General features: G+C 46.5%; 46 protein-coding genes, 1 tRNA gene, 2 rRNA genes, 1 other RNA gene and 1 riboswitch. Of the genes, 12 read left to right on the top strand and 38 right to left on the bottom strand.

The window, feature by feature from the left end:
- Positions 1 to 375: 375 nt before the first annotated feature.
- The 14 genes from IFU39_RS31715 to rpoE all read right to left on the bottom strand — a co-directional run bounded on the left by IFU39_RS31715 (position 376) and on the right by rpoE (position 13688).
- The gene (locus IFU39_RS31715; protein ID WP_036607241.1) at positions 376 to 645 is read right to left on the bottom strand and encodes a pro-sigmaK processing inhibitor BofA family protein; all 270 of its coding nucleotides are present in this window, start codon (positions 643 to 645) and stop codon (positions 376 to 378) included.
- 34 nt (positions 646 to 679) lie between these two features.
- Entirely contained in the window at positions 680 to 907 is a 228-nt protein-coding gene (locus tag IFU39_RS31710; protein WP_192136423.1) for a DUF2508 family protein, read from the bottom strand.
- A gap of 234 nt (positions 908 to 1141) precedes the next feature.
- Entirely contained in the window at positions 1142 to 1741 is a 600-nt protein-coding gene (gene recR / locus IFU39_RS31705) for a recombination mediator RecR (RefSeq protein ID WP_036607246.1), read from the bottom strand.
- A gap of 36 nt (positions 1742 to 1777) precedes the next feature.
- Complete coding sequence (locus IFU39_RS31700) at positions 1778 to 2089, bottom strand: YbaB/EbfC family nucleoid-associated protein (RefSeq protein ID WP_036607248.1); 312 nt, start codon at positions 2087 to 2089, stop codon at positions 1778 to 1780.
- 42 nt (positions 2090 to 2131) lie between these two features.
- The gene (gene dnaX, locus IFU39_RS31695) at positions 2132 to 3877 is read right to left on the bottom strand and encodes a DNA polymerase III subunit gamma/tau (protein WP_192136422.1); all 1746 of its coding nucleotides are present in this window, start codon (positions 3875 to 3877) and stop codon (positions 2132 to 2134) included.
- 174 nt (positions 3878 to 4051) lie between these two features.
- Positions 4052 to 4319: signal recognition particle sRNA large type (gene ffs / locus IFU39_RS31690), an RNA gene on the bottom strand.
- 146 nt (positions 4320 to 4465) lie between these two features.
- A complete protein-coding gene (gene rpmE, locus IFU39_RS31685) occupies positions 4466 to 4663 on the bottom strand; it encodes a 50S ribosomal protein L31 (RefSeq protein WP_036607255.1) in 198 nt (65 codons plus the stop codon).
- Between the two features lie 102 nt (positions 4664 to 4765).
- Positions 4766 to 6040, bottom strand: coding sequence for a radical SAM protein (locus IFU39_RS31680; RefSeq protein WP_091020183.1), 1275 nt, complete (start codon positions 6038 to 6040; stop codon positions 4766 to 4768).
- Between the two features lie 97 nt (positions 6041 to 6137).
- Positions 6138 to 7463: a transcription termination factor Rho gene (gene rho, locus IFU39_RS31675; protein WP_036607258.1), complete on the bottom strand. Its 1326-nt coding sequence runs from the start codon at positions 7461 to 7463 to the stop codon at positions 6138 to 6140.
- Positions 7464 to 7928: 465 nt separating this feature from the next.
- Positions 7929 to 9182 carry a UDP-N-acetylglucosamine 1-carboxyvinyltransferase gene (locus tag IFU39_RS31670; protein WP_036607261.1) on the bottom strand — a complete coding sequence of 418 codons (1254 nt, stop codon included), beginning with the start codon at positions 9180 to 9182 and terminating at the stop codon, positions 7929 to 7931.
- A gap of 147 nt (positions 9183 to 9329) precedes the next feature.
- Positions 9330 to 10184 (bottom strand): class II fructose-1,6-bisphosphate aldolase, encoded by an 855-nt coding sequence (fba, locus tag IFU39_RS31665; RefSeq protein ID WP_192136421.1) that lies wholly within the window; start codon positions 10182 to 10184, stop codon positions 9330 to 9332.
- Between the two features lie 260 nt (positions 10185 to 10444).
- Positions 10445 to 10831, bottom strand: coding sequence for a response regulator (locus IFU39_RS31660; RefSeq protein WP_091020184.1), 387 nt, complete (start codon positions 10829 to 10831; stop codon positions 10445 to 10447).
- A 229-nt stretch (positions 10832 to 11060) separates the two neighbouring features.
- Positions 11061 to 12665, bottom strand: coding sequence for a CTP synthase (locus IFU39_RS31655; protein ID WP_076217010.1), 1605 nt, complete (start codon positions 12663 to 12665; stop codon positions 11061 to 11063).
- A 453-nt stretch (positions 12666 to 13118) separates the two neighbouring features.
- Positions 13119 to 13688, bottom strand: coding sequence for a DNA-directed RNA polymerase subunit delta (rpoE, locus tag IFU39_RS31650; RefSeq protein ID WP_091020187.1), 570 nt, complete (start codon positions 13686 to 13688; stop codon positions 13119 to 13121).
- 461 nt (positions 13689 to 14149) lie between these two features.
- Between rpoE and IFU39_RS31645 the strand changes: the two genes are divergently transcribed.
- Complete coding sequence (locus IFU39_RS31645; RefSeq protein ID WP_091020189.1) at positions 14150 to 15304, top strand: S8 family peptidase; 1155 nt, start codon at positions 14150 to 14152, stop codon at positions 15302 to 15304.
- 288 nt (positions 15305 to 15592) lie between these two features.
- On the opposite strand, the gene argS is transcribed toward IFU39_RS31645, so the two are convergent.
- From argS to IFU39_RS31620, 5 genes are all read right to left on the bottom strand, one after another.
- Entirely contained in the window at positions 15593 to 17272 is a 1680-nt protein-coding gene (argS, locus tag IFU39_RS31640; protein ID WP_105602499.1) for an arginine--tRNA ligase, read from the bottom strand.
- The gene (locus IFU39_RS31635; protein WP_017691299.1) at positions 17269 to 17694 is read right to left on the bottom strand and encodes a DUF1934 domain-containing protein; all 426 of its coding nucleotides are present in this window, start codon (positions 17692 to 17694) and stop codon (positions 17269 to 17271) included. The genes argS and IFU39_RS31635 overlap by 4 nt, the downstream gene beginning before the upstream one ends.
- A 266-nt stretch (positions 17695 to 17960) precedes the next feature.
- Positions 17961 to 18227 carry a DUF6171 family protein gene (locus IFU39_RS31630; RefSeq protein ID WP_192136420.1) on the bottom strand — a complete coding sequence of 89 codons (267 nt, stop codon included), beginning with the start codon at positions 18225 to 18227 and terminating at the stop codon, positions 17961 to 17963.
- 3 nt (positions 18228 to 18230) lie between these two features.
- A complete protein-coding gene (locus tag IFU39_RS31625) occupies positions 18231 to 19712 on the bottom strand; it encodes an alpha-N-arabinofuranosidase (protein WP_192136419.1) in 1482 nt (493 codons plus the stop codon).
- Between the two features lie 218 nt (positions 19713 to 19930).
- Positions 19931 to 21118: a WD40/YVTN/BNR-like repeat-containing protein gene (locus tag IFU39_RS31620; protein ID WP_192136418.1), complete on the bottom strand. Its 1188-nt coding sequence runs from the start codon at positions 21116 to 21118 to the stop codon at positions 19931 to 19933.
- A gap of 392 nt (positions 21119 to 21510) precedes the next feature.
- Here IFU39_RS31620 and IFU39_RS33340 point away from each other — a divergent pair, with 392 nt between their 5' ends.
- Positions 21511 to 21642 (top strand): hypothetical protein, encoded by a 132-nt coding sequence (locus IFU39_RS33340; protein WP_017691304.1) that lies wholly within the window; start codon positions 21511 to 21513, stop codon positions 21640 to 21642.
- A 425-nt stretch (positions 21643 to 22067) separates the two neighbouring features.
- Here IFU39_RS33340 and speB read toward each other — a convergent pair whose 3' ends face one another.
- Together speB and speE are read right to left on the bottom strand one after the other, a co-directional pair.
- Entirely contained in the window at positions 22068 to 22937 is an 870-nt protein-coding gene (gene speB / locus IFU39_RS31615; protein ID WP_192136417.1) for an agmatinase, read from the bottom strand.
- Positions 22938 to 22952: 15 nt separating this feature from the next.
- Entirely contained in the window at positions 22953 to 23780 is an 828-nt protein-coding gene (gene speE / locus IFU39_RS31610; protein ID WP_017691306.1) for a polyamine aminopropyltransferase, read from the bottom strand.
- A 411-nt stretch (positions 23781 to 24191) separates the two neighbouring features.
- Between speE and IFU39_RS31605 the strand changes: the two genes are divergently transcribed.
- Positions 24192 to 26270, top strand: coding sequence for a transglycosylase domain-containing protein (locus tag IFU39_RS31605; protein WP_100528572.1), 2079 nt, complete (start codon positions 24192 to 24194; stop codon positions 26268 to 26270).
- 198 nt (positions 26271 to 26468) lie between these two features.
- Here IFU39_RS31605 and IFU39_RS31600 read toward each other — a convergent pair whose 3' ends face one another.
- The gene (locus IFU39_RS31600; RefSeq protein ID WP_017691308.1) at positions 26469 to 26972 is read right to left on the bottom strand and encodes a YwhD family protein; all 504 of its coding nucleotides are present in this window, start codon (positions 26970 to 26972) and stop codon (positions 26469 to 26471) included.
- A gap of 101 nt (positions 26973 to 27073) precedes the next feature.
- Here IFU39_RS31600 and IFU39_RS31595 point away from each other — a divergent pair, with 101 nt between their 5' ends.
- The 5 genes from IFU39_RS31595 to IFU39_RS31575 all read left to right on the top strand — a co-directional run bounded on the left by IFU39_RS31595 (position 27074) and on the right by IFU39_RS31575 (position 32141).
- Entirely contained in the window at positions 27074 to 29065 is a 1992-nt protein-coding gene (locus IFU39_RS31595) for a M1 family metallopeptidase (RefSeq protein ID WP_192136416.1), read from the top strand.
- A gap of 10 nt (positions 29066 to 29075) precedes the next feature.
- On the top strand, positions 29076 to 29927 hold the full coding sequence (locus IFU39_RS31590) for a hypothetical protein (protein ID WP_192136415.1): 852 nt from the start codon (positions 29076 to 29078) through the stop codon (positions 29925 to 29927).
- A gap of 245 nt (positions 29928 to 30172) precedes the next feature.
- A riboswitch (cyclic di-AMP (ydaO/yuaA leader) is annotated at positions 30173 to 30310 on the top strand.
- Between the two features lie 3 nt (positions 30311 to 30313).
- Complete coding sequence (locus IFU39_RS31585; protein ID WP_036607285.1) at positions 30314 to 30784, top strand: C40 family peptidase; 471 nt, start codon at positions 30314 to 30316, stop codon at positions 30782 to 30784.
- Positions 30785 to 31139: 355 nt separating this feature from the next.
- Complete coding sequence (locus IFU39_RS31580) at positions 31140 to 31634, top strand: GNAT family N-acetyltransferase (protein WP_091020204.1); 495 nt, start codon at positions 31140 to 31142, stop codon at positions 31632 to 31634.
- A gap of 150 nt (positions 31635 to 31784) precedes the next feature.
- Complete coding sequence (locus tag IFU39_RS31575) at positions 31785 to 32141, top strand: c-type cytochrome (protein WP_036607288.1); 357 nt, start codon at positions 31785 to 31787, stop codon at positions 32139 to 32141.
- 74 nt (positions 32142 to 32215) lie between these two features.
- Here the strand turns inward: IFU39_RS31575 and rbsK are convergent, their stop codons facing one another.
- From rbsK to IFU39_RS31560, 3 genes are all read right to left on the bottom strand, one after another.
- Entirely contained in the window at positions 32216 to 33199 is a 984-nt protein-coding gene (rbsK, locus tag IFU39_RS31570; protein WP_192136414.1) for a ribokinase, read from the bottom strand.
- Between the two features lie 44 nt (positions 33200 to 33243).
- Positions 33244 to 33540, bottom strand: coding sequence for a 4a-hydroxytetrahydrobiopterin dehydratase (locus tag IFU39_RS31565; protein WP_017691315.1), 297 nt, complete (start codon positions 33538 to 33540; stop codon positions 33244 to 33246).
- 250 nt (positions 33541 to 33790) lie between these two features.
- The gene (locus IFU39_RS31560) at positions 33791 to 34084 is read right to left on the bottom strand and encodes a hypothetical protein (protein WP_091020207.1); all 294 of its coding nucleotides are present in this window, start codon (positions 34082 to 34084) and stop codon (positions 33791 to 33793) included.
- Positions 34085 to 34316: 232 nt separating this feature from the next.
- Between IFU39_RS31560 and motA the strand changes: the two genes are divergently transcribed.
- Together motA and motB are read left to right on the top strand one after the other, a co-directional pair.
- Entirely contained in the window at positions 34317 to 35117 is an 801-nt protein-coding gene (gene motA / locus IFU39_RS31555) for a flagellar motor stator protein MotA (RefSeq protein WP_017691317.1), read from the top strand.
- Positions 35104 to 35922 (top strand): flagellar motor protein MotB, encoded by an 819-nt coding sequence (gene motB / locus IFU39_RS31550; RefSeq protein ID WP_091020209.1) that lies wholly within the window; start codon positions 35104 to 35106, stop codon positions 35920 to 35922. The genes motA and motB overlap by 14 nt, the downstream gene beginning before the upstream one ends.
- 196 nt (positions 35923 to 36118) lie before the next feature.
- Here the strand turns inward: motB and IFU39_RS31545 are convergent, their stop codons facing one another.
- Together IFU39_RS31545 and IFU39_RS31540 are read right to left on the bottom strand one after the other, a co-directional pair.
- Positions 36119 to 36820, bottom strand: a complete 702-nt coding sequence (locus tag IFU39_RS31545) for a pseudouridine synthase (protein WP_091020211.1) — start codon at positions 36818 to 36820, stop codon at positions 36119 to 36121.
- 18 nt (positions 36821 to 36838) lie between these two features.
- Positions 36839 to 39178 (bottom strand): ATP-binding protein, encoded by a 2340-nt coding sequence (locus IFU39_RS31540; RefSeq protein ID WP_192136413.1) that lies wholly within the window; start codon positions 39176 to 39178, stop codon positions 36839 to 36841.
- Between the two features lie 332 nt (positions 39179 to 39510).
- On the opposite strand from IFU39_RS31540, the gene tadA reads away from it, so the two are divergent.
- Positions 39511 to 40017, top strand: coding sequence for a tRNA adenosine(34) deaminase TadA (tadA, locus tag IFU39_RS31535; RefSeq protein WP_091020213.1), 507 nt, complete (start codon positions 39511 to 39513; stop codon positions 40015 to 40017).
- 43 nt (positions 40018 to 40060) lie between these two features.
- A complete protein-coding gene (locus tag IFU39_RS31530) occupies positions 40061 to 40630 on the top strand; it encodes a GNAT family N-acetyltransferase (protein WP_192136412.1) in 570 nt (189 codons plus the stop codon).
- 260 nt (positions 40631 to 40890) lie between these two features.
- Here the strand turns inward: IFU39_RS31530 and IFU39_RS31525 are convergent, their stop codons facing one another.
- From IFU39_RS31525 to IFU39_RS31475, 11 genes are all read right to left on the bottom strand, one after another.
- On the bottom strand, positions 40891 to 41985 hold the full coding sequence (locus IFU39_RS31525) for a hypothetical protein (protein WP_047841148.1): 1095 nt from the start codon (positions 41983 to 41985) through the stop codon (positions 40891 to 40893).
- 233 nt (positions 41986 to 42218) lie between these two features.
- Positions 42219 to 42371, bottom strand: coding sequence for a small acid-soluble spore protein P (locus IFU39_RS31520; RefSeq protein ID WP_091020216.1), 153 nt, complete (start codon positions 42369 to 42371; stop codon positions 42219 to 42221).
- Positions 42372 to 42392: 21 nt separating this feature from the next.
- The gene (locus tag IFU39_RS31515) at positions 42393 to 42569 is read right to left on the bottom strand and encodes a hypothetical protein (protein ID WP_017691325.1); all 177 of its coding nucleotides are present in this window, start codon (positions 42567 to 42569) and stop codon (positions 42393 to 42395) included.
- A gap of 29 nt (positions 42570 to 42598) precedes the next feature.
- Positions 42599 to 42937, bottom strand: a complete 339-nt coding sequence (locus IFU39_RS31510; RefSeq protein ID WP_036607297.1) for a hypothetical protein — start codon at positions 42935 to 42937, stop codon at positions 42599 to 42601.
- Between the two features lie 191 nt (positions 42938 to 43128).
- Positions 43129 to 43217 (bottom strand) — tRNA-Ser (locus IFU39_RS31505).
- A 198-nt stretch (positions 43218 to 43415) separates the two neighbouring features.
- The gene (serS, locus tag IFU39_RS31500; protein WP_091020218.1) at positions 43416 to 44699 is read right to left on the bottom strand and encodes a serine--tRNA ligase; all 1284 of its coding nucleotides are present in this window, start codon (positions 44697 to 44699) and stop codon (positions 43416 to 43418) included.
- A 274-nt stretch (positions 44700 to 44973) separates the two neighbouring features.
- A complete protein-coding gene (pdxT, locus tag IFU39_RS31495) occupies positions 44974 to 45564 on the bottom strand; it encodes a pyridoxal 5'-phosphate synthase glutaminase subunit PdxT (protein ID WP_036671585.1) in 591 nt (196 codons plus the stop codon).
- A 217-nt stretch (positions 45565 to 45781) separates the two neighbouring features.
- Entirely contained in the window at positions 45782 to 47170 is a 1389-nt protein-coding gene (locus tag IFU39_RS31490; RefSeq protein WP_105602479.1) for a D-alanyl-D-alanine carboxypeptidase family protein, read from the bottom strand.
- A gap of 418 nt (positions 47171 to 47588) precedes the next feature.
- A complete protein-coding gene (gene guaB, locus IFU39_RS31485) occupies positions 47589 to 49046 on the bottom strand; it encodes an IMP dehydrogenase (RefSeq protein WP_036607306.1) in 1458 nt (485 codons plus the stop codon).
- 367 nt (positions 49047 to 49413) lie between these two features.
- Positions 49414 to 49530, bottom strand: a 5S ribosomal RNA gene (rrf, locus tag IFU39_RS31480).
- Between the two features lie 80 nt (positions 49531 to 49610).
- A 23S ribosomal RNA gene (locus IFU39_RS31475) occupies positions 49611 to 49690 on the bottom strand; the annotation flags it as partial.

Raw genomic sequence — 49690 nt, 5'->3', positions numbered from 1 at the left:
CTGAGCCAGGATCAAACTCTCCAATAAAGTATTGAAAAGAGCGATAAGCTCATTTTGAATCTGACGAGATTAAAAATCTCATTTGTGCTCCAGTTGATCCAAGCCAAGGCTTGTTTCCAACTTTCGCGTTCATTCTGCAAGCAGAATGTTTACTCACTCGTTGTTCAGTTTTCAAAGATCAAACTCGTTTTTTCGTCACCATTTTCTCTCAGCGGCGACTTTTATAATATATCACACTTCATTTGTTTTGGTCAAGTGTTTTTTTGAAATTCTTTTTCGAAGTTCGTAATGAACTCCTTCATTTCATCTAAAGCATCTAACCAAGCAAGCAAAGCAACGAGATATAATGTACCATATAAATATCCTATGAGTCAACTATCCGAACAAAGAAATTTTCAACCCTAATAATAGCCCCACACCTGGCAATCCCAAAACAGTTACAGTCCCTATCGTTGCTGGGTTCAGCGGGATGTAGGTTCCTGTAATCCAGCCGGAATAATTCACGATATATATCCCTACTGCAGCCAGCACCAGATGAATTCCAAATGACGTGAAAAACGATAACCCTATCCGCTTTCTGAATAAAATAACGATAAGCCCCAGTAACGATATAACCAATACACTTCCCAGTATGATACTCTTCATATATTACACCTCCGTGTTTAATGTAAACGTGACTCTACATACTACCCCCTCGCTGTGATGCAACATCATCATTCGCTCTGGCTCGCTTTGCTCTTCTCAAGTGGATCTGGTACTTCCGCTCAGCTGCCTCCAATACATAAATAGCATAATCAATCTCATCCTGCCCCTGTGCATCTTCAAACTGTCTCATAGCCCGTTCCCATTCCTGCTTAGCCATCTGAATATCTGCATAGATCTGATCCGCCTCAAGTTCCTTCAACATTCTGTTGTGTTTCTCTACCGAGTTCCGTGTATTTCGCCACAAAAACATAAACTCTCCTCCTCCTGATCAGCACAGCATATTCTCATACTTATCAGGGAAAGGACAAACTTAGAACTCAGGCATTCATTTTCTTCACAAAAAAAAAGAGAGCCCTAAGGCTCTCTTTGCACATCGAAACTTATTTAGCATCAGAAGTTTCCAAGGAAGTCCGCTGTGTAATACAAATTGATCACACTAACGCATCTCCCTGCGCCCTTCCAACGCTTTGGAAAGGGTCACTTCATCCGCATACTCAAGATCGCCACCTACAGGCAATCCATGCGCAATTCGAGTCACACTGATTTCAAACGGACGCACCAACCGGGAGATGTACATTGCTGTAGCTTCACCCTCAATATTGGGGTTCGTTGCCAATATGATCTCTTTTATACGTTCATCACTTAATCGAACCAGGAGTTCCTTCAAACGAATATCGTCTGGGCCAATTCCCTCCATAGGTGAAATCGCGCCCTGTAACACATGATAGTATCCATCGAATTCCTTGGTGCGCTCCATGGCCACCAGATCTTTCGAATCCTGAACTACACAGATTACAGAGACATCTCTGGACTTATCCTGACAGATGCGACACGGGTCCGTATCAGTGATATTACAACATACAGAACAGTAATGAAGATTACGCTTCACACTTACGAGCGCTTTGGCAAAATCGATAACGTCATCTTCCTTCATGTTAAGCACATGAAAAGCTAAACGCGCTGCCGTCTTGGGACCCACACCCGGCAACCGGGTGAAGGCATCAATCAGCTTGGCTATTGGTTCGGGATAATACAATCGATTGCGTCTCCTTTGACAGGATCAATTTTTTAATTAAAATAATCCCGGAATATTCATGCCGCCTGTGAACTTGCCCATATCCTTGTTGGCAATCTCATCGGCTTTGGCCATTGCATCATTAACAGCTGTCATAACGAGATCTTGCAACATTTCAACATCTTCCGGATCTACCGCTTCAGGTTTGATCGTGATAGCAAGCAATTTCTTGTGTCCGTTAACTTCAGCCGTCACTACACCGCCACCAGAAGTACCTTGGACTGTTTTGTCCGCCAGTTCCTCTTGTGCTTTCAGCATTTGCTCCTGCATTTTCTTCACTTGTTTCATCATTTGGTTCATGTTGTTCATAATTGTTCATCTCCTTTTGTTATGGTTATCGCGCTATGCGCATTATTCTTTGATCACTACAAGGTCCTCACCAAAGAGCTGGATGGCTTCATCAATCCAAGGCTGTTTGTTGCCTGAACCGCCGTCTTCATGCTCAGGTTCAAGCTTAAAGTCCTCCTTTGGCGCTTCAGGAGCTCCCTCCATTGCTCCGGTCCAATCTTTGAGCATCATCGTCACCAATCGTGCAGGTCGCCCAAGCTGTTCGGACAACACCCGCTCAATGACTTCACGGTTAGCCTGCTTTTCCGTTGTTTCACGGTGAATGTTGTTTTTAAAAGCAACCAACACATTGTCTTCAAGCAATGATACCGGCTCACCATCCACAAACCAGGCGTGAACGGTAACCCTCTCTTCCTTCACTCGTTGCAGGATCTGACTCCATTTTTTGCTGATATCTGCGAACTCAGGGGCTCCCTTGCGCGCAACATACTGATCCAACTGTGCAGGAAGCTTCGCAGGCGAATTGCCTCTCGATACAGGGGCCCTTGTTGCCGGACGAGATGGAGCACTCGATGCACCTTCTCCACCAGACAAACCACTTTTAAGCGCACGATCCAACTTCTTCTCCAACTCAGCAAGTTGCTGCTTCAAGCGGTTGATCTCTCCCCCATCAGCAGGTGCTGCATGAGCTGAAGCTCCCACCTGAACAGAAGCCTCACCTTGAGCTGGAATACTACACAGTTTAAGCAATGCAACTTCAAATAATGTCTGTGGTTGTACTGCATATTTCATTTCACTCTGGTACCGATTAAGGGTGTCAATCATGTGGAACAGTTGTTCCTTGGTGAATGACTCCGCCATATCACGGAAAGCTTCCGGATTAAGTACCCTGTCCGTCAGTTTGTCTGCACCAGGCACCATCTTAATCATAAGCAAATCACGGAAATAATACAGTAAATTCTCCATGCATTTGTCTGCACTCTTTCCTTCATGCATGAAACCTTCAATCATCTGCAAAATATGACCAACATCACCCTTGAGCAGCGAAGCAGCCAATTTGGCAAATTGCTCTGAAGCAATTCCACCCGTCATGTCCATGACCTGCTGGTACGTTACTCGTCCATCCGTAAATGAAGAGATCTGATCCAGCACACTAAGTGCATCCCTCATTCCACCGTCCGATAAACGGGCAATGTATTGGAGCGCATCTTGGTCCGCTTCCATGCCTTCCTGTTCACAGATCAGTGTAAGTCTTGCTGTCTGCTCTTCCAGGGATACCCGGCGAAAATCAAATCGCTGACAGCGCGATATAATGGTAGCCGGAAGGCGGTGTGGTTCTGTTGTTGCCAAAATAAACATCACATGTGGTGGTGGCTCTTCCAATGTTTTGAGCAAAGCATTGAATGCCTCCGTTGTCAGCATGTGTACTTCATCAATAATATAGACTTTCTGCCGGACTTCGGTTGGCGCATATTTAACCTTTTCCCGAAGATCACGGATTTCTTCAACGCCCCGATTGGATGCAGCATCAATCTCTTGCACATCCATCACAGCGCCAGTCGTAATTCTGCGGCAAGCTTCACACTCGTTACAAGGTTCAGGCGCAGGCCCACGTTCGCAGTTCACAGCTTTGGCCAAAATCTTGGCGGCACTTGTCTTTCCCGTTCCTCTGGGCCCGCTAAATAAGTAGGCATGGGAAGTCCGCTGTTCACGAATCGCGTTCTGCAAGGTCTGAATAATATGCTGTTGCCCCACCATATCTTGAAACGACTGGGGACGCCAAGCCCGGTATAACGCGATATGCTCCATGATGCGTTACCTTCCTTCCACTTCGCATTCGAGTCCTTTGTCGTTCCCCTATTATACTATATTCTAGGGTGAATCCAAACTTTATCTGACTCATTCATGCGTGGTTTATTAAGACATATCAAAAAGACCTCTGCATACATACAACTGCAAAGGTCTCTACATTTAAAAGGTAAGCCGTGCACCTGCTATCGATATTTGCGATCCAAGTGGCACCCCTGAACAATAGCTCGGGCTAGGCAACCCTCCGGCACAAGAGTGATCTCACTTATGGCTGCTTCCTTCCGGACCTGACCAGGTTCATGAGTACTCATTGCGGAGGACCCAACCGTCAACACCACGTTTAGGGACCAAACCTCACATCGGCAAAACCTCTAGCAGGAATTCAACCTCGCTATAGCGGATTGCGAGTTACAGGGCACCGCTACCTCCCCATCTAGCACGGTAAGAAATAGTATAACGTAAGGTTATCCAAATTGCAACCAGAGGAACGTGAATGCGATTATGCTTACATATAACATATAAAAACCCCTGCCAGATCAGCAGGGGTGTGTTGGATGCGATTAGCAGACAACTCCAAGAATTGTCCTATTAGATTCCGTATTTCTTTTTGAAACGATCAACACGGCCGCCAGCATCGATAAACTTCTGTTTACCTGTGAAGAACGGGTGGCACGCGGAGCAAATCTCTACACGAAGTCCGTCTTTAACCGAACCTGTCTCAAAAGTATTCCCGCAAGCGCAAGATACTTGACCAATCGTGTAATTAGGATGAATTGCTTCTTTCATTACCTTTCACCTCTTTCCGCCCTGAGCCTCAAGCGGACCCAGAGTAAATGGCACAACTCTGAGATTATAACACGGCCTTGTGCCTGTTGCAATCCATTATTGTTATAAGGTAATCAACCGTTTTGGACGTGCCATTCCAGCTGGCGGAACATGGGTATACGATCCGATCACAACATCAGGCAACTCGTCTTCAAAAATCTCAATCATCTGCTTCATACCCAAGATATCACCTTGAGCAGGAGGAATTAATTCCAGATAGCTCTCTGGATCAATATTGAGATTACGCATCTGAATCAAGCGTAGATCGGTTCTTCTTGCAAACTCAATCATCGCCTCAATCTCTTCTTCACGATCTGTTACACCTGGAAAGATCAGATAGTTTATGGACGTGTATACGCCCTGCTGCGCTGCGTATTTCATCGACTTCTCAACATTGGCTAAGGTATAACCACGCGGTTTATAGTAGGCGTTATAATGGTCATCCAGTGCACTAATTGTACTTACGCGCATCAGATCCAATCCAGCATCTACAATACCTCTAATGTGATCATTCAGACCGGCATTGGTATTAATGTTGATATACCCCATGTCCGTTACGGAACGCACTTCGCGAATCGCTTCAATAATCAGCTTGGCCTGCGTGGAAGGCTCCCCTTCACAACCTTGTCCAAAACTAATGATGGACTCCGGCGTCTTCAGGTGTTCCATCATAACCTCCACAATCTCATCCACACGCGGTCGGAAGTTCATACGTGTCTGCGGGGAAACAAAGCCGCTATCATCCGGTTGCTCGGAGATACACCCGAAACAGCCCGCATTGCAAGAATAGGATACCGGCACTCCACCTTCCCAACGATTCAGGAACGTGTTGGATGAAGTTAGACATTCATATCCAAGCGCACAGTTGGATAGATGGGTGTAGAGACGGTTCTCGGGGTATTGCTCCGTCAATCGTTTAACCCCGGAACGCACATCGTCACGATCACAGTTAAGCGGATTCCATTGGTCAGGACTATCTGACTTCGAAGCCGTAACATAGAAACCGCCATCTTTCCAAACCACTGCGGAATAACCGAACAAAGGCAACTTATACTCCTTATCCGTCTTCACATACCCTGGGAGACACAAACGAGTGAATCCCTGTGGAAGCAATGCACCTACAGCCTGTGTGTCTGTTGGCATTGGCAGCATCTCACCGGTGTCTGGGTCCATACCAATGGGCCGGGTACTCGGGAGTCCAACCAACGTTGCACCTTCTGGCAGAGGAATCAACTCATCCTCCATAATCTCAACGATCATATCTCCACTGCGGGCAAGCCCGTACAGGGAAGGATGATCAAATACATTACCTTTTTCATCTGCGTATACTAAATACATGATGTTCTCCTCACATCTAATGGGTTAAACCTAACGACGAGTGTATTGTAACATTCACAGCATTGCTGCAAAAAGAAAGTGATTAGTCGAACGAGACTTACGTCGATGTACCTGACGTTGCTGTCTGTCTAGGTGAGCGACGGGTTGTTGTTGTACCCGAATTACTTGTCGGGCTGTTACCAGCCGAATCAAATGCCGCCAAAAACTCTGCATTTGTCTTGCTGTTACGAAGTTTTTTCAGGAATCCTTCAACAAAGTCATGGGAATCATTCATGTTTTTACGAATCGCCCAGATTGTATCCAACTCTTCCTTGCTGAGCAACACTTCTTCACGACGTGTACCGGAACGACGAATGTCGATTGCCGGGAATATGCGGCGCTCTGCCAGACGACGGTCCAGATGGAGCTCCATGTTACCTGTACCCTTAAACTCTTCATAAATGACGTCATCCATACGTGAACCGGTATCAATTAATGCCGTTGCCAGGATGGTCAAGCTTCCGCCTTCTTCCACATTCCGGGCAGAACCGAAGAAACGTTTCGGACGATGGAATGCAGCTGGGTCAATACCACCACTAAGCGTACGACCGGATGGTGGAATAACCAGGTTATATGCACGGGCAAGACGTGTAATGCTATCCAGCAGGATAACGACATCCTTTTTAGCCTCAACCAGACGAAGCGCACGTTCAAGCACCAGTTCCGCCACCTTGATATGATTCTCAGGCAGTTCATCAAATGTTGAAGCCACAACTTCCCCTTTTACCGAACGCGACATATCCGTTACTTCCTCTGGACGTTCATCAATCAACAGGACAAACAGTTCAATTTCAGGATTGTTAGTTGAGATGCTGTTGGCAATTTCTTTGAGGAGAAGCGTTTTACCCGCTTTGGGAGGTGCTACGATCAATCCGCGCTGTCCCAATCCTACCGGGGCGAGCACATCCATAATGCGTGTGGACAAATGGTTGGGGGATGTTTCGAGAACCAGTTTTTTCTGCGGATACAGTGGGGTTAGTGCCGGGAAGTGAAGTCGCTCTGCAGCCGCCGATGGATTCTCACCATTTACAGCGTTGACTTGCAACAAACCGAAGTATCTCTCGTTTTCCTTAGGCGTTCTACACTTACCTGATACGAGGTCACCTGTTCTTAGGTCAAACTTGCGAATCTGAGAAGCTGAGATGTAGATGTCTTCCGTACTTGGCAAGTAGTTAATCGGCCGAAGAAATCCATAACCTTCAGGTAAAATCTCGAGTACGCCTTGCATGAACATCAGGCCGCTTTGTTCTGCTTGTGCACGTAGTATAGCAAAAATTAATTCTTTCTTTTTTAACGTACCATAGTAAGGTATCTGATATTTTTTGGCCAGTTTGTAGAGGTCCGTTAGTTTCATTTCTTCCAAATCGGAAATTTGTAGATCCATATAATAACCACCTATTCAATTAATAAGTCCGTGTGAAATGGATAGTTTCGCTAGATGTTCCGGCTATAGAGAGCGGCGTCTGCCACAATCCCTTCTGTCCATTGTACGGAATGTAACCGTTATAATGCAAATACTTGTCTTTGAGTGTAAGTTTCCGGGTGGGATGGCCAACATTCGGCAAGATCCGCTATTGAGTGAACGATGCATTGAGGCGATCAATCCGGATAGACCGGCTATGGAGCGCAGTTCAAACAAAACCGGGGGTTGGGGATGAGAAATGATGTTCTTACAGCCATATGAAGTTTATTTCAAAAAAAGACCCTCCGGTAAAGGAAACAGAAACATTTCGTCTTATGCCGGAGAGGCTGAGAACTCTATTAAAACAGGTTTACCTAATCATCAAAAAGATATGCAGTTCAGTTAAAATAAACATGTGTAGGACTGAATCATGCATAACGTTTCCTATTAATCAGTTTCCCGCCATACATCTGCACCGAGCAGGCGCAGATTAGTCACCAGATGATCATAACCGCGGTCAATATATTCGACCCCCGTCACTTCAGTCACACCTTCACTGACGGTGAGACCTGCAATCACCAGTGCTGCTCCAGCGCGAAGATCGGATGCTTTTACTTTGGCCGCGTTTAATGCACTGCCTTCAATAATCGCTGACCGTCCTTCTACTCGAATCTTTGCACCCATCCGCACTAACTCAGGCACATGCTTGAATCGATTACTGTATACAAAGTCGCTCAGGACACTCACACCAGTTGCCTGTGTTAAAACACTTGTCATTGGTGACTGTAGATCCGTTGGAAAACCAGGATATACAAGTGCCTTCACGTCCACATGGTTATAGCTTGGTTTACCAATGACACGTATACTTTCATCCAATTCCTCAATGCCAACACCCATCTCCAGAAGCTTTGCCGTTAAAGCTTCCAGATGTTTGGGAATCACATTGTCAATCAGAACATCTCCGCGCGTCGCCGCTGCAGCGATCATATACGTACCTGCTTGGATACGGTCCGGAATGATGGAATGACGGCAGCCTTTAAGCTCCGAGACCCCTTCAATACGGATCGTTTCGGTACCTGCACCCTTGATGCTGGCACCCATGGAATTCAGAAGTGTTGCTACATCTATAATCTCAGGCTCTTTAGCCGCGTTTTCGATAATTGTAGAGCCTTTGGCACGAGTAGCCGCCAGCATGATATTAATGGTTGCGCCGACACTGCTTACATCAAGATAGATTTTTGCTCCGCGCAGCTCTTTGGCATGCAAATGAATGGAGCCATGTTCGTTTGTTACGGTTGCGCCAAGCGCTTCAAACCCTTTGATATGTTGATCAATTGGACGAGGCTCAAAATTACAGCCCCCTGGTAAACCTATGGTCGCTTCTTTGAAACGCCCTAGCAATGCACCCATCATATAATACGAAGCACGAAGCTTCTTCACGGGACCATTCGGCATAGGAATGGATTTGATGTCAGAAGGGTCTATCTTCATCTGACTGCCTTCCCAAGTCACATGTGCTCCGAGTTCCTCCAAAATTTCTGCATAAACCGCCACGTCACTCAAAAGCGGCAGGTTGTCCAACACGACTTCTGACTCGGCAAGCAATGCTGCAGGAATAAGCGCAATGGCGCTGTTCTTGGCGCCGCTTATAGTTACAGTTCCCTGTAACGGACGTCCGCCACTAATCATCAATTTTTCCATAAAGCTTAATGTCCCCCTACGTGTTTTGCAGCCGATGAACGGCAATACGTGCTGTTGGCTTCCGATGTAGAAATAAGGTGTGAAAATGGAAAGACACCGGCTAGGCGGTGTTTTTCCATTTCACAGTATGGAACTGGTAAAGATAAATTACGCTTTGTTGTTAGAACCAAACTCGCGGATTTTACCTTTAACGGTTTCTTTAATTGCTTCACGGCCTGGTACGATGAATGTACGTGGATCGTAAGCGTCTGGTTTAGCTGCAAGCACTTCACGAACCACTCTTGCAAAAGCAATTTGGTTCTCTGTGTTTACGTTGATTTTGGACGTACCCAGGGAAATGGCTTTGTCGATGTCGTGTTTAGGAATACCTGTACCACCGTGCAATACGAGTGGAACTTGTACCGCGTCACGAACTTCTTCCATTTCTTTGAAGCCCAGGTTAGGCTCGCCATGGTAAGGACCGTGTACGGAACCAAGAGCTGGTGCCAATGTATCGATACCTGTTTCTTTAACGATACGGATACACTCGTTCAGGTCAGCGTACATGATACCACCGATAACGTCGTCTTCTTGTCCACCTACAGTACCTACTTCAGCTTCTACAGAAACGCCTTTAGCGTGTGCATATTCAACAACTTTTTTAGTCATTTCGATGTTCTCATCGATAGAGTGGTGGGAACCGTCGATCATTACGGATGTGAATCCAGCGTCGATCGCTTCTTTACACTTTTCGAAGCTTGAACCGTGGTCCAGGTGAATTGCAACTGGAACAGTGATTTTCATGTCGTGAATGAGTCCTTCTACCATTTTAACTACAGTGTAGAAGCCACCAATGTGACGTGCTGCGCCTTCGGATACACCCAGGATTACTGGGGATTTCTCTTCTTCAGCAGCACCAAGAATCGCTTGAGTCCACTCAAGGTTATTGATGTTGTATTGACCAACTGCATATTTTCCTTCAAGTGCTTTGTTCAACATGTCTGTCATAGATACTAATGGCATGGTTTCAATCCTCCTAGGGGTTTGGGTTGTGTCTATGGTTTTTAGCCGAAATCACATACGGGCTTATTATACCACATCCCATGTCAAATACTAAACAAGCATTTGCAAAAATGCTGTGCTTTGCAGCACAGTTTTCATAGACACCTCTTTATAACTTCCCCATTTCCAATATTCCCCGGATGAAGGAGTGAAATACCCCATTCTCCCACCAAGTACCTTCTGTGTTCTCCACACGCAAAAAAATCCTGTATCAACAGGATTCAGCTGCATTTATTGGCGGTACCATTGCGAAGTTGCATATTCACAGCCACTCGCATCTCGTCGATATCAAATGGTTTTGTAAAGTGCATGAGCGCTCCGAGATCCGTTGCTTCCTTAATCATGTCCAGTTCACCATAAGCGGTCATCATGATGACCTTGATACCCGGATCAATATCTTTAATATGCTTCAGGATTTCCAGACCGTCCATCCCAGGAATCTTCATATCGAGCAATACCAGGTCAGGCTTGTCATTATTCACAATCTCCAGAGCAACCTTGCCGTTGGGTGCTTGAAACGTGTTATACCCCTCACTGCTGAACACTTCCATTAACAGGATTCGAATACCATTCTGGTCATCAACAATCAAAACTTTTTTATCTTCCACTCTGTAACCTCCTAGAATTAGGAAAGCATGTACATCTTTGAATCTGGATAACTATCCCATAGTCGTCATGATAAGTATTCTACCTCTTCCATTAAAATCCTGCTACATTCACAAAATGACAAAAAGCATATCCATCTGCTTTTTACGCAAAAAAAGGGATGTTCTGGCATCCGCTATGGTTGCCAGGAACATCCCCAATATCTATTACGTTAAACAATAAAACCATGTATTACTTCTGCGCATTCTCCAGAGAAGCTTTTACAAACTCACGGAACAATGGTTGCGGACGGTTCGGACGGGAAGTGAATTCCGGATGGAATTGTACCGCCAGGAACCATGGGTGTCCTGGAAGTTCCACGATCTCAACCAGACGTCCATCCGGAGATGTACCCGAGATAACCAGTCCTGCTTTTTCGATCGTTTCACGGTATTCATTGTTGAACTCATACCGGTGACGGTGTCTCTCATACACCAGCTCATCATCATAACAAGCCATCGCCAAAGAACCTTCCTGAAGCTTACAAGGATACAGACCCAGACGCATCGTGCCACCCAGATTTTCGATATCTTTTTGCTCAGGCAACAGGTCGATCACCGGGAATTCCGTAGCCGGATTAATTTCGGAACTGTTCGCACCATTCAAACCAACGATGGAACGTGCATACTCAATAACGGAAACCTGCATACCCAGGCAAATACCGAAGAACGGAATTTGTTTCTCACGAGCATAACGGATTGCCGATACTTTACCTTCAATACCACGATCTCCGAATCCACCAGGAACAAGGATACCGCCAATACCATGTAACAAGTCGCCTACATTCTCATCCGTAATATCTTCAGAAGGAACCCAGCGAATTTTCACATCAGCATTGGATGCAAATCCTGCATGAGACAACGACTCAACAACACTCAGGTATGCATCATGCAACGCTACATATTTACCAACAATAGCGATCTCAACTGTATGCTCCAACTTGTTGATCCGGTCAACCAGCCCTTCCCACTCGCTCATATCCGGTGCAGGAGTAGTCAGTTTCAGGTGATTTACCACGATCTCATCCAAGCCTTCTTCACGCAGGTTCAAAGGTACTTGATACAACGTGTCTGCATCACGACATTCAACCACGGCATTCTCATCAATGTCGCAGAAGAGAGCGATCTTGGCTTTCATGTCTTTAGACAATTCATACTCCGTACGGCATACAATCACATTCGGTTGAATACCAATGCTGCGTAATTCCTTAACACTATGTTGCGTTGGTTTTGTTTTCACTTCACCAGCTGCTTTGATATAAGGAATAAGTGTTACGTGGATGTACATCACATTGTCGCGACCTACATCACTCTTGATCTGACGGATAGCTTCCAGGAAAGGCAAACTCTCAATGTCGCCCACTGTTCCGCCAATTTCCGTAATAACCACATCCGAACCCGCTTCACGTCCAGCGCGGAATACACGCTCTTTGATCTCGTTCGTAATGTGTGGAATAACTTGTACCGTTCCACCCAGATATTCCCCGCGCCGCTCTTTGCTGATGACGGAAGAGTATACTTTACCAGTCGTGACGTTGCTGTTTTTGGAGAGATTGATGTCAATAAAACGTTCATAGTGGCCAAGATCCAGATCCGTTTCCGCGCCATCATCCGTTACAAAAACCTCGCCGTGCTGATAAGGACTCATTGTTCCCGGGTCGATGTTAATATATGGATCAAATTTCTGGATCGTTACCTTAAGCCCTCTGTTTTTCAGCAATCTGCCCAGAGAAGCAGCCGTAATCCCTTTGCCCAGGGAGGACACAACTCCGCCCGTCACGAAAATATACTTTGTCACTGTTATTACCCTCCTAATATAAGTACAGAAATTCAGGCGATATATGGTGTTATCGTAACCTGTTTCCCAGGTAATCATCGTTAAAAAGAGCAATGGCAGAAATTCCCTGCATCTGCGAACTGCTCTTTCTGCGAAGACGGTTTAAATACACGTTGTTCTACAGCAAAAAATGGTGCAAACATTCCGGTAGCCATCATTTCATTTCGTGTTTTTGATATACAAAAACGGGCCACGAAATGTTGGCCGGGAGCATGCGGAAATGAAAACTTTTTGCAAAATTATGCCTCTAAAAATACAAAAAAAAGTACTCCCGCAGGACGGGGCACCTTCTATAAAAAACATAAATATATTGTCGCTCATTCATAAGCCCATGCAATAGTTTACCCGTTACCCCGTCTGCTGTCAAGGCTGACTATTCCGGGGAAACGGGTAAATTATAGACGTCAAAAATGACTACCGATTATCAGAATCGTCGTCAAATTCATCCTCGTTTTCGGACTCTTCTTCGTCTTCTTCGAGGTCTTCATCTTCCAGATCGTCATCTTCAACCAGCACTTCTTCTTCGCTGTCTTCTTCGTCAAAGATGTCGTCTTCTTCTTCCTCTTCTTCGTCTTCTTCTTCGTCTTTATCCGTGCTGTCGAAGTCTTCATCGCTGCTATAGCTGTCTTCTTCTTCACCGAAGTCTTCATCTTCCAGATCATCGTCTTCATCGTTGATGATACGCGGACGCTTCGCACCCGTCATGGAATCTTCTGTTCCAGCTACCGGATACCAGCGCTTCAAGCCCCACAGACTTGTACCGACGCAAGCAAAACGGCCATCGATATTAATCTCGGTATATAGCTGGGCGATAAACTCGTTGATTTCTTCATCAGTCATTCCGCGCTGCTTCGCTACCTCATTCATTAAGTCACGATAGTAATACGGCGTATTAGCCGCTTTCAGCACCATAAAGGCAAGGTCCACCAAAGGGATCTCTTTTACCTTTTCTTTATCAATTTTCAAATTGAGCGAGGTACTCACTGCAGACACTTCCTCTCACACAAAATTCACTTTTTAACCCCTACGAACTGGACTGTTACGTATAACATATCCATTAACAAACCTAAGTAAAACCTATTTAGCGTTAAAAAGCAAGTTTTTATGTACGGATGTGACGCAAATGCGGAGAGCAGCAACAATATGTCCATATATTCATCGTGAAGTGACATCGAATCCACAGGAATACCCTCTTTGTCAAAGAGACAACTCCATAATAAAAAAGACGGAGTCCCCTCCGCCTTCTGACTGTATACCCTTGGAGGATTACTCCTCACCAGGTTCCCCGCAAGAGCCCTCTAGCTCTCCATCCATCATATGTCCCTGCGCCCGTTTTGACACGAAGTGAATGTGTTTTTGTAAAAAAAGGGCAAGTTCCCCATGCGGCGGGATGAGCGCATTCATAGAATACCTCAGCATGTTCATCCCGAAGGGGGCTGCCCATTATGGACTATACTGGTTTATTGCATCAATTGATTGACGGAATGCGACGCCCTGAACCAGAACAGGGAGGGCGATATTTGATCCGATTTGCCAAACCGCAGCAGTACGAGGCCTGTCTCGTAGAATTGTCCCGAATGCGGAATGAATTCACAGACCTTGGGGCTGTCCGTTCCTCTCGACTGGCTCGTTCCATTATCGCTCCAGTCCAACGCCCGGAGGACCTATACCGCTATGGGGATGAAATTACGATTGAAGCAGACGTTCCCATCTCCCTTCATGCCACCGCACTCCACAGCAAACCAAGCAATGCTCAAGGCATACCCTGGGGAGTGAAGCAGATTCGGGCGCCCAAAGTATGGTCTGTGTCTACCGGACACCGGATTAAAATCGGTGTGATTGATACAGGTGCTGATTATCACCATCCTGATCTTCGTTATTCCCTGGCACGCGGAATCAATCTGTTAAACCGCAGCCTGCTTCCTCATGATGATAACGGACACGGCACCCACATTGCAGGGACTATCGCTGCTGCCAACAGTACCGCAGGCATGATTGGTGTAGCTCCACGCTCCCTGATCTATCCGGTGAAAGCATTTGACCACAACGGATCGGCTTATGTATCCGACATTGTACTTGGCATCGACTGGTGTGTACGCAACAAGGTCGATATCATCAATATGAGCTTTGGCATGAAAACACGCAGCAAGGCGCTTCTTGACGTTGTCAACCGTGCGTACCATGCTGGAATCGTTATTGTTGCTTCATCAGGAAATGATGGCAAACGCCGCAGTATTGATTACCCTGCACGGTATCCCCAGACCATATCTGTTGGGGCAACCGACAAAAACAGACGTATTGCGTCCTTCAGCAATCGTGGCGCATATGTGGATGTCTATGCACCCGGTGATAAGATCGTCTCCTCCTGGGTACAAGGCAAACATCACGAGATGAGCGGAACCTCCATGGCGACCTCCCATGTGAGCGGCGCTATCGCCTTGCTGCTCTCCAGACATCCGGGGTTATCCCCTAGTGAAATCAAGACACTCGTCAAACGCGCTACGATCCCGTTGCGCGCTCGCAAGACTACCACAGCAAAAAGCAAGGTGCGTGGTGGTGAGATTGATGCCCTGAAGCTAATGCAGGAGGGCGGGGAATGAATCAGCTCTGTCAGCCGTCAGCAGAACTTGATTGAGGCTCATGGCGAAAACGCTGTAGCCCTGCCCAGGTAATACGCACGAGGGAGTATTACGTAGTGGCTGTGACTCTAGGTTACGCCCACTGTGATGTCAGCGCAGGTTAGTGTGCCTTGGATGGACCAGGCATTTCGTTTTCTTCAGCTCCGGGTACACAACAAAAAAAGTCTCCATGTCCACGTTGCAACTTCAACGTGGACATGGAGACTTTTTGCCTTAGGCAGAGCGGCGGATAGGCCGCGAGCCTGGAATTTACATTTTGTCAGGAGCGGTTACGCCTACCAGACGAAGCGCTGTTGCGATAACGGTACGCACAGCACCGATTAGTGCCAGACGTGCTTGAGTTTGCTGCGCGTCTTCCGTAATGACACGTTCTGCACGGTAGTAGCTGTGGAACAGGGATGCCAGCTCGTATACATAACGGATGATACGATGAGGCGCATATCCCGTTGCTGCTGCCGAGATTTCCTCAGGCAACTCTCCCATTTTGCGGAGAAGGTCATACTCGTGCTCTGTTGTCAGCTTGGACAGGTCAATCTGTGCCAGTGGCAGCAGTTCAATACCTTGTTCCTCAGCCTGACGGTATACGCTGCATACACGTGCATGCGCGTATTGTACGTAGAATACCGGATTCTCATTGGATGTGGAAATGGCAAGGTCCATGTCAAAGTCCAGATGGGAGTCCATGCTGCGCATTGTGAAGAAGTAACGGATCGCATCAATCCCGACTTCATCCATCAGATCTTCCATCGTTACAGCTTTACCTGTACGCTTGGACATCTTCACTTTTTCACCGTTCTGGAACAAACTCACCATCTGTGCAATCAAGACCACCAGTTTCTCAGGGTCATTACCCAGTGCTTGCATCGCGGCTTTCATCCGTGGAATATATCCATGGTGATCGGCACCCCAGATGTTGATCATCGTGTCGTATCCACGAGCATATTTGTCGCGGTGATAAGCAATATCTGGCGTCAGGTAAGTATACGTGCCATCGTTCTTGATCAATACACGTTCTTTGTCGTCACCGTACTGCATCGTTTTCAACCAAGTTGCTCCATCTTGCTCATAGATCTCATTGCGGTCACGCAATTCATCAAGTACTCGCAGCACTTCTCCGTTGTCGTACAGGGAAGTTTCGCTGAACCAGATGTCAAAGTTAACACGGAAGCGATTCAAGTCACGTTTGATCTTGTCCAGTTCCTTCTCCAGACCAAAGTCACGGAAATAAGCCGCACGGTCACCCGGATGCATGGACAGCAATTCGTCACCCTTTTCAGCAACAAGCTGCTTGGCGAATCCTTTAATATCTTCACCGTGATAACCGTCTTCAGGCATCTCAGCATCCTGACCCAACTCTTGCAGATAACGAGCTTCAATGGAACGAGCCAGATTAAACACCTGATTACCTGCATCATTAATGTAGTATTCACGGGTTACATCATATCCTGCATAATCAAGGATGTTACATAGTGCATCACCTACAGCTGCTCCACGGGCATGACCCAGATGCAAGCTACCTGTCGGGTTGGCACTGACAAACTCCATCTCGACTTTACGTCCTTCTCCGATGTTAATTCTTCCGTAATCTTTACCCTGCTCCTGCACAAGCGCAAGTACTGGATAAAGGTAACTCTTGTCCAATTTGAAGTTAATGAATCCTGGGCCCGCAATCTCAGCCTTCTCGATTCCGGCTTCAGCCAGATTCAGATTGGCAATGATCTCTTCAGCAATCTGACGCGGATTGCGCTTGGCAATCTTGGTCAGCTGCATGGCAGCATTGGTCGCCAAGTCTCCGTGTGTCTTCTCACGCGGCACTTCCAATGTGATAGCTGGCAATTCGTCCTGCGTAACAATCCCGGCCGCCATAATGGCGTTACCAATGGCCGTGCTTACCCGTTCGTTAATCGTATCTAGTGGATTACGTGTCATGAAATTGGTTCCTCCTGTATATGCAAACTAATCGCGAAATGTCCGGATTCTTCATCAAAGCGGTAAAAGTCGTAGCTCCACGCTGCGCGTGCGCTCAATCCCTGAATGGAAAGTTCCAGCTTCTGTGTATGCGTGGACAGGGCAAACGACATGTATGGTGATCGGTAGAAACCAGGAAGCTTCCGATTCAATTCAAAAGTCTGCTCCGATTCCACCTCACCATGACGTATAATCTTGATGGATTGTCCGCCCAGCTTCAATGTTGTACGGGTTGTACCTCCCTCAGGTCCAACCTGCGGTTCTTCATAACGAACATAAAGAACAGACCCTTTTAACACGGCTTCACCCTGCATTTCCTGCAGCACATCTTCACCTTCATAACGGCTGTGCAGCCGGATGTGTACCGGTCGCATGTTCGACATGAATGTTAACCTCCATTATATTCGAGGCGACGCAAAATCAGGCACGGCTGGTGAGAACAGCCCTTCCCGTATTGTTGTGTCGCTATACGCGCTCATATTCCCGGATAGCTCGCTATCCTACACTCTACTGTATAACTATATCCAGTTCCCTCGCTCAATTCAAATCCAAATTCAGAGTTTTTTCCTCATCAAGCCAAAAAAAGAAGAGCCGCACCCGTAAAGTGCAACTCCCTTTTACTTCATTATAATAAGATTCGTTCATCCGATCAGGCCCATTGCGATTCATAAGGAAAAGGACATGTCGACTCACTCAGCTTCGCTCGCACCTGTACGAGACAACCACAATGCCGACAAGTTGTGCCATATTGCAATCCCGGACAAGCAGAGCAGATAGATAGCCGACGTTCATATTCCTCATCCTGTACCGTCGGACGCGAACGTGAGGCAATCTCCACAAGTCTGGCCATTTTGGCATCGCTAATCTTCACATCGTACTGATCATTACAGCCCTTGCAAGTTTCCTGCCTTTTCATGCATTAACCCTCTACAGCGAGCACCCCAACCGATGCTGGTGGAAGGACAAAACGCAGTGTGTTATTCTCCAGTGTGAGTCCTTCCCACGCCACAGGCTGAACACGATTCGGCTGTTCAAAGGTATTGAATGCACCAAAATCAGTATGGTGCAGAATCTGCCCGGTTACTTTAGCCGCTTGAGCTGCGTCCAGCTGACACACAACTTCCAACTCATCCGTGTGACTCAGATTACAAGCTGTCACATGAATGACCCCATCCTTGTTGCGGGAAGCTGATAAGCTGAGCTGCGGAATGGTCTCTTCTCCGAATGTGTATCCTGGGCTTTCATAATTCAAATCCAGTCGCTGTGCATCCATATGGACCTGATACATATCAAATACATGATACGTAGGGGTCAGGAGCATTTTGTCCCCTTCCGTGAGCACAAGCGATTGAAGCACATTGACGATCTGAGCAAGATTTGCCATGTGTACCCGTTTATTATGTTGGTTGAAAATATTCAGGTTAACACCTGCAAGCACAGCGTCCCGCATCGTATTCTGTTGATATAGGAACCCTGGATTAGTTCCTGGCTCAACGTTATACCACGTGCCCCATTCGTCCACAATAATGCCAACTCTGCCCTCTGGATCATATTTGTCCATAATCTCGGAGTGCTTCACCAGTAATTCATCCATATGGAGCGTCTTTTTCAAGGTGGTGAACCATTCAGCCTCATCAAATCCTGTAGCTGCGCCTTTATCGTTCCACTCTCCTGTAGGGATGGTGTAATAATGAAGACTGATTCCATCCATAAAGCGAGCAGCCTCCCGCATCAGGACTTCCATCCATTCATAGTTACCTTCGTTCGGACCGCAAGCGATTTTATAAATCTCGTTCCCGGAATAGTTTCGTACATATGTAGCATACCGGCGATATTCATCCGCATAATATTCAGGACGCATATTGCCGCCGCATCCCCAGTTCTCATTTCCCACGCCAAAATACTTCATTTTCCACGGTTCTTCCCTACCGTTACTCTTACGCCAGTTCGCCATCGGCGATTCGCCGTCAAACGTGATGTACTCCACCCATTCCTGCATCTCCTGCACTGTACCGCTACCCAGGTTGCCACTGATGTATGGCTCCGTGCCCAGCAACTCACATAATCTCAAGAATTCATGTGTACCAAAGTGATTGTTCTCTTCCACACCGCCCCAGTGTGTATTGATCATACGAGCACGCTCACTCTTCGGACCTACACCATCTTTCCAGTGATATTCATCGGCAAAACAACCGCCTGGCCAGCGAAGTACTGGAATATTAAGCTTCTGCAAGGCCGTCAATACATCATTTCGAATCCCATCCGTATTCGGAATAGGTGAATCTTCTCCTACCCACAGCCCCTCATAAACACAACGTCCCAAGTGTTCGGAAAAATGACCATATATATTGCGATTTATTAATCCTTGATCCGAATCCGCCTTTAAAATAACATCAACCATGATTTCAACCTCCATATAATGTATTGTTATCGCTTACAATAACTCGTTTTAGAGTAGGTTTCAACCGTTTTTATTTCTAAACAAACAAGCCTCTTCCTGTGTAATTGATTAGGAAGAGGCTTGTTTGTTATATAAATTCATACAGAGACTTACCAAATTGATTTTTATACATTTCTAATTTGGATTTGCCCGTTTATTATTTCAGAATAACAGGCTACTTAATCCTGCTCTGAAGGCAACAACATTTTTTGTGTCCACGTCGTTCCACCATCTATAGTCTGATAGATCGAAGGAGAGTTATCACTTGTGACTACGAGCCAACCCGTCTTGGCCGATGGGAACGAGATACGGGAACTGTATCCCGGATCTTTCAGGTCAATATTTTTCCACGTGGAACCTGTATCATAAGAACGTCCAATACCCACTTTGCCCGCTGCCGGTGAACCCGCAGATAGATAAGCCGTCTGATTACCAATCAACGCCATGTTGCCGGGATGACCACCCGGGTTGGCTGGTCCGTTCCCTTTGCCCGTACTGTTTGTACCTGGTGCAGGACCTCCCCCTGCTGTGGATTGCGCAAATACTTGGGTCCAGTTCTTGCCTTGATTACCGCTCGCATAGAGGGAGTAGGATTGTTGGGACATGCCTGCATCACCATACAGAAGGGCCCATACTTGTTGGCCATGTGCATACAGATCCGCTCCGCTCCATGTGTCTGAGACAACTCGAAGAGAGGTTGTCCAGTTCTTGCCGCCATCACTCGTTTGCTTCAGATGATATCCCGATCCAGGTACAACCACGACGGCATACCCTTGTTTCTCTGTCGCAAAGGCAGCTGCACGCGTGTTGGCAGGCGTATTCAATCTACTCCAGGTTACCCCGCCATCCTTCGTCTGATATGCACCATTATAGGTGTAACCATAACCTACATCTTTATTGCGAAAATCGATTCGCTTGAATTGAATGCCCGGCGTATCGAGCCGCGTCCAGTGCGATCCCCCATCATGGGTACGGATCAGATAGGTTGCAGGTGAATTTTTCACTTGTGCCAACGCATATCCATTCACATTATTCGGAAAATCAAGCTGTGTGAATTGCCACTGCCCGGTATATATGGACTGCCACGTACATCCTGCATTCGAGGTGCCGATCAGGAAGCCTTCACCCCCAGCTCGTCCAGTCGTATCATTTAGAAAATCAATGTCGGTAAATTGCAATCGTTGCTCTTCCACACCACTACCTTTTTTCAGTGTAGCAGAGAGTCCATGATCTCCCTTTCCACATGCCTGTGAAGATGCAGCGTTAGCACCTGATAGCGTATGTACTGGACCGATTCCCCAAGCCAGCGTTAACGATAATGCGAGTGCACCAATTCGTTTCCATGTCATTGAACTCTTGGTTGTCATCGTAACACCTCCTTCTATGGTTTTACCCAAATTTGATGGTTCTAACGTAACAATCGGATTAACCCCTATGACAATTTTGCAAGAAAAAAACCACCTTCACCCATGATTGGATCATGTAGGCAAGGGTGGTGCATCAACAAACGTTGTGTACTCTAAGTTAAATGGGATACGTCCCCACAGCAAGGATAACAAAACTGATACTTAATAAAAGGGATAAATATTAAGATGGAGTCATGCCAAGGCAGGAAATCTGCATGTGCGAACTATACTAACACATGAAATAAATGGTAGAGACAAGGGAACGTACGTGCTATAATTGATTTTATGGACTTTTGAATATCGGTGGATGTTTTCCCGACCACGGCGCAGCTTCCCGAGAGGGGGTGACGTCGATGGTCAAACTTGTGGCGTTGCTTGATGTGATCCGATGGATTGCTGCGATCCTCAGTATTGTACTGAGTGGACGAAAGCTTTACCGTTGGTTACGCAAAAAGTTTCGTAGCAAGCGAAAACCCACCTCATAAGGTTGGCGCCTAACGGTGGGTTTCGCTTGAATAGCATTATTCAGTTCATGCGCGCCGTGGCAATCCACAGCCTTTCGGGTCCTAAGAGTCTTTACCGTTGGTAGCGGTAAAGGCTCTTTTTAGTATATGACCGAACCCGAGCACCATATACTTCACGAATGTAATATATCAATTAATATACTACTGAATACTTATGTAGTCAGTATAGCACAGCTCTTTCCAAAAGTTAAATTAAGTTAAGTTAACTTAACTTAATTTAACTTCGTTATTTGGTTTGCCAGAATACTTTTGGTCCAGCAATCAATTCCGTTCCTTAAGCTAGAATAGTTGAGGACACAGGGATAAACGTGAACAAAAAACGCCCTCCCTGCGCTAATTTGAAACTGCGCAGACAGAGAGCGTTATCTTTATCAATTATTCTGTGATTATTTCACAAATCCAAGTAGCATTTCACGGATCAGCTTCGCAGCTACAATCTGTGTCTGTTGTGTTGGATCATAGATTGGTGCAACTTCAACCAAGTCACAACCAACTACATTTACATCAGATCCTGCGATCATATGAATGGCTTCCAGCAGTTCCTTGGACGTAATGCCGCCCGCCTCTGCTGTACCTGTTCCTGGTGCTGCAGACGGATCAAGTACATCGATGTCGATGGTTACGTATACCGGACGATTGCCCATCTTCGGAAGAGCTTCCTTCATTGGAGCTACCACTTCAAATGGATAGAAGTTGATGTTCTCGCGACCATACTGGAACTCCTCACGGGAGCCAGAACGGATACCGAACTGATAGATGTTTTGGCCACCCATCAACTCAGCTGCTTTACGTACTGGCGTGGAGTGGGACAATGGCTCGCCTTCATAGTTTTCACGAAGGTCAGCGTGTGCATCAATATGAATCAGGATAAGATCCGGGTATTTCTTGTACATCTGTTGGATGACTGGCCAAGTAACCAGATGCTCGCCACCGAGACCAACTGGGAATTTGTCGTCAGCGAGCAGACTACCGATGTATTCATGAATTACTTCAAGGCTGCGTCCCGCGTTACCGAAAGGCAAGAGCAGGTCTCCAGCGTCAAAGTATGTCATGTCTACAATGCTTTTGTCGAGATATGGGCTGTACTCTTCAAGTCCAACCGATGCTTGACGGATATGAGATGGGCCGAAACGGGAACCCGGACGGAAGCTGACGGTATAATCCATCGGCATGCCATAGATAACCGCTTTGGAGTTCTCATAATCCTCAGAGCTGCAAATAAATACGTTTCCTGAATAAGCTTGATCCAGTTTCATTAATGATTTCCCCTTTTATTTCGTTAAATCTTCCACGAATTTAGGAAGTACAAATGCTGCTTTGTGCAGACGCGGAGAGTAATACTTGGTATCCATCTCCGGGATTTGAGTCTCATCCACCTCAAGCGGGTCATGTTTCTTGCTACCCATAGTGAATGTCCACAAACCACTTGGATAGGTTGGAATATTACAGCCGTACACATGTACGATCGGGAAGATTTCTTTGACGTCTTTGTTCACCTTCTGGATCAGATCCGCCTTGAACCAAGGGTTGTCCGTTTGGGCAACAAAAATTCCGTCTTCTTTCAATGCTTCGTAGATGCCTTGGTAGAACCCACGCTCAAACAATGGCGCAGCCGGGCCTACAGGCTCCGTGGAGTCTACGATGATCACATCGTATTCATTTTTATGTTCAATAATATGCATATAGCCGTCGTTCACGAGCACTTCAACATTAGGCTCGTCCAACTTGCCGGCGATTTCAGGCAAATATTTTTTAGAGTATTCAATGACTTTACCGTCAATTTCGACGAGAACTGCTTTTTCTACAGCAGCATGTTTAATGACTTCACGAATGACTCCGCCATCGCCGCCACCAACAACCAGAACTTTTTTCGGATTCGGGTGAGTGTTCAGCGCAGGGTGTGCCGCCATTTCGTGATATACGAATTCGTCTTTTACAGTCGTCATCACCATGCCATCAAGAAGCAACATGTTACCGAATTCTTCGGTCTCTACCATGGCCAAATCTTGAAAATCCGTTTTCTCTGTAACATAGGTCTGCTTAATCTTCGCGGTGATCCCGAATACCGGGGTCTGTTTCTCCGTAAACCACAATTCCATAATCTCTACCTTCTTTCCGTAAAGTTAATGATCAGCCATACCCGATCCAGCGCTGTGCACTCTAATCGGTTCGCCCAAGCACGTCCAGCGTCCGGCGCCATATCGCGTTATAATTGCTGGCCTGCGGGAAAGGTCCGCGGTTCACTTCATTATATAGATTAAATTGACCAGAGCGTGCAGAGCGTCTGACTAATCAATGAATCAATGACCATTCGTCTGTTCGTCCTTACGCGCTTTAGTATCTTGTGCCGAATCTTACCTTTTCATTACCCTTTTGCATTATACGCGATTGACGTTTATACTGCAAAACGGTTTTAAGGCGGAAATGCTACATTTTGTTCGCTTATGCACCCGATTGAATATCCCTGCCAATCAAGTCCCATACTGGAAGAAAAGAGAGGAGCCCGTTCCATGACCAAGCCAAATCAAAAGACCCGCAAACGCGGGTTCCGTGTACGTAAATTGTTTAAAAACCTGTCTCTGCTCGCCGTGCTCGCTATACTTGCTACCGCTGCAGGATTGGTCTATCTATACGCAACCAGCCTGCCTCTCGCAGACTCTGACCGGAATTCCAGATTACTGGACAGTCAAGGTGAAGTCATCGCTACCTTCTCCGCAGGTGGCAAAGACTCTGTACCCGTTCAACTGGAGGATATCGCTCCAGATCTGGTCCATGCCACTCTGGCTGTAGAGGACCGCAAATTCTATAATCACTACGGGTTCGACGTGCAAGGGATGGGACGGGCTGTGCTCGTTAACCTCGAACATATGCAGATGTCGCAGGGTGCGAGTACATTAACTCAACAGCTGGCGCGTAACCTGTATCTGTCTCATGAGAAAACATGGACTCGCAAAGCCAAGGAAGCTATGTACACGGCGCAATTGGAGATGAAATACAGCAAGGATGAAATTTTGCAGATGTATCTGAACGAAATCTATTATGGGCATGGTGCGTACGGAATCGAAGCGGCCTCACGAATGTATTTTGGCAAATCAGCCAAACAGCTGGATCTTGCAGAGAGTGCCATGTTGGCAGGAATCCCGAAAGGACCTACCTACTATTCACCCTATAACCATATGAAGAATGCCAAAGACCGACAGAAGATTGTGCTGAATGCCATGGCTGATATCGGCAAGATCACCCAGGCCGAAGCGGATAAGGCCTATGAGAAAATGCTTTCGTTCAAACCGGAAAGCGAGCGTAAAACGGTGGAAAGCGCCCCTTATTTCCGTGACTATATCCGGAATCTGGCGATCAAAGAGTTGGGAATCAGTGAAGCGATGCTGGATCATGGGGGATTGAACATCTACACCACCCTGGATCTGCGTGTTCAAAAAGCAGCTGAAGACGCCATAGCGAAGGGCATGGATGCCAAAAGTGAGCTGGAGACGGCTCTGGTGTCCATCGACCCTCGGACGGGTTACATCAAAGCCATGGTTGGCGGCAAGAATTACCGCACCAATCAGATTAACCATGTTCTGGCGACAACGCGCCAGCCAGGTTCGGCGTTTAAACCGATTATGTATCTGGCAGCCCTGGAATCCAAGCAGCTCACCAGTGCATCCATATTTAACAGTGAACCTACCCTGTTTCACTATGACAATGACCGCAAAACTTATAAACCCGGCAACTTTGGAGACAAGTATCTGGGTGAGATTGATCTAAGACAGGCGATCGCCGCTTCAGATAATATTTATGCGGTGAACACCATTATGCAGATCGGTCCTGAGCAGGTTGTGAGTATGGCAAAAAATCTCGGCATTACAAGCAACCTGAGCGCCGTACCTTCTCTTGCACTGGGAACGTCACCTGTCAGCCCGTTGGAGATGGCGTCGGCCTTTTCCGTCATTGCTGCTGGTGGACAACGGACGCCACCTGTAGCCATTCTGCAAGTGACGGATGCCGCAGGACGTGTGCTCTATGAATCGCCTCAAACCAAGGCTGAGACCGTTGTGGAACCTGCAGCAGCTTATGTCCTGACTCGTTTAATGGAAAGTGTCTTCGAAAATGGAGGAACGGGCAACCGCGTGTCTAAGGCGATCAAACGTCCGGTAGCGGGAAAAACGGGAACAACCAACACGGATGCCTGGTTGGTTGGGTTCACACCCGAGCTCTCCACCGCTGTATGGGTTGGGTACGATCAAGGCAAAGCCATCTCGACTTCGGATGGCCGCCGGGCGGCTCCGATCTTTGCCCAGTTCACAGAGCAGGCACTTGCGAGCGTACCACCCAAAATTTTCACTGTGCCTGATCATGTCGTAAGTGTCTATATTGATCCGGAATCCGGCAAGCTGGCAGGCAACGGTTGTGAAGAGAAACGATTGGAAGTTTTTATTGATGGTACTGAACCGACAGAGGTATGTCATGGCACAACGGATGATTCGGATTCCGGAGAAGATGAGAAGACCCGTCAGGTACAGAATCAACAAGGTATACAGGAAGAGAAACATTCCTGGTGGGGAGATTTCAAACGTTGGTGGGTAGAATGACGTAAATGCGCGATGACTTAGTTACGTCACCTATAACTCCTGGTTATATTGAACAATTGGAAATTCACTTCGGATGAAAACTCATAATTATTCAGATCGATGAATACGATTAATGCACAAGCAAAAGACCCACAACCGATCTTTCCGGTCAAGGGGCCTTTTGCTTTTTTTCTTTTAGACTGTGTTTAAAGATCCGCCCTAGGCGAGTGCTTCCTTCAATACATCTGGAGAAGCATTCCACCAGTCTTCGTTGTGTGAGATCAGCAGTGTCTTAAGTGCAGCTCGAGCTTCAGGTCCAAGCTCATCCAGCATGAAGCGACGCTTCAAGGCATAATCCATGCGATTCACATGTTCCGCCAGCAGTTTCCATCCACGTCTTGCTTCCGTATCAATCCACATCTCACATGCCGTTGCTCCACCATACAGTTGGCCTTCCTCCGTGCGATCGACAGCTACCCATACCAGCCATACCTGGCGTCCGTTGGGCACATCCTCACGATTGGTAGAGAACTTGATATTGCGTTCCACTTTGCTCTTCGCATGCATCGCACCAATATCGATTTTGGCTTCGCCATTATCAATAATGACCGGGGAAAGGTTATTCAGTTCAATGGAGCCTGCACCGAAGCCTTTATGCTTGCTTTTTGCACTAACGATATTCAAGGCAATCTGTTTTTTGCCGTTTTGCTCGTTTTGGTCCATGTTTATAGCCTCCAAGGGTTGATACAAATATTTTAACTAATAATTGTCCCATTGCAAACATATACATGCTGTAGATGCTTGTCAACGGGAGGTATTTAACGATGATTCCACGACGCGCCAAGAGCTGGCTCACTGTATCCCTGGCCCTGTGTGTACTTGCCGGAGGGATATGGATCACTCTGGGTTATAATCGCTCAACTCATTCCGAATTGCCAGTACTCGCCCCCGAATCGGGCAAGCCCAAGGCAATAGCTCCAACACCAGCTCCTCCAGAAAGTGTACAGACCCCTACTGCCGAAGTGTACAGCAACCGTGTTGTGGAATATCACATGGATGTAAAACTGGTCGAAGGGAATGTACTGGAAGGGACTCAGACGATTACCTGGACACATCCAGGTAAAAAGACCGTCAGCGAGCTTTACTTTCATATGTATCCCAACGCCTTCTCTTCTGCTGACACCACCTTTATGAAGGAATCCGGTGGAAAGCTTCGGGGTGATGTCATGCCTACCAATGGTTATGGCTCCATGAACATTACCGAAATGAAAACGGAGGACGGGCTCTCTCTGCTGCATCGGATGCAGTATGTGCAACCAGATGACGGAAATATCAAGGACACCACCCTCATTAAAGTACGCTTGCCCAAACCCGTCAAAGGCGGGGAAAGCATTACGCTCCACACCAGATTTGAAGTGAATCTGCCGAAGATTTTTGCACGAATGGGAACTGCTGATCATTTTGTCATGGCAGGTCAATGGTTTCCCAAATTAAGTGCCTATGAACCTGTAGGCAGGCGTGGACAAACAACGGAAGGCTGGAATCTGCACCAGTACCATGGCAACTCAGAGTTTTACGCCGACTTCGGTATATATAGTGTACGTATTCGGGTGCCTGAAACATACAAAGTGGCTGCTACCGGATTTCCGACGCAGCAAGCCGTGGTGAAAAATGGAGAAAAGGTCTATCAATTCTATGCCGATGATGTGCATGATTTCGCCTGGGCAGCCTCACCCGATTTTGTGTACGCCGAGGAACCCTTCTCTGCACCCAATGTGCCTGGTGTACGAATCAAGTTATATCTGGACCCAGCTCATCAGGATCTGAAAGAACGTTATTTCTACGCCGCGAAGGCCGCTCTAGCCAATTATAGCAAATGGTTTGGCCCATATCCTTATGCTACCTTATCCATCGTAGTTCCACCCAAAGCGGGGAACGGTGCTGGAGGTATGGAATACCCTACACTAGTTACGGCCTTTGGAGCCGATGATACTACGCCAGGTTATGACCTGGAACGTACCGTAGTCCACGAGATCGGACACCAGTACTTCTACGGCATGGTTGCCAGCAACGAATTCGAGGAAGCCTGGCTGGATGAGGGGTTCACCTCTTATGCAGAAGACAAACTAATGGAGCAGGAATACGGATTGATTCCAAATCTGCCGGTACAATCGGGACTGATTACTTCTCCTTCATCGTTAACACAAGAATCCTGGAAGTTCGATTCACAGAATGAGTATGCAGCCAATGTCTATACACGTGGCAAGCTTGTATTGCTTGGTATTGAACACCAAGTCGGTGCCAAAAAGATGGAACGCATTCTCTCTACCTATGTGAAGAAGTACCGCTTCAAACATCCCACTTCGGCTGATTTTCAGAACGTTGTGGAACAAGTGACCCGCACTTCCTGGTCTGATTATTTTGATCAATATGTCTATGGTAACGGGATGGCTGACTTTGCTGTAGAGAAGATTCGTGTTACGCCCGTACAGAAAGACGGTCAAACATTGTACGAGTCATCCGTGACGATCGCAAAAAAAGGGAGTGATTACAGCGCCGTTCCTGTTCGCATTGCTTTTGAAGACGGGCATATCCTCACCAAGCAATGGAATGGCAAAGAAGATCGCATCACCTATAAATTAACTCACACATCCCCCGTATCCTGGGCCATGACCGATCCCCTGTACTCGATCGTGCTGGAGAACCGCCATATGAACAATTTCCTGAAATCCGGACTGGATGAGCGGGCGAAGTCCCGCTGGAGCATGAGTGTAACCAAACTAATAGAAGCCATATTCGGAGGTCTGTCATGGTGAGGTGGAAACGGTGAAAGCGAAAATACGTGAAGGCTGGTTTCTCGTCCGTCAGCATATGTTCATTGCCGCACTCTTATTTCTCTATCAACTCATTTGGGGATATTTCTTCTATCGAATGGTACAATCGGCGGTCATCCCACTGCTCCTGCGCTATCCAGATGCTGATGCGGGGGAGCTGAGTACACTTTTGTTCAAAATGGAAAGTCAACTTAACCTGTCTACCCATCCGGAGGTTCATCGTTATCTATGGATTCTCGGGGGCATGCTGCTGGTTCGCATGTTGATCAGCCCCCTCATTCAGGCAGGACTGCTCTACTCACTTCAGCACTTTAATTCTACAGAAGAGCGCATCCCCTTTGTCCGCGGAATCAAAAATCTGTGGAAACCGATGCTGCTGCTACACACCGTACGTACATTATTGATCCTTCTGCCCGCCTACTGGCTCATACCGAAGCTCTACTCTATTCTCATGGAAGGTTTTCATTCCCTTCAATTACTTTTGCCTGGTATACCTTATGTTGCTGCCTGGATTGTATATGGCTGGATCATCCACCATGCCATACTCTACATGCAGTTCGGTGTTTCGGCACCAGAAGGAGAAGGCGGGGCTCACGGTACCCTCAAAGCACTCTGGATTGCACTGCGTCATCTCATCGCTGTAATCGGCATTGCACTCCTGCTGGGCGGAGTACACCTGCTCGTCTTTGGGGCATTCACTTCAGCCTCATGGTTATTAACGGGACTTACCGGACTTATACTACAACAGACGTATCCACTTGCCAGATGTCTATTGAGTCTGTGGAAAATATGCAGCCATTTCCGATTATGGCAGTCCAAAATATCCAAAGGTGAGAGCAGATAGATTAAAAATTGTTACCATCACAAGTTAAACTCATGGCCTAATATGTACTTATAAATAGGCAAACCTCAACCTTTCCCCGTCAAAGGTCGAGGTTTTTTTTGCTAAATTTGTTGCTAAACGTTGCCAAAGCCGTACTCCTCTGTTACAATAATCGCAGTGAGTTTTTAGTAACAACTTTGTAATCTTTACATTCATATTTGTAACTACTTAAAATTAAATCGTCATTTCTTGATTTCGCAGGTGCATAACTAGCACAGCCAAATTCCTGGCACCTGGGAAGCGGGGGAACCAGTTATGGGTGAATTGATCTTGCTACAGAGGGATCATAGGGGACCTTCAACCGAATCCTTAAGCTAACCTCGCAGGCATTGGAAGGGGAATATCTCTTGTTCAAGAAGAAATTAACCGCAGCTGTACTTAGCATCACATTCGCTTTATCGCTTGGTGCAGGTAGCGCATTCGCAGATTCAAAGATGGACACAGTAATTGATTCAGCAATGGGAACTACATACAAAAGTGGGGGAACAACGCTTAACGGCTTTGACTGCTCCGGATTTACACGGTATGTATTCGACAAGTTGGGTATTGATTTGGCACGCCAATCCAGTTCCCAATTCGACATGGGCGATTCTGTATCCCGCATGGAAATGAGAGCTGGCGATCTGGTGTTCTTTAATACAACAGGTAAAGGCGTATCCCATGTAGGAATCTTTGTAGGGGATGGAAAGTTTGCACACTCCTCTTCTTCCAAAGGCGTTACGATCAGTGCATTGAGTGAAAACTATTGGGCCAATCGTTATGTTGGCGCGAAACGGATTATGAGCACGGACGCATATGAATCACTGGCCCTTGACTAGGGACAAGCTGAGCAACATAATGCTGTAACCATTAACCATACTGGAACGAAGCAAGAAGCATAACAGAACCGCCCGGTACATTCTCCGCAGGAATGTATCCGGCGGTTTTTTTGTGCTTCAATCCTTATTCATGTTGCAAGGTATACTCTGGGTATATCCTGCGACATCAACAGGTTCATTTTGCGTTCGTTCGTCCGTGCCCTTATGATGTTTTTACCCATCCCGTTATAATATAAACGAAATTACCGGAACTTTTGTTTCATTTTTTTTCTGGGGAAGGAAGACTTGCTAAAAGAACATCACTTTTGTAGAGTGGACAAAGAGTTCTGTTTCAAGGAAAGGAGCATGCAAGTGTATGAAGGAAGCCCCTGTGACGTTTCACGTTGTACCCATGCGAGAAGAACATGCGGAGCTCATCTGCAGTTGGCAGTATGATCCGCCTTACAATATCTACAGCTGGCTCCCCTGGGAGCAGATGAAAGCTCTGGAAGTGGAATTCGGAGATGCACAGCTGCGACAGGAGCAATATGCAATCGTCCTGGATCAGAACGATCGTATATGTGGATTTGCTCAATACTTCCCACTTCAAGGGGTAACCCGGATTGGCCTCGGCATGCATCCAGAGCTGTGTGGTCAGGGTCAAGGGACAGCTTTTGTCACGGCCATTGTACAGGAAGCCATTCGCCGAAATCCGAAGAATGAGATCGATCTGGAAGTGCTCACTTGGAATGCTCGTGCCATTCAAGTCTATCTGAAGAGTGGATTTGTCACCCAGGATACATACGAACGACAGACCCCAAGCGGCTTAAAGCCCTTTCACTGTATGGTTTATGAAGGGCCTCGTGATTAGAATCTCTTGCAAAACAACTAAATTTGCGCCTTGTTATGTGATTAGTTCAAAATTTTCCCACAAAATGCTATGATGTCAGTACAGGTTCCGTTATAATGATATGGATAGTTTTAGGTTAGATGATCTTTCATTCTGGAGGGGACATAAGGGATGCACAAATGGATCATGAGCGGAGTATTTTTTGCAGCATGCGCTTTAGCTATTGTTTTAATGTTTACGCTTCCAGGGAAAGAAGAAGTGGCTGAAGAAGCCAAGCCAACCATGCCGGAAGTCACATTGGATGCCGGACAGGCTGAAGCACTGGTCAAAGCCAATTGTATCTCCTGTCACGGGGATCAGCTGCAAGGTGGCGTAGGACCTGCTCTGGCAAACATCGGCAGCCAGGATGATCTGGAGAAGATCTATTCTACGATTGTCAAAGGTAAAGGTGGCATGCCTTCCTTCAAGGGCAAGCTGCAAGATGAAGAGATTGCAAATATCGCCATGTGGCTTTCAGAGAAGAAATAATCTCTGCACACGCATAACAAAGAGGCCCTTAATCCCCTTTTCGGAGAGTAAGAGCCTCTTTGTTATATCAATTATTAAGCCTTTGCCGCATGCTCGTCCAGAAAGGCCTCCACTTCACGTGCGAACGGCATCCCGGACTGGGCGCCGAGCTTCGTCACGGATAACGCGGCCGCACCCATGGCAAAGCCTACGGCCGCGTCCAACGTCTCACCGCGCGCGAGGGCTACCGCCAACGCGCCGTTGAAGCAATCGCCAGCGCCGGTCGTATCGACGGCGCTTACGGCGTAGCCGGGCGCACGGCATGCGCCGGCACGCCCTGCTTGTACGCGACCACCAGGCGCTGCCGCGTACACAGCCCCCTCGGGGCCGAGCGTTGTGACGACAGCGGCCCCGAGGGATGCGGCGAGCTCTGCGACCGCCGCATCCAGGTCTTCCGGCCGGAGATGATCCCGGCCGGTAAGCACGGCAAGCTCACTGCGGTTCGGCGTGACAACGTCGACGCACCGCAGGAGCTCCTGGGGCAGACCCGGCACCGCGGGAGCCGGGTTGAGCACCACCAGTGCGCTGCCTTCAGCCGCCAGTTGGGCGGCGCGGGTAACCGCTGGCAGCGGGATCTCCAGCTGCAGCAGCACCGCTGCGGCTGCAGTCAGGCTTTTTACCGTATCCGCCTCTTCCAGCATCTCAGGCACCACTTGCCCATTTGCACCAGGAATAACGATAATCCGGTTGTCTCCCCGAGAGAGCCAGATGGAAGCCGTCCCTGTAACCGTGTCTTCCAAGATGCGAACCTGCGAGGCATCTGCACCACTTTCCGTCAGACTGTACAGCAGACGTTCGCCAAAACCGTCCGATCCCACCGCACCAATCATCGTAGTCTGTCCACCCAGACGCGCAGCGGCAACAGCCTGGTTCGCCCCCTTGCCACCAGCGAGATAATGCAGCTCCTCACCGCTCACCGTCTCTCCCTCTTCCGGAATCGTGTCTGTCTTCACCACAAGATCCATATTGAGACTGCCTACGACAGCAATAAGAGGTTGTTTCTGATTATAGTCTGACATATATGGTTCACTCACTTCTGGCCGCGTGATAATAACCGACCTCGTTATTGCGACCTCATTTTGTCATAAGCTTCGTTATATTGCCCTGCTTCCTTGATATCTACAGATGTGATACCACCCGCATCCCATGATGTGAGACGCAGCGTAACCGTTGTATAATCAATCGTAATAAAAGGATGATGATTGAATGCTTCCGAGATCGCAGCGACCTCATCCACAAATGCAATCCCTTTCATGTAGTTGGAGAACACGAATTTACGTACAATCCACCGTCCCTCTTCCAGTTCCCAGCCTTCCAGCCTTCCCAGATGAGCTTCGACTTCCTCTTGCGAAAAAACCATGCGTTATCTTCCTCCCCATAGGATGGTACATTACAGACTTGAGTCCGTATAACCACCGACACCTTCGGCGCTATCAACAGCAGCCTCAAAGGCCAGGCTCACCGCCATGCGGTTGGCCCATTTCACGACTAACATCTTACCACGGACAAGCTTCAAAATTCAATCAACTATGTGGCTTAGAACCACTAACCATAAGGCTTTGAGGGAAATTCCAATTCCATTTAGACCCCTAAAAATGCATGTGAACACACTAAATTAAAGGTACAAATGTCAACTCTTCTTCCCCGATCAAAATATGAATGCGGTGCTGTTCCTTATCATGGATGACCACGCCACTTCCAACCGGAATAACGGACTCCTCGCCCAGCGCATAGAACAAATCCTCCGCCAACGCCTCATCCACTTCAAGTTGGTCAGATGCAGCCAGTCTATCCCACTCTTCCGCGTCCATTTCAAAGAAAACATACCGATCCGGTATGCGTCCGATTGCCGTTGTCAGATCTGTCAAAATTCCTTCATAATCCCGTCCATGCTTTACGCCCATTGGCTTTTCACTCCTATTCGGCCCCTGAGGAGCGGATTTGATCTTATTATACCTGAAAATAGCCCTTAAAAAAAAAGGCCTTCTGGTCGATAAATACATATATGACCGTTTTAACTGTTTTAGCAACCGTAAGGAATGCCTAACATTGAACGGATTGCGGCCAAAATTCGTCCGGAAGCCCGAATACAGCCGCTTGAAAGGATTCAATTTTATCTCATGGATGAGGTGTATGATGAACATTTCAACGATTATTGGACTAGTTTTTGGTCTGGTCTCCCTTGTACTCGGTATGTTCCTGAAGGGTGCGCCCTTAATCAACCTGGTTAACAATCCGGCAGCCTACGTTATTATCTTTGTAGGTACGGCAGGAACCATTTTTATTGCATTTCCTATGTCAGAAGTTAAGAAAATCCCTAAGCTTTTCGGGATTATTTTCAAAAATCAAGTACTAATTGATCGAGTGTCTCTGATCGGCACGTTTATGGATTGGGCTTCCACTACCCGTCGTGAAGGTTTGCTTGCACTGGAATCAAAAGTAGAAGAGATTGACGATCAGTTCCTTCGTGGCGGTATGCGTATGATTATCGACGGCAACGATCAGGAATTTGTAAGTGATGTACTGATGGAAGATATTCATGCTACAGAGGAGCGCCACCGCGGCGGTGCCTTGATCTTCGCCCAGGCGGGGATGTACGCGCCAACGCTCGGGGTTCTCGGGGCCGTTGTAGGTCTCATCGCAGCACTTGCCGATCTCAGTGACATGGAGAAACTCTCCCATGCGATTGCGGCAGCATTTATCGCAACACTCCTTGGTATATTTAGTGGTTACGTGTTATGGCACCCGATGTCTAACAAGCTGAAGCGGATGTCCAAGCAAGAAATGGAGATCAAGCTGATGATGGTTGAAGGATTGTTATCCATACAATCCGGTGTATCCACCATTGCCATCAACCAAAAGTTATCCGTATTCCTGACACCTTCCGAACGTAAACAACTGGAAGAGAAGGAGGGATCATCAGGTGAAAAAGGCTAAAAAGCACGAACCACATGAAGAACATATAGACGAGAGCTGGTTGCTTCCCTATTCTGACTTGATGACCTTGTTGCTTGCCCTGTTTATCACGTTGTTCTCCATGAGTTCACTCGATGCAGCCAAGTTCGAGCAGATGGCTTCCGCGCTAAGCAGTGCATTGAATGGAGGCTCCGGTGTTCTGGATCATACGTCCATGAATCCAGATACACCAGGTGCCGATCTGGGTAAGAACAAACAGGAACCTACAGAAATCACCAAAAAAACACCAGCTCAGATTACGGATGCACAGATGGCTCAAAAAGAGCAGGAAGATCTGGAGAAGCTCAAGAAACGGCTTGACCAGTATATATCGAAGAACGGCCTTTCGGACCAGCTGAACACCAAGCTGAATCAGTCTGAATTGAAAATCACCATCAGTGATAACGCCCTGTTCTCCTCAGGGCGAGCAGATGTGAAGCCTGAATCACGATCCCTGGCCAAAGCCATTTCAAGCATGCTGCAAGAGTTTCCTGAATACGAAGTGGTTGTATCCGGTCATACCGATAATATTCCCATTTCGAACAACCAATATAAGGATAACTGGGATCTGAGTGCAGACCGTGCGCTCAACTTCCTGAAAATCCTGTTGCTGAACACACAATTGGACCCTTCCAAATTCACACCAAGTGGTTATGGAGAGTATCACCCGGTTGCCAGTAACGACACCAACGCCGGACGGGCACAGAATCGCCGCGTAGAGGTATCTATCATTCGGAAGTATCAAAGTAACAATACAAATGTAAAAGCCGTTGGCGGAGGAAACTAGAGGCCTGCAGCGATTCATTAACCAAAGACCGTTCTCCAGGTACAAGGAGAACGGTCTTTGGGGTTTATATAAGACTTATGCCTGGTTCATCTACATATTTCCGTACTATTTGACCAGCTTTCTCTACACCAAAAAGCCCTGCGCTCCTTTTCGGAAAGCAGGGCTTCAATCAGTTAATTAGTCGAACTCGAATCAACTATTCCAGTGAATAGTCCAACAGACCGCCCAACTCCGCTTTTTCAGCAGGGGTAAGCTCTCTCCATGAACCTGTCGCCATTTCTCCAAGATGGATGTTCATGATCCGAATGCGCTTCAACTTACGAACCTCGTAACCAAAGGCACTACACATCCGCCGAATCTGACGGTTCTTTCCTTCAGTCAGGATGATACGGAATACTCGATCCGTCATCCGGGTCACTGTACAAGGCAGGGTCATTTCACCCAGGATCTTCACCCCAGTGCTCATGCCTCTAAGGAAACTCGGGGTTACAGATCGATCAACAGTAACGATGTACTCTTTCTCATGGCGTCCTTCTGATCTAAGAATCCGGTTAACGATATCACCATCATTGGTCATCAGGATCAGACCTTCTGAGTCCTTATCCAGGCGCCCAATTGGAAAGATACGTTCATCGTGCCCGACAAAATCAACGATATTCCCCTGAATATGTTGCTCGGTTGTACTTGTGATCCCGATCGGTTTATTCAGCGCGATATATACGTGTTTTCTCTTTTCCTTGATCGGCTTGCCATTAATTCGTACATCGTCGCCTTCTTCTGCCTGACTGCCCAGTTCAGCCTTAACTCCATTAATAGTTACCAGCCCACGATCCACCAACTTGTCGGCTTCACGCCGGGAACAATAACCTGTTTCACTAATAAATTTATTAATACGCAAAAGGTAATCTCACCTCATCTATTTCTCTTCATCTGTAAGTGTGTCATCTGTTACTTGATCTACCTCAATAACCTCCGGTTGTTGCTCGGATGCAGGCAGTTCAATAATAACCGTTGTTCCCTTGTTCATGACGCTTTTAATATCCATCATGCCCTTATGTGATTGAATAATGCGCTGACTGACCATCAGGCCAAGCCCTGTTCCAGACTCTTTATTCGTAAAGAAAGGCTCCCCAAGCTTGGGCATCATCTCTTCCGGGATACCGATCCCTTCATCCCTGATCTCAATTCTGACGCGTTTCGACTGTTCGTCATGCTTGAGCTTGATGTGGATGCTTCCTCCATTTGGCATGGCCTCCATACCATTTTTCAGCAAATTGATGAATACCTGCTTCAACTGGTTCTCTTCACAGTGTACCATAGCCGAATCGGATGAGGCACGCAGTACAAATTCTACACCATGCAGATGCGCCTGACTATCCAGTAACGAGATGACATCGCCAAGAATAAAACGAATATCCCGATTCTGAAAATGAACCGCCTGCGGTTTCGCCAGAATCAGAAATTCACCAACAATAAGGTTGATGCGATCCAGCTCCGATAACATCAGATCCAGATGACGATGATTCAGCTTGTTGCTCTCTTGCTGTAACTGCAGGAATCCGCGCAGCGTGGTCAGTGGATTACGAATCTCATGTGCCACACCTGCTGCAAGCTGACCCACGGTTGTAAGCTTCTCAGAGCGTCTGAGTAGCTCTTCCATCCTATTACGACTTGTAATGTCCCTGGAGACACTAATGAGCGCGGTAATCTCTCCAGCCTCGTCTCGTACCGGAGCCGTACTGACACTGACCTCTACCCGAGTCCCGTCTTTCTTCATCCAGGTGGTTTCGTTAGACGTAATGGACATCCCTTCAACGAGTTGGGCATGCTGGCGTTTCATTTCTTCTTCTGCCTCTGGCGGGATGATCTTCAGATTACGACCTTCCACCTCACGACTTCGAAAACCATATAATTGTTCAAATGCACGGTTAACCCGCAGCACTTTCCCTTCAAGATCCGTAATGTGAATGGCATCTGCAGTCTGATTGATAATGGACTCCAGATGCTCTTTCACCGCTCGATTCTCTTCATACATCTGTTTCAGACGGCTCGTATAATGGCCCAGATTACGTATCATGGCATTAATACGATTGGCCAGTTGGCCAAGTTCATCCTTCCTCCGTACTTTCAGACGGAAATCAAAGTGCCCGTCCGCTACATCATTCACTTTGCCCAGTATGGATTGGATCGGACGTGTAATATACCCTGCGAGCAAATAGCTGCCAAAGATCACAATCTCCAGCAAAACCAACGATATGGAGGCATGACTCACCAACTGCTCAGATACCATGGAGGATATTTGCTTATAGTCCATGACAATACTGATCACATAGGAAGACTGATTGGGTGTGAAAATGGGAATAAAACTCTTCAGTACCTTCTGTTCGTGCGTTTCACTGACAAAAGATACATTTTGCCCTGTTCGAATGGCGCGCACCACAGCACGATGATCCTCATCCGTAGAACCATACTGGTATGTACCAAAACGAATCGGTCTGTTATTCAACTTGCTATAGTTAGAATCTCTTCCGTCATCACCCATGTTCGGGCTGCCAAAAGTCAACGGATTGATGCCTGTAATCTCCAGAATGGAGGGATTGACCTCACGAATTTTATTTAAAATCTCATCCGGACTAGAGATTTTCACATAGTCATCAACTTCCGTATTATTATAGAAGGGATTGATTATGTAGTTTCTCTTTCCATCATGGTAGTAGCCCCAGATATCAATATCGGAAGGACTGGATGTCGAGTATTCGAATCCATCTGACCAGAAATGCTCCAACTTCTGCCCTTGGGGAATCGTCACCTGTTGTTTTTCAAACAACTGCTTAAAGGCCTGATACCAATAAGTCATGGATTTGGTGGACAGCCCGATTTCTCTCGGATCTGAGGAGCGGCTAACAACGATGTCATCATCCGTCTGCTCCATTAACGAAATATGTGAGACGCCGACCTTTTGGCTCAAGCGTACAAGTTCTTCATTTGTGATATTATTAATATCCGGGTCCAATTCTTCCGCTGCCATGACAGCAGCAAGCCACAGATTGTTTCCAATCTGCCGTTTTACATAATCCGAACTGTATTGATTCTGTTCGACAGCAATTGCAATCTGCTTTGCAGTGAGCACCATCTTGGTTTCACTGTCCTGCCTCAGATTCTCTTCTGTAGTATAATAACTCAGTGCGATATTCAACACTAAAATAACGAGCACTGAGCACGACATAATCATGGATAATTTCGTTTTAATAGACAAGTTTTTTTGTTCACCTCTCGGCTTGTACCCTCTGGCGATATATGGCAAAACCTATCTCCATCATAACGCTTGTATGTCTTTTTGAAAAGGATAATTGACCTGTGTCCAAAAGTTACCGAATGACTGAAAAGCTCGAAATTCGTTGTTTTTTGCATTTTCGAACTCTACAATGAAATTAATCACTGTATTTATCCACATACCCACAGGCTTGTGGATAGTTTGTTTATAACTATGTGAGCAACTACAAGGTTATCCACAATTCTATGCACAACATGTTAACAACCCGAATATTTGTTCGCTGAATAAACGATTTTGGAAGGAGTTATATAGTAATGACTGACCATTTTCTTCCGACCGATCTTGCGCATTTATCTGAGGAAGCTCAGCATGAGCACTGGATGCGGGAGGCCATTGCCGAGGCCTACAAAGCTGAGGCTCTTGGGGAAGTGCCGATTGGAGCTGTAATCGTACAAAATAACCAAATCATTGGTCGAGGATACAATCTGCGTGAAACTACGCTGGATTCCACCGCCCATGCAGAGATGGTGGCTATCCGTCAGGCCAGCGAGACCATTGGGGCTTGGCGTTTATTGGATTGTTCCCTGTACGTCACACTGGAACCTTGTCCGATGTGTGCAGGTGCAATTGTACAATCCAGAGTTCCCCGCGTCATCTATGGTACGGCTGATCCCAAGGCAGGCTGTGCAGGTACACTGATGAATCTGCTACAGGAGCCTCGTTTTAACCATCGCACGGAGGTGATCCCGGATATCCTCCAGCCTGAATGCTCCACGATGCTAACTCAATTTTTCAGAAGTCTGCGCCAAAAGTTAAAGTAGTCCCCGACTACAAACATCCCAATTAGAAAGGAAGTATGCTGCAATGGCACTAACACTCTATGATACAGCCAATGGCATAAGCCTTCGGTTGCTCACATCTCAGGATACACAATCCTATCTGGACCTGATTCAGGTTACACGTGTCCCCTATCAAGCTGTAGAACCCGTGCGGGAGAATGATTTTTATACACTGGATGTTCAGACTCGGCGGATTGAGGATCGGGTCAGGGCAGCAGAAGATGGTACAGGATATCAATTTGGAATCTATACCATTAAAGACAGCCTGTTGATTGGACAAGTAAGTATCAACAATGTCGTATTGGGCGTTGCCAATTATGCGGATATGGGTTACTTTATCCATCCGGATTATCAGGGTGGCGGACGAATGACAGCAGCGGTTAAACTGGCCGTAGCTTATGGCTTCCGTGCACTGAAGTTAAATCGGATTCAGGCTGCGGTACTACCCACCAACAAAGGTTCGCAACGCGTATTAGAGAAGAATGGATTCCAGTTTGAAGGTACGGCTCGCAAATACCTCAAGATCAATGGCAAGTATCAGGATCATCAGATCTATGCTGTACTTGCTGAAGACTTGGATGAACTTGCGGATTAATTAATTTAGAAGCTCCACCACAGAGCTGTCTGTATTCCCAATTCAAGACGATACAAATTCAATATTCAAAGCCGCACTACCCTAGTTATGTAGGAGAGAGTGCGGTTTTATTTGTATGTCCCCAGCCATAATTCAAAATCAAAGATCAATCATTCTGCGGATATCCCCTCTTATGCTGTCTAACATAAAAAAACCGCCTGTATCCAAGCGGAAGAAGATTATCCTTCACTTGAATCACAGACGGTTTGAACTCAGCGAGATTAGTATCCGTATGAAGCGTTCATCAATTCTTCGAACTCTTGCATAGTAATTACGTCATCGCCAGTAGGGATGTTGATTTTGAATGCTGCTTTTTCGTTAATCTTGGTGTACGTATTGGAACCGGTAAATGCCAATTTCACTTCGTCTTTTGTACCTTCTGGCTTGATCAGCACATCAGCGACCATCTTTTGATATACAGGGAAGTCGTTTTTGTCCAATGCGAAATCGATGTTGAATTGGTTAATTGTCAGAACATCTTTCAATTTATCCAAGTCTTTAGCCATTTCAGCCTGATCTGCTTCAGTGATCTTCAGATCTTCTTTAGCTTTGTCGATATCAGCCTGATCCATTTGCAGCATTTCACGATATTCCTCTTTGGACAGAATATCCAATACTTTAGGCATAGCTTTTGTTACCAGTACAGTAACTGCTTCTTTAACATTGTCATTATTCACCGAGAATTGTACAACTTGCTTCGCATCTACACCTTCAGGAAGTTTTGCATCTTTGGTGTCTAGATTTTTGAAGAATTTAGCTTGATCGTACTCGCTCAGCACTGCGTCCATAACTTCGTTGCTCAGCTTTTGCGTTTTGGCTGCGTCCATAGCATCCGGGTTCCATTCCGTACCCTCTTGCTCAGCCAGTTCTTTCAGGTCAAGTTCCAGGAATTTGCCTACAACGTTCTCCGGAATCGGGAAGAACGGAATATTCGGCACTTTCACATAGAGTTTCTCTGCCGTCATCACCATTGGGATGTTAAAGGTCATCCCCATGTCGCCTTTAAGTTCGATGCCAAGAGTCATCTCTGTCTGCATTGGCTCACTTTGGTATACACCCGTTACATTCAACTGAGCATCCTTCAGCATGCTCATAAACTGAGTCATAGTAGGATCAGTTTGTGAAGCATCCCCAGGTTTATAGCTCAATTCATTAATTGTAAAGTTGGAACTCATCTCATACGAAGTTAATTTGGAAGCATTGGCTGCAGCCGTCTTCAATGCCTCTTTTGGTTCCTGCTTGCTGCTACATGCTGTCAATGCCATAGATACGGTTAACAGCAACGTAAGAAGAAGCGCCCCCATACGTTTAGTCATTTTTGTCTCTCCTCTCGTGATAACCCCAAAAAAGTAATTCAATATCAATGATATACCATATCACCAGATACCGAAACCTAATTTGGGAAAAATGTGATCTTTCCTCTTTAAAATGGCTACAAAGACCTATGTCAGCTTTGGGAATAACCATGTGCCTGTCTTTATATATGTATGAATACGCAAAAGCCCCCTGTTAGGTAACAAGGGACTTTTGCGTGATTTGGTTTCTTCTATTAACCTTGGGGGTTCAAATGATCCACATGATTTTGATTTTTCACTTTTTTGGAACCGGATAATGGTTCCTGCATGGAAGTGCGTTTGGATGAATGATGATGCTGTTCGGATGCTTGCGCTTCCGGTACGGGAATTGTTTTTGGTTTGCTCATATTATTGCCCCCTCATCATTGTTAGGAATGGGATGGGTCCCTATCTTCCGTTTTGTCATGATTCAGTGCATCCTGATGACGGCGATCATTAATATCTTGCTGAATTTGCTGGGCATGATGACTGTTTACGGCAGGTTGCTCCAGATCATCGACTACATTTTGCAGGTTTTTGTCTACTCCCGCTTTGGCTTTAGTCAATTGATTTCACTCCTTCAAATTTCAGGCTATTATCTCGTCTGGGATTGTAACGACTGGGCGCATTCATGAATGTGCCGTGTATAATCGTGAGCCAGTTCCTGAATCGGTTCTGTACGCTCATCCGTCGTCCGTCCATCCCGTTCCACATCAATCAGCTGTACGCTGACTTCACGGGAATCGACATATGCACATTTGAAATCAAAAGAGTACATCTCGTGCCCTGCTGTAGCAATGTGTATCCGAATCGCCTGCTGATCGGCTTCATCGGCCATTACCTGAGCCTGGTCTCCAACATTCAGGACTTGAGGCAAACGTTCTTGCCAAGCCCCTACAAGCTCTGTCTGATCGATGTTTAACTCGCGGTTCATCTTACCACCTCCACTCCTATAAAGTGCGGCGATGAAGATGTTTTTATACATGTTAGCCCTATTCTAAATAAACGTTGTACTGTGCAACGTATATGTCGGTTACCAACCTGTATGCTCACTACGCCGGACAAACTCACAACGCAAAAAAGGACCCGAGCGAAATCGCTCGAATCCTTGTTATAAGTGTAGTATGGCGGAGAGGGTGGGATTCGAACCCACGTGGAGTTGCCCCCTAACGGTTTTCAAGACCGCCCCGTTATGACCGCTTCGGTACCTCTCCAGGGAAATTAACTTTTATAAACTTGCCACGAAAAGTATCATACCACATCTCGACATTATAATGCAACCTTTTTATATTAAAAATGATGATCCCGTATCAGACAACTGCTTCAGTTATACAAAACACTCCAATCCGCCATTCCAAAATGACGGATTGAATTTGTATTCCCTTTGATGAGGAAGGTTAGCTAACTCTTACTTAAGAGCGATGTGCAATCACACTTGCACCGCCCATATAAGGACGTAATGCTTCAGGAATGACAACCGTACCATCTTCCTGTTGATAGTTCTCCAGGATAGCAGCTACCGTCCGTCCAACGGCCAATCCTGACCCGTTCAATGTATGAACAAATTCCGGTTTGGCTTTTGGCTCTCTGCGGAAACGGATATTGGCACGACGTGCCTGGAAGTCTTCACAGTTGGAGCACGAAGAAATCTCACGATAAGTGTCGCTCTCAGGCAACCATACTTCAATATCATACGTTTTAGCTGAAGTGAAGCCCATATCTGCCGTGCACAAAGTCAGGACGCGATACGGCAAGCCCAACAATTGAAGCACACGCTCCGCATTTTGAGTCATTTGCTCCAGCTCTTCATATGAAGTCTCCGGAGTAGAGAGCTTGAGCAGCTCTACTTTGTTGAATTGATGCTGACGAATCAAGCCGCGTGTATCCCGTCCAGCTGAACCGGCTTCAGAACGGAAACAAGAGCTGTATGCCACGAAGTGCTTCGGCAATTGATCTACATTCAGAATCTCTTCGCGATGATAGTTCGTTACCGGAACTTCAGCAGTAGGAATCAGATAATATTCGGTATCTTTCAACTTGAACAGATCTTCTTCAAACTTGGGCAGTTGACCTGTTCCAAACAAGCTATCCCGATTAACGATGTATGGAGGCAGAATCTCTTCATATCCATGTTGATCGCTGTGAAGATCCATCATGAAGTTAATCAATGCACGTTCCAGACGTGCGCCTAATCCTTTATAAAAGGTAAAACGTGAACCTGTTACTTTGGCAGCCGCTTCAAAATCAAGAATATCGAGATCCTGCGCAATTTCCCAGTGTGCTTTTGGTGCAAAAGTAAATGACTTCGGCTCTTCCCAACGACGAATCTCAACATTGTCGTCTTCAGAAGCTCCAATTGGTACGCTTTCGTTAGGAATATTAGGAATCGCCATTGTGAGATCATTGATCTTTACTTCCAGTTCCCGAACTTCCTCGTCCATGGCTTTGATTCGATCAGAGACTTCACGCATCTCCACAATCAGATCATCAGCATTCTCACGATTCTTCTTCAGTCTAGCAACTTCCGCGGAGACTGTATTCCGACGACTCTTCAGTGTTTCACTCTCTTGAAGCAACTCCCGACGCTTGGCATCCATCTCGGTAAATCCAGCGATAAGATCCAGCGATTTGCCACGTTTAGTCAACGCTTCTTCTACACGTGCATACTCATTCCGCAATATTTTCACATCAAGCACGATATACCCCTCCTAAATAACCTCACAACGTGAAGCCTTATGTTAAATCCATTCTCAGAACTCTATTGTATACACCTTACTATATACTTATCGGAACCTGTAACCCAAAAAACAACCTATATCCCCCTTGTCACCCTCCGCTGCGATTCCCGCTATGAAGCAGATACAGGCAACATCAAGGCATCCGTTCAGATGCAACTGCCAACCAGTGGCCTTACACGGCCTCTGGGGAAGTGATCCGATGACCGGGAGATCATAGGTTGTACATCATGCATTATTTAGAGTCTACCGTGTGTTTGTAGGATCTGGCCATGTCTACAAAATAAGTATGCAGACGATAGTCATCCGTCAATTCCGGATGGTAGGAGCAAGCCAACAAATGTCCCTGACGAGCCGTAACAATCTCATCCTTGTATGTGGAGAGAACCTCCACCTGGTCTCCGACACTCTCAATCAAGGGCGCCCGTATAAATACAGCCCTTACCGTTTCCTCAATACCTTTGACTGGCAAATCCGTCTCAAAACTCTCTCTCTGCCGTCCAAATGCATTTCGGGATACTGTCATATCCATTAGCTCCAAATGAGCTTCTTCTTGCCCTGCAATGTGTTTAGCCATAACGATCAAGCCAGCACAGGTACCAAATACCGGTTTGCCCTCAGCAGCAAACGCCCGAATGGCATCCATAAACCCATACTTGCGCATCAGTTTACCGATCGTCGTGCTTTCCCCACCAGGAAGGATAAGACCATCCAAGTCTTCCAATTGCTGAACCTGTTTGATAGCTATACCTTCTGCTCCAGCACGTTCAATACTTCGAATATGCTCTGTGACAGCTCCTTGAAGTGCTAAAACGCCGATCTTCATACGCTCATTCCCCTTCTCTTACCAGCCACGATCTTGCATACGGTAAACGAACATTGTACTTTTTCACTTCATCATACGTGAATTCTAACTTGATATTTTACCGGAAAAATTGTAAATATACAATCCATCCGGTCGGAATAACTTGTATTTTGTCAATGATATGACCATGTAAGCAATAAAATCATGATCATACTCTTTCCATGAAGTCTGCTAAGGGTTAGAACAAGTTTTTGATTCCGTCAAAAAGATCCACGAAGAAATCCTTCACGGCACGGAAGAACAAACGGAACCATCCGCCTTTTTCAGCCTCTTCAGCAGTGATCAAGTTCACTGTTTTTTCCTGTGGCTCAATTCCATCTGCTTTATACGTGTACGTTACTGTACCAACCTTTGTACCTGCCTTGAGTGGTGCTACCAACTTGTCAGCCTCAGTTACGTTGGCTTTGAACGTCACATCCAGGTTCTGAGTACCTTTGGGTACAACGAAACTTACCGCATTATCTGTTACAACAGGAACGGTTGTTTCTTTCCCTTTTTTCAAAGGTACCGCTTCCCAGCCCGTCACTTTGGTCTTGCCTGCAACAGCCTGTTTCACTTCAAAGTTGTTAAATCCATAGTCCAATACCTTTTTAGTTTCTCTGAAACGTGCGGATTCCGAATCTGTGCCCATAACGACACTAATTAGACGCATACCGTTACGTTCTGCTGTACCTGTAAAGTTATTACCTGCGTTCGTGGTATGGCCTGTTTTCATTCCATCCAGACCTTCATAGGCATAGCTTTTGAAATTGGTTATATTTTTATTCGCTTCCAGCATCCAGTTGTAATTGATAATTGGAGCTTTATCATTGGGACGGAACTTATAGGATTGAATCGTTGTGAAATCTTTGTAGTCCGGGTGATCCATGATGATATATCGGCATAGAATTGCAGCATCCAGAGCGGACATCACCGTTTCCTTGTCTTCAGCTGGGCGGAAATCAGCAGGCATATCTGCTCGGTCGAGACCGGAAGAGTTGATGAAGAAGGTATCCTTCATGCCCATACGCTTCGCTTCATCATTCATCATTTTCACGAAAGCTTCTTCCGAACCAGCAACATGTTCAGCCAAAGCAACCGTAGCATCATTGGCAGAGCCAACAGCCATTGCAATATAGAGATCCTTAACTGTGTGCTGGTCACCTTCCGCGAGGAAAATTCGCGACCCGATACTTTGTGCAGCATTCTTTTTAACAGTTACAATATCGTCCCAGCCGAATTTACCTTGTTTGACCTGTTCTGCGACAATGTACTCTGTCATCATCTTGGTCATACTTGCAGGTGGCATCGCTTTATCCGCATCGACATTTAGTAGAATCTGTCCCGTTGATGCTTCCATTAGCACCGCTGATCTAACCTCAAGCCCAAGTGAGTCTACCCCAGGCACCTGTACGGCTTTCTCCGTCTTCGTTGTTGTTGCCGCAGCAGTTAGAACCTGACCGGAGTTATCCGCAGCAGCCATGACCGGCATGACTGCAGACATGCAAAGCATGTTAATTAGCATTACCGAGGCTACGCTCTTTTTGAGCATTTGGCGTTTCTTTTTATTCATGTGTTTGGCTTTCAATGATGAATACTCCCTTCGATCCAAAGCATTGTTAATTGCTTCAGTGCAGCTTATGCTGCGATTTTCTTGTTCCCCAACCTGCGTGTTTGATGTATGAGATGTGTGCTATATGCGCTGTATCGAACGAGCAATATTATTGCTCCTAAAGTTCGTTATCGATTGTCACTTAGTCCGCATTTTCCAAATGCTTATGTAAAAAAGGACGTCCGCGCTTCTGTTTAACTGGCAGCCTTTTCTGGCACTGCATTTGCTTTTCAAAAGCATGTTCATAGATTCACGTCAAATAGCCGCCGCAACGCCTTAATCCACCCTTGGATCGTCACCGCTTGTTCTATTCTATCACAGGGGTATCTGCAAAAAAAGACAGACCCGGTGAAAATCACCGAGCCTGCCCTGGAAATAATTAACTCTCTTCAGATTACAACGAGTAGTTAGGTGCTTCTTTGGTAATCTGTACATCATGGGGATGACTTTCGCGAAGTCCCGCACCTGTAATTCGGATAAAGCCTGTATCGTTACGAAGTTGCTCCAAGTTACTTGTACCACAGTATCCCATACCCGAACGCAGACCACCAATCAGTTGGTGGATCGTATCAGACAATGGTCCTTTGTAAGCGACACGACCTTCGATTCCTTCCGGAACCAGTTTCTTGTCATCATCTTGGAAGTAACGATCTTTACTACCTTGTTTCATTGCAGCCATTGAACCCATACCGCGGTATACTTTGTAGCTACGTCCTTGGAAGATTTCAGTTTCCCCCGGGCTTTCCGCTGTGCCGGCAAACAAACTTCCCAGCATCACCGCGTGTGCGCCTGCAGCCAGTGCCTTCGTAATTTCACCAGAATATTTAATTCCGCCATCCGCGATAATCGGAACTCCATATTCGCGTGCCACTGTTGCACAATCGTACACTGCAGTTACTTGAGGTACACCAATACCAGCAATAACACGTGTTGTACAAATCGAACCTGGACCAATACCCACTTTGACTACCGAAGCCCCTGCTTCGATCAGGTCACGAGTGGCAGCGCCAGTAGCGACGTTACCTGCAACGATGGTCAGGCTAGGGAAACGTTCGCGAAGCTGACGTACAGCTTCAATGATATTGATGTGGTGTCCGTGAGCCGAGTCTACCGTAATCAGGTCGACACCAGCTTGTACCAAAGCATCTGCACGTTCAAATGTATCTTTGGAAATACCAATTGCTGCACCAACCAACAAACGTCCTTGAGCGTCTTTGGCTGCATGAGGGAATTGAATGGCTTTCTCAATATCTTTAATCGTGATAAGACCTTTCAACGTGTTTGTCTCATCAACTAATGGAAGTTTCTCAATCTTGTGCTTCTGAAGGATACCTTCAGCTTCTTGCAGTGTAGTGCCAACAGGAGCGGTAACCAGATTCTCATGAGTCATGACTTCGCTAATTTTGATGCCGTAATCATGGATAAAACGCAAATCGCGATTAGTCAAAATACCAACCAGCTTCTGATCTCCTTCAATAATAGGTACACCAGAGATCCGATATTTCGCCATTACTGCTTCCGCATCAGATACCAGATGATCTGCCGTCAGTGAGAATGGATTCGTAATAACACCACTCTCCGAACGTTTAACACGATCTACTTCTTCTGCCTGTTGTTCAACTGACATATTTTTATGGATAATACCGATGCCGCCTTCACGTGCAATGGCAATAGCCAATGTCGCTTCAGTTACTGTATCCATACCCGCACTGATCAAAGGGATATTTAGCTTTACAGTATCGCTCAAACGAATAGATACATCTACTTCTTTAGGCAGTGTCTCGGATTTCCGTGGCACTAGCAATACATCATCAAAGGTGAGGCCTTCCTTACCAAATTTATCTTCCCACACGCAAGTGTTCCTCCTTATGTTTGCTCAGCTTTACGGTCCAAAACCCGAAGATTCCAGGCTGTATTTTACGCCGAAAATACGTTTTCTGAAAAATTTATTATTGCCATCTTAGCAAAGCGATATTTAGACTGTCAAGGAAAAGTACTTGGTTATATCAGGTGTATTGCCTGATGAACACAACTGTTTTTCCAGAGCGGACAAGTCTATTTATTACGCAAAAAAACGTCAATTCGTATCGAATAACGTTAATTTTATACATCCTATTGTGCTGATAAATTACCAAATTCAATCTGTATTTCAATCCCAAACTGCTTAATAAATCTATATAATAAAAACCACCACCGAATAACATCGGCAGTGGTTCTTCGCTTGGCGGCGTCCTACTCTCCCAGGACCCTGCGGTCCAAGTACCATCGGCGCTAGAGGGCTTAACGGTCGTGTTCGGGATGGGTACGTGTGGAACCCCTCCGCCATCGCCACCAAACGCATAGCTGTGCTTACATTTCAGAGATCGTTCTCTGAAAACTAGATTCGAAACGAAACATGCGATTTATCACTTGCTAATTGGATAAGCCCTCGACCGATTAGTACTGGTCAGCTCCATGCATTGCTGCACTTCCACCCCCAGCCTATCTACCTCGTCG

This window comes from Paenibacillus sp. CFBP 13594, from assembly GCF_014842675.1.
In the GTDB taxonomy this organism is placed as follows: domain Bacteria; phylum Bacillota; class Bacilli; order Paenibacillales; family Paenibacillaceae; genus Paenibacillus; species Paenibacillus amylolyticus_B.
Note: the sequence above shows the minus strand (reverse complement) of the source record. Positions and strands in the feature narration are given on the sequence as shown.

What these genes read in the sequence shown, in the direction of transcription:
- IFU39_RS31715 (WP_036607241.1), bottom strand. Translation starts at nt 645, where the DNA reads ATGAAGAGTATCATACTGGGAAGTGTATTGGTTATATCGTTACTGGGG.
- IFU39_RS31710 (WP_192136423.1), bottom strand. Translation starts at nt 907, where the DNA reads ATGTTGAAGGAACTTGAGGCGGATCAGATCTATGCAGATATTCAGATG.
- IFU39_RS31700 (WP_036607248.1), bottom strand. Translation starts at nt 2,089, where the DNA reads ATGAACAACATGAACCAAATGATGAAACAAGTGAAGAAAATGCAGGAG.
- dnaX (WP_192136422.1), bottom strand. Translation starts at nt 3,877, where the DNA reads ATGGAGCATATCGCGTTATACCGGGCTTGGCGTCCCCAGTCGTTTCAA.
- rpmE (WP_036607255.1), bottom strand. Translation starts at nt 4,663, where the DNA reads ATGAAAGAAGCAATTCATCCTAATTACACGATTGGTCAAGTATCTTGC.
- IFU39_RS31680 (WP_091020183.1), bottom strand. Translation starts at nt 6,040, where the DNA reads ATGTATTTAGTATACGCAGATGAAAAAGGTAATGTATTTGATCATCCT.
- rho (WP_036607258.1), bottom strand. Translation starts at nt 7,463, where the DNA reads ATGGATCTACAAATTTCCGATTTGGAAGAAATGAAACTAACGGACCTC.
- IFU39_RS31670 (WP_036607261.1), bottom strand. Translation starts at nt 9,182, where the DNA reads ATGGAAAAATTGATGATTAGTGGCGGACGTCCGTTACAGGGAACTGTA.
- fba (WP_192136421.1), bottom strand. Translation starts at nt 10,184, where the DNA reads ATGCCATTAGTATCTATGACAGACATGTTGAACAAAGCACTTGAAGGA.
- IFU39_RS31645 (WP_091020189.1), top strand. Translation starts at nt 14,150, where the DNA reads ATGGACTATACTGGTTTATTGCATCAATTGATTGACGGAATGCGACGC.
- argS (WP_105602499.1), bottom strand. Translation starts at nt 17,272, where the DNA reads ATGACACGTAATCCACTAGATACGATTAACGAACGGGTAAGCACGGCC.
- IFU39_RS31635 (WP_017691299.1), bottom strand. Translation starts at nt 17,694, where the DNA reads ATGTCGAACATGCGACCGGTACACATCCGGCTGCACAGCCGTTATGAA.
- IFU39_RS31630 (WP_192136420.1), bottom strand. Translation starts at nt 18,227, where the DNA reads ATGAAAAGGCAGGAAACTTGCAAGGGCTGTAATGATCAGTACGATGTG.
- IFU39_RS31625 (WP_192136419.1), bottom strand. Translation starts at nt 19,712, where the DNA reads ATGGTTGATGTTATTTTAAAGGCGGATTCGGATCAAGGATTAATAAAT.
- IFU39_RS31620 (WP_192136418.1), bottom strand. Translation starts at nt 21,118, where the DNA reads ATGACAACCAAGAGTTCAATGACATGGAAACGAATTGGTGCACTCGCA.
- IFU39_RS33340 (WP_017691304.1), top strand. Translation starts at nt 21,511, where the DNA reads ATGGTCAAACTTGTGGCGTTGCTTGATGTGATCCGATGGATTGCTGCG.
- speB (WP_192136417.1), bottom strand. Translation starts at nt 22,937, where the DNA reads ATGAAACTGGATCAAGCTTATTCAGGAAACGTATTTATTTGCAGCTCT.
- speE (WP_017691306.1), bottom strand. Translation starts at nt 23,780, where the DNA reads ATGGAATTGTGGTTTACGGAGAAACAGACCCCGGTATTCGGGATCACC.
- IFU39_RS31605 (WP_100528572.1), top strand. Translation starts at nt 24,192, where the DNA reads ATGACCAAGCCAAATCAAAAGACCCGCAAACGCGGGTTCCGTGTACGT.
- IFU39_RS31600 (WP_017691308.1), bottom strand. Translation starts at nt 26,972, where the DNA reads ATGGACCAAAACGAGCAAAACGGCAAAAAACAGATTGCCTTGAATATC.
- IFU39_RS31595 (WP_192136416.1), top strand. Translation starts at nt 27,074, where the DNA reads ATGATTCCACGACGCGCCAAGAGCTGGCTCACTGTATCCCTGGCCCTG.
- IFU39_RS31580 (WP_091020204.1), top strand. Translation starts at nt 31,140, where the DNA reads ATGAAGGAAGCCCCTGTGACGTTTCACGTTGTACCCATGCGAGAAGAA.
- IFU39_RS31575 (WP_036607288.1), top strand. Translation starts at nt 31,785, where the DNA reads ATGCACAAATGGATCATGAGCGGAGTATTTTTTGCAGCATGCGCTTTA.
- rbsK (WP_192136414.1), bottom strand. Translation starts at nt 33,199, where the DNA reads ATGTCAGACTATAATCAGAAACAACCTCTTATTGCTGTCGTAGGCAGT.
- IFU39_RS31565 (WP_017691315.1), bottom strand. Translation starts at nt 33,540, where the DNA reads ATGGTTTTTTCGCAAGAGGAAGTCGAAGCTCATCTGGGAAGGCTGGAA.
- IFU39_RS31560 (WP_091020207.1), bottom strand. Translation starts at nt 34,084, where the DNA reads ATGGGCGTAAAGCATGGACGGGATTATGAAGGAATTTTGACAGATCTG.
- motA (WP_017691317.1), top strand. Translation starts at nt 34,317, where the DNA reads ATGAACATTTCAACGATTATTGGACTAGTTTTTGGTCTGGTCTCCCTT.
- tadA (WP_091020213.1), top strand. Translation starts at nt 39,511, where the DNA reads ATGACTGACCATTTTCTTCCGACCGATCTTGCGCATTTATCTGAGGAA.
- IFU39_RS31530 (WP_192136412.1), top strand. Translation starts at nt 40,061, where the DNA reads ATGGCACTAACACTCTATGATACAGCCAATGGCATAAGCCTTCGGTTG.
- IFU39_RS31525 (WP_047841148.1), bottom strand. Translation starts at nt 41,985, where the DNA reads ATGACTAAACGTATGGGGGCGCTTCTTCTTACGTTGCTGTTAACCGTA.
- IFU39_RS31520 (WP_091020216.1), bottom strand. Translation starts at nt 42,371, where the DNA reads ATGAGCAAACCAAAAACAATTCCCGTACCGGAAGCGCAAGCATCCGAA.
- IFU39_RS31510 (WP_036607297.1), bottom strand. Translation starts at nt 42,937, where the DNA reads ATGAACCGCGAGTTAAACATCGATCAGACAGAGCTTGTAGGGGCTTGG.
- pdxT (WP_036671585.1), bottom strand. Translation starts at nt 45,564, where the DNA reads ATGAAGATCGGCGTTTTAGCACTTCAAGGAGCTGTCACAGAGCATATT.